This is a genomic window from Arthrobacter sp. A2-55 (assembly GCF_025548615.1).
Classification (GTDB): Bacteria; Actinomycetota; Actinomycetes; order Actinomycetales; family Micrococcaceae; genus Specibacter; species Specibacter silviterrae.
On the sequence record NZ_JAJLOZ010000003.1, the window covers coordinates 55,871 to 113,228 of the forward strand.

At 62.2% G+C, this 57,358-nt stretch carries 54 protein-coding genes (2 of these 54 cut by a window edge); 24 read left to right on the forward strand and 30 right to left on the reverse strand.

Features of this window, described 5'->3' with window-relative positions:
- Positions 1 to 2,395, forward strand: partial view of an FG-GAP-like repeat-containing protein gene (locus LPN03_RS01595; RefSeq protein WP_262452755.1) — the 3' portion only. The gene continues 479 nt to the left of window position 1, outside the view; only the last 2,395 of its 2,874 coding nucleotides appear in the window; its start codon lies off the left edge, out of view; the stop codon is at positions 2,393 to 2,395.
- 74 nt (positions 2,396 to 2,469) lie between these two features.
- Here the strand turns inward: LPN03_RS01595 and LPN03_RS01600 are convergent, their stop codons facing one another.
- The gene (locus tag LPN03_RS01600; RefSeq protein WP_262452756.1) at positions 2,470 to 5,541 is read right to left on the reverse strand and encodes a GH25 family lysozyme; all 3,072 of its coding nucleotides are present in this window, start codon (positions 5,539 to 5,541) and stop codon (positions 2,470 to 2,472) included.
- A 776-nt stretch (positions 5,542 to 6,317) separates the two neighbouring features.
- Between LPN03_RS01600 and LPN03_RS01605 the strand changes: the two genes are divergently transcribed.
- The 3 genes from LPN03_RS01605 (at position 6,318) to LPN03_RS01615 (ending at position 8,495) form a co-directional block, all read left to right on the forward strand.
- On the forward strand, positions 6,318 to 7,064 hold the full coding sequence (locus LPN03_RS01605) for a protein tyrosine phosphatase (protein ID WP_262452758.1): 747 nt from the start codon (positions 6,318 to 6,320) through the stop codon (positions 7,062 to 7,064).
- 139 nt (positions 7,065 to 7,203) lie between these two features.
- Positions 7,204 to 7,731 (forward strand): RNA polymerase sigma factor, encoded by a 528-nt coding sequence (locus LPN03_RS01610; RefSeq protein ID WP_262452759.1) that lies wholly within the window; start codon positions 7,204 to 7,206, stop codon positions 7,729 to 7,731.
- Entirely contained in the window at positions 7,728 to 8,495 is a 768-nt protein-coding gene (locus tag LPN03_RS01615; RefSeq protein WP_262452761.1) for a hypothetical protein, read from the forward strand. The genes LPN03_RS01610 and LPN03_RS01615 overlap by 4 nt, the downstream gene beginning before the upstream one ends.
- A 468-nt stretch (positions 8,496 to 8,963) precedes the next feature.
- Here LPN03_RS01615 and LPN03_RS01620 read toward each other — a convergent pair whose 3' ends face one another.
- The 3 genes from LPN03_RS01620 to LPN03_RS01630 form a co-directional block, all read right to left on the reverse strand.
- On the reverse strand, positions 8,964 to 9,977 hold the full coding sequence (locus LPN03_RS01620; protein ID WP_262452762.1) for a DUF916 domain-containing protein: 1,014 nt from the start codon (positions 9,975 to 9,977) through the stop codon (positions 8,964 to 8,966).
- Positions 9,978 to 10,174: 197 nt separating this feature from the next.
- On the reverse strand, positions 10,175 to 10,753 hold the full coding sequence (locus LPN03_RS01625) for a WxL domain-containing protein (protein WP_262452763.1): 579 nt from the start codon (positions 10,751 to 10,753) through the stop codon (positions 10,175 to 10,177).
- An 841-nt stretch (positions 10,754 to 11,594) separates the two neighbouring features.
- Positions 11,595 to 12,230, reverse strand: coding sequence for a MarR family winged helix-turn-helix transcriptional regulator (locus LPN03_RS01630; RefSeq protein WP_262452764.1), 636 nt, complete (start codon positions 12,228 to 12,230; stop codon positions 11,595 to 11,597).
- 347 nt (positions 12,231 to 12,577) lie between these two features.
- Between LPN03_RS01630 and LPN03_RS01635 the strand changes: the two genes are divergently transcribed.
- The 8 genes from LPN03_RS01635 (at position 12,578) to LPN03_RS01670 (ending at position 19,398) form a co-directional block, all read left to right on the forward strand.
- A complete protein-coding gene (locus LPN03_RS01635; RefSeq protein WP_262452765.1) occupies positions 12,578 to 12,781 on the forward strand; it encodes a Flp family type IVb pilin in 204 nt (67 codons plus the stop codon).
- Positions 12,782 to 12,855: 74 nt separating this feature from the next.
- Positions 12,856 to 13,248 (forward strand): TadE family protein, encoded by a 393-nt coding sequence (locus tag LPN03_RS01640; RefSeq protein WP_262452767.1) that lies wholly within the window; start codon positions 12,856 to 12,858, stop codon positions 13,246 to 13,248.
- On the forward strand, positions 13,236 to 14,207 hold the full coding sequence (locus LPN03_RS01645) for a pilus assembly protein TadG-related protein (protein WP_262452769.1): 972 nt from the start codon (positions 13,236 to 13,238) through the stop codon (positions 14,205 to 14,207). Before LPN03_RS01640 ends, LPN03_RS01645 begins: the two co-directional genes overlap by 13 nt.
- Before the next feature lie 6 nt (positions 14,208 to 14,213).
- On the forward strand, positions 14,214 to 14,936 hold the full coding sequence (locus tag LPN03_RS01650) for a Flp pilus assembly protein CpaB (protein ID WP_262452770.1): 723 nt from the start codon (positions 14,214 to 14,216) through the stop codon (positions 14,934 to 14,936).
- Positions 14,933 to 16,129: a CpaE family protein gene (locus LPN03_RS01655; RefSeq protein ID WP_165183069.1), complete on the forward strand. Its 1,197-nt coding sequence runs from the start codon at positions 14,933 to 14,935 to the stop codon at positions 16,127 to 16,129. The genes LPN03_RS01650 and LPN03_RS01655 overlap by 4 nt, the downstream gene beginning before the upstream one ends.
- Positions 16,126 to 17,520 carry a CpaF family protein gene (locus LPN03_RS01660; protein ID WP_165183068.1) on the forward strand — a complete coding sequence of 465 codons (1,395 nt, stop codon included), beginning with the start codon at positions 16,126 to 16,128 and terminating at the stop codon, positions 17,518 to 17,520. The genes LPN03_RS01655 and LPN03_RS01660 overlap by 4 nt, the downstream gene beginning before the upstream one ends.
- A gap of 137 nt (positions 17,521 to 17,657) precedes the next feature.
- Positions 17,658 to 18,449, forward strand: coding sequence for a type II secretion system F family protein (locus LPN03_RS01665; protein ID WP_262452772.1), 792 nt, complete (start codon positions 17,658 to 17,660; stop codon positions 18,447 to 18,449).
- A gap of 70 nt (positions 18,450 to 18,519) precedes the next feature.
- Positions 18,520 to 19,398 (forward strand): type II secretion system F family protein, encoded by an 879-nt coding sequence (locus LPN03_RS01670; protein WP_262452773.1) that lies wholly within the window; start codon positions 18,520 to 18,522, stop codon positions 19,396 to 19,398.
- 455 nt (positions 19,399 to 19,853) lie between these two features.
- Here the strand turns inward: LPN03_RS01670 and LPN03_RS01675 are convergent, their stop codons facing one another.
- On the reverse strand, positions 19,854 to 20,054 hold the full coding sequence (locus LPN03_RS01675) for a hypothetical protein (protein WP_262452774.1): 201 nt from the start codon (positions 20,052 to 20,054) through the stop codon (positions 19,854 to 19,856).
- Positions 20,055 to 20,188: 134 nt separating this feature from the next.
- Here LPN03_RS01675 and LPN03_RS01680 point away from each other — a divergent pair, with 134 nt between their 5' ends.
- On the forward strand, positions 20,189 to 20,725 hold the full coding sequence (locus LPN03_RS01680; RefSeq protein ID WP_262452776.1) for a prepilin peptidase: 537 nt from the start codon (positions 20,189 to 20,191) through the stop codon (positions 20,723 to 20,725).
- 1,701 nt (positions 20,726 to 22,426) lie between these two features.
- Here the strand turns inward: LPN03_RS01680 and LPN03_RS01685 are convergent.
- From LPN03_RS01685 to LPN03_RS01730, 10 genes are all read right to left on the reverse strand, one after another.
- The gene (locus tag LPN03_RS01685) at positions 22,427 to 22,927 is read right to left on the reverse strand and encodes a hypothetical protein (RefSeq protein WP_262452777.1); all 501 of its coding nucleotides are present in this window, start codon (positions 22,925 to 22,927) and stop codon (positions 22,427 to 22,429) included.
- Between the two features lie 67 nt (positions 22,928 to 22,994).
- The gene (locus tag LPN03_RS01690; protein WP_262452779.1) at positions 22,995 to 23,120 is read right to left on the reverse strand and encodes a hypothetical protein; all 126 of its coding nucleotides are present in this window, start codon (positions 23,118 to 23,120) and stop codon (positions 22,995 to 22,997) included.
- Positions 23,121 to 23,206: 86 nt separating this feature from the next.
- Positions 23,207 to 23,827 carry a hypothetical protein gene (locus LPN03_RS01695; protein WP_262452780.1) on the reverse strand — a complete coding sequence of 207 codons (621 nt, stop codon included), beginning with the start codon at positions 23,825 to 23,827 and terminating at the stop codon, positions 23,207 to 23,209.
- A 29-nt stretch (positions 23,828 to 23,856) separates the two neighbouring features.
- Positions 23,857 to 24,225 carry a hypothetical protein gene (locus LPN03_RS01700; protein WP_262452781.1) on the reverse strand — a complete coding sequence of 123 codons (369 nt, stop codon included), beginning with the start codon at positions 24,223 to 24,225 and terminating at the stop codon, positions 23,857 to 23,859.
- Positions 24,226 to 24,249: 24 nt separating this feature from the next.
- Positions 24,250 to 24,633: a DUF2493 domain-containing protein gene (locus LPN03_RS01705; RefSeq protein WP_262452783.1), complete on the reverse strand. Its 384-nt coding sequence runs from the start codon at positions 24,631 to 24,633 to the stop codon at positions 24,250 to 24,252.
- Positions 24,630 to 25,082, reverse strand: coding sequence for a dUTP diphosphatase (gene dut, locus LPN03_RS01710; RefSeq protein ID WP_262452785.1), 453 nt, complete (start codon positions 25,080 to 25,082; stop codon positions 24,630 to 24,632). The genes LPN03_RS01705 and dut overlap by 4 nt, the downstream gene beginning before the upstream one ends.
- Positions 25,083 to 25,088: 6 nt before the next feature.
- Positions 25,089 to 26,138, reverse strand: coding sequence for an ATP-grasp domain-containing protein (locus LPN03_RS01715; protein WP_262452786.1), 1,050 nt, complete (start codon positions 26,136 to 26,138; stop codon positions 25,089 to 25,091).
- A gap of 28 nt (positions 26,139 to 26,166) precedes the next feature.
- A complete protein-coding gene (locus LPN03_RS01720; protein ID WP_262452788.1) occupies positions 26,167 to 26,457 on the reverse strand; it encodes a hypothetical protein in 291 nt (96 codons plus the stop codon).
- 279 nt (positions 26,458 to 26,736) lie between these two features.
- Positions 26,737 to 27,708 (reverse strand): class 1b ribonucleoside-diphosphate reductase subunit beta, encoded by a 972-nt coding sequence (nrdF, locus tag LPN03_RS01725; RefSeq protein ID WP_262452790.1) that lies wholly within the window; start codon positions 27,706 to 27,708, stop codon positions 26,737 to 26,739.
- Positions 27,709 to 27,885: 177 nt separating this feature from the next.
- Positions 27,886 to 28,275, reverse strand: coding sequence for a heavy metal-responsive transcriptional regulator (locus LPN03_RS01730; protein WP_262452850.1), 390 nt, complete (start codon positions 28,273 to 28,275; stop codon positions 27,886 to 27,888).
- Between the two features lie 125 nt (positions 28,276 to 28,400).
- Between LPN03_RS01730 and merA the strand changes: the two genes are divergently transcribed.
- Positions 28,401 to 29,846, forward strand: a complete 1,446-nt coding sequence (gene merA, locus LPN03_RS01735; RefSeq protein WP_262452791.1) for a mercury(II) reductase — start codon at positions 28,401 to 28,403, stop codon at positions 29,844 to 29,846.
- Between the two features lie 17 nt (positions 29,847 to 29,863).
- Here the strand turns inward: merA and LPN03_RS01740 are convergent, their stop codons facing one another.
- The 4 genes from LPN03_RS01740 to LPN03_RS01755 form a co-directional block, all read right to left on the reverse strand.
- Positions 29,864 to 30,133: a hypothetical protein gene (locus LPN03_RS01740; RefSeq protein WP_262452793.1), complete on the reverse strand. Its 270-nt coding sequence runs from the start codon at positions 30,131 to 30,133 to the stop codon at positions 29,864 to 29,866.
- A gap of 146 nt (positions 30,134 to 30,279) precedes the next feature.
- Complete coding sequence (nrdE, locus tag LPN03_RS01745) at positions 30,280 to 32,361, reverse strand: class 1b ribonucleoside-diphosphate reductase subunit alpha (RefSeq protein ID WP_410468545.1); 2,082 nt, start codon at positions 32,359 to 32,361, stop codon at positions 30,280 to 30,282.
- Between the two features lie 80 nt (positions 32,362 to 32,441).
- The gene (nrdI, locus tag LPN03_RS01750) at positions 32,442 to 32,852 is read right to left on the reverse strand and encodes a class Ib ribonucleoside-diphosphate reductase assembly flavoprotein NrdI (protein ID WP_410468543.1); all 411 of its coding nucleotides are present in this window, start codon (positions 32,850 to 32,852) and stop codon (positions 32,442 to 32,444) included.
- 391 nt (positions 32,853 to 33,243) lie between these two features.
- The gene (locus LPN03_RS01755; RefSeq protein ID WP_262452796.1) at positions 33,244 to 33,795 is read right to left on the reverse strand and encodes a hypothetical protein; all 552 of its coding nucleotides are present in this window, start codon (positions 33,793 to 33,795) and stop codon (positions 33,244 to 33,246) included.
- Between the two features lie 95 nt (positions 33,796 to 33,890).
- Between LPN03_RS01755 and LPN03_RS01760 the strand changes: the two genes are divergently transcribed.
- The 9 genes from LPN03_RS01760 (at position 33,891) to LPN03_RS01800 (ending at position 44,771) form a co-directional block, all read left to right on the forward strand.
- Positions 33,891 to 34,778, forward strand: coding sequence for a hypothetical protein (locus tag LPN03_RS01760; protein ID WP_262452797.1), 888 nt, complete (start codon positions 33,891 to 33,893; stop codon positions 34,776 to 34,778).
- Between the two features lie 9 nt (positions 34,779 to 34,787).
- Positions 34,788 to 35,354 carry a hypothetical protein gene (locus LPN03_RS01765; RefSeq protein WP_262452798.1) on the forward strand — a complete coding sequence of 189 codons (567 nt, stop codon included), beginning with the start codon at positions 34,788 to 34,790 and terminating at the stop codon, positions 35,352 to 35,354.
- Positions 35,355 to 35,556: 202 nt separating this feature from the next.
- The gene (locus tag LPN03_RS01770) at positions 35,557 to 39,765 is read left to right on the forward strand and encodes a DNA polymerase III subunit alpha (protein ID WP_262452800.1); all 4,209 of its coding nucleotides are present in this window, start codon (positions 35,557 to 35,559) and stop codon (positions 39,763 to 39,765) included.
- A 108-nt stretch (positions 39,766 to 39,873) separates the two neighbouring features.
- Positions 39,874 to 40,161 carry a hypothetical protein gene (locus LPN03_RS01775; protein WP_262452802.1) on the forward strand — a complete coding sequence of 96 codons (288 nt, stop codon included), beginning with the start codon at positions 39,874 to 39,876 and terminating at the stop codon, positions 40,159 to 40,161.
- 187 nt (positions 40,162 to 40,348) lie between these two features.
- Positions 40,349 to 40,837: a single-stranded DNA-binding protein gene (locus tag LPN03_RS01780; RefSeq protein WP_262452804.1), complete on the forward strand. Its 489-nt coding sequence runs from the start codon at positions 40,349 to 40,351 to the stop codon at positions 40,835 to 40,837.
- A gap of 108 nt (positions 40,838 to 40,945) precedes the next feature.
- Positions 40,946 to 41,416: an HNH endonuclease gene (locus LPN03_RS01785; protein ID WP_262452806.1), complete on the forward strand. Its 471-nt coding sequence runs from the start codon at positions 40,946 to 40,948 to the stop codon at positions 41,414 to 41,416.
- On the forward strand, positions 41,413 to 41,706 hold the full coding sequence (locus LPN03_RS01790) for a hypothetical protein (RefSeq protein ID WP_262452808.1): 294 nt from the start codon (positions 41,413 to 41,415) through the stop codon (positions 41,704 to 41,706). The genes LPN03_RS01785 and LPN03_RS01790 overlap by 4 nt, the downstream gene beginning before the upstream one ends.
- 33 nt (positions 41,707 to 41,739) lie before the next feature.
- Complete coding sequence (locus LPN03_RS01795) at positions 41,740 to 44,085, forward strand: CHAP domain-containing protein (RefSeq protein WP_262452810.1); 2,346 nt, start codon at positions 41,740 to 41,742, stop codon at positions 44,083 to 44,085.
- A gap of 20 nt (positions 44,086 to 44,105) precedes the next feature.
- The gene (locus LPN03_RS01800) at positions 44,106 to 44,771 is read left to right on the forward strand and encodes a hypothetical protein (RefSeq protein WP_262452812.1); all 666 of its coding nucleotides are present in this window, start codon (positions 44,106 to 44,108) and stop codon (positions 44,769 to 44,771) included.
- Positions 44,772 to 44,827: 56 nt separating this feature from the next.
- Here LPN03_RS01800 and LPN03_RS01805 read toward each other — a convergent pair whose 3' ends face one another.
- The 6 genes from LPN03_RS01805 to LPN03_RS01830 form a co-directional block, all read right to left on the reverse strand.
- The gene (locus tag LPN03_RS01805; RefSeq protein ID WP_262452814.1) at positions 44,828 to 45,547 is read right to left on the reverse strand and encodes a hypothetical protein; all 720 of its coding nucleotides are present in this window, start codon (positions 45,545 to 45,547) and stop codon (positions 44,828 to 44,830) included.
- Positions 45,544 to 48,675 (reverse strand): hypothetical protein, encoded by a 3,132-nt coding sequence (locus LPN03_RS01810; RefSeq protein WP_262452815.1) that lies wholly within the window; start codon positions 48,673 to 48,675, stop codon positions 45,544 to 45,546. Before LPN03_RS01810 ends, LPN03_RS01805 begins: the two co-directional genes overlap by 4 nt.
- Positions 48,672 to 49,124: a hypothetical protein gene (locus LPN03_RS01815; RefSeq protein WP_262452817.1), complete on the reverse strand. Its 453-nt coding sequence runs from the start codon at positions 49,122 to 49,124 to the stop codon at positions 48,672 to 48,674. The genes LPN03_RS01810 and LPN03_RS01815 overlap by 4 nt, the downstream gene beginning before the upstream one ends.
- 60 nt (positions 49,125 to 49,184) lie before the next feature.
- Entirely contained in the window at positions 49,185 to 49,505 is a 321-nt protein-coding gene (locus LPN03_RS01820; RefSeq protein WP_262452818.1) for a hypothetical protein, read from the reverse strand.
- Positions 49,506 to 49,605: 100 nt separating this feature from the next.
- Positions 49,606 to 50,034 carry a hypothetical protein gene (locus LPN03_RS01825; protein WP_262452819.1) on the reverse strand — a complete coding sequence of 143 codons (429 nt, stop codon included), beginning with the start codon at positions 50,032 to 50,034 and terminating at the stop codon, positions 49,606 to 49,608.
- A 12-nt stretch (positions 50,035 to 50,046) separates the two neighbouring features.
- Positions 50,047 to 51,084 (reverse strand): hypothetical protein, encoded by a 1,038-nt coding sequence (locus LPN03_RS01830; RefSeq protein ID WP_262452821.1) that lies wholly within the window; start codon positions 51,082 to 51,084, stop codon positions 50,047 to 50,049.
- Between the two features lie 283 nt (positions 51,085 to 51,367).
- Between LPN03_RS01830 and LPN03_RS01835 the strand changes: the two genes are divergently transcribed.
- Positions 51,368 to 52,090: a DUF2637 domain-containing protein gene (locus LPN03_RS01835; RefSeq protein ID WP_262452823.1), complete on the forward strand. Its 723-nt coding sequence runs from the start codon at positions 51,368 to 51,370 to the stop codon at positions 52,088 to 52,090.
- Here LPN03_RS01835 and LPN03_RS01840 read toward each other — a convergent pair.
- The 5 genes from LPN03_RS01840 to LPN03_RS01855 form a co-directional block, all read right to left on the reverse strand.
- A complete protein-coding gene (locus LPN03_RS01840; protein ID WP_262452825.1) occupies positions 52,087 to 52,551 on the reverse strand; it encodes a hypothetical protein in 465 nt (154 codons plus the stop codon). The two genes, LPN03_RS01835 and LPN03_RS01840, sit on opposite strands and share 4 nt — an antisense overlap.
- A 58-nt stretch (positions 52,552 to 52,609) precedes the next feature.
- A complete protein-coding gene (locus tag LPN03_RS01845; protein ID WP_262452827.1) occupies positions 52,610 to 54,790 on the reverse strand; it encodes a DEAD/DEAH box helicase in 2,181 nt (726 codons plus the stop codon).
- 107 nt (positions 54,791 to 54,897) lie between these two features.
- The gene (locus tag LPN03_RS01850) at positions 54,898 to 55,176 is read right to left on the reverse strand and encodes a hypothetical protein (protein ID WP_262452829.1); all 279 of its coding nucleotides are present in this window, start codon (positions 55,174 to 55,176) and stop codon (positions 54,898 to 54,900) included.
- Between the two features lie 83 nt (positions 55,177 to 55,259).
- On the reverse strand, positions 55,260 to 56,222 hold the full coding sequence (locus LPN03_RS20865) for a zinc-ribbon domain-containing protein (protein WP_410468544.1): 963 nt from the start codon (positions 56,220 to 56,222) through the stop codon (positions 55,260 to 55,262).
- Between the two features lie 21 nt (positions 56,223 to 56,243).
- Positions 56,244 to 57,358, reverse strand: partial view of a site-specific DNA-methyltransferase gene (locus tag LPN03_RS01855; RefSeq protein WP_262452831.1) — the 3' portion only. Its footprint extends 10 nt past the window's final position; only the last 1,115 of its 1,125 coding nucleotides appear in the window; its start codon lies off the right edge, out of view; the stop codon is at positions 56,244 to 56,246.

Below are 57,358 nucleotides of genomic sequence, written 5' to 3' on the forward strand. Positions count from 1 at the left end.
GGGCAAGGGCATGACGGTCGCGGTCATTGACGCCTTTGACGACCCGACAGCGGCGGCTGACCTGGCGGTGTACCGCGCCCAGTATGGTTTACCGGCCTGCGGGACCGGATGTTTCACCAAGGTCGGCCAGGACGGGACGACTTCCCATTTACCTGCCGTGAATACCGCCTGGGCACAGGAAATCTCCTTGGATCTGGACATGGTCTCGGCCGCCTGCCCGAATTGCAGCATCCTGTTGGTGGAAGCTAACTCCACATTGCTCAGTGACCTGGGCACGGCCGTGAACGCGGCGGTGAACCTGGGCGCGAATACCGTGTCCAACAGTTACGCCGCCACCGATGACTCCTCCTCGCCCACCTACGATCGCCTTTACTATGACCACCCCGGAGTGGCGGTGGTGGCGGCTGGGGGGGATGCCGGATATCAAACCAACTATCCGGCCTCCTCCCCGGACGTGGTAGGGGTGGGTGGGACAAGCCTGTACCAGAGCACGAACGCACGCGGGTGGAGCGAAAACGCGTGGAGCGGGACGGGTTCCGGCTGCTCCTTGTATGAGGGGAAACCGGCCTTCCAAACCGACACCGGCTGCGCGGGACGCACCGTCACCGACGTCTCCGCGGTGTCCGACCCCGGCACCGGGGTCGCCGCTTATGACTCCACCCCAAACGGGGCCAGCGTGGGCTGGCAAGTATTCGGCGGGACCAGTGCCGCCTCCCCGATCATCGCCAGCACGTACGCCCTGGCAGGGCGCCCGGCCCCGGGAACCAATCCGGTCTCCTACCCTTATGGCCATCCGGCCCAGCTGAACGACGTTCTCGCAGGCAGCAACGGCACCTGCAGTCCCAGCTACCTTTGCATAGCAGGCCCCGGATACGACGGACCAACCGGGCTGGGTACACCCGATGGGACCAGTGCATTCGCCCCCTCGAGCGCGAACTCTATCAGCAGCGTCAATGACGTGCTCAGCGTCACTTCAGCCGGCCAACTCATGGATTCCCAGAACACGGGAACAGGCACCTTCGCCACGCCCACGGTGATTGGGACCGGCTGGACCGGGGTGAAAGGCCTGTTCGTCACCGACTGGAACAATGACGGTGTACCCGATCTTCTCATCCAGCACTCCAACGGGCAGCTGAGCGTCAGCGAGGGAATCCCCGGAGGCGGATTTAGTTCCCCGCTAATCCTGGGAAAAAGCGGCTGGGACCAACTGGACCTGACCGTCGGGCATTGGTCCACTGCCAGCACATACCCCGGTATCGTGGGCGTGGGCCAGCATGGAACGCTTCAATACTGGCCGGCAACCTCCACCGGGGCCTTGGGCCAGGGAACTATCCTGGCGACCGGCCTGACCCGCAATTCCATCACCATGCTCGACTGGAACAGCGACGGGAAGATGGACATCATTTCCCGGAATTACCGGGGCGAGCTGTATGTCAGTTATGGGGGGAACGGTGGCACGCTTAGCGGGGTGAGGAAGCAGATCGGCCAAGGGTGGAATGGCTTCAACCAGATCGTCCCAGCCCATCGCCTGACCGGATCTGCCAGCAAGGGCCTGATCGGGGTCACCCCCGCCGGCGCCGCTATCTATTATCCGATCAATAGCACCGGCGGGTGGGCCAGTCCCTACAGCCTGGGTACCCAGTGGGCCGCCACCGTGCTTTCCGGTGGACAAGTCCTGGTCCCGCTGCCGCCCATCATGCACAACGGGGATCATATCTTCGCCGACACGGCCGGCGCCCTCTGGGACGCCCCGGCCAGCGGGAGCAGCAGTTTTGACCGGCCCTACCAGATCGGCATCGGCTTCTATGGCGTCGAGAACACGTTCATTACCGACTGGAACGGCGACGGCCGCCTTGACCTGGTCGTCCAGTGGAACAGCGGCCGGCTCAACGTCTACCTGGGTGAGAACGGTGGCCTGACCGGTGGCCCGCTACTGGCCTCCTCCGGCTGGGGTGGCATGGTGATGAGCGTTGGATACTGGAATATACATACCTCCCACCCAGGCATCGTCGGATACGGCCACCTGGGCAACCTTTATTTCTGGTCGAATCCTCAAGGACAGAATCTGGGCAGTCCCACGCGGATCGGCAACGGCTGGGGCGGCCTGGGTTTGACCATGGTGGACTTCGACGGAGATGGTCATAACGACATCCTGGCCAAATTCCCCAACGGACAGCTGCGCCTGTACCGAGGCAACGGCTGGGGTGGCTTCGTCTCCGAAACCCGAAAGATAGTTGGTACCGGCTGGAACGGCATGCGCGGGATTACCCCAGCAAACAATTTCACCGGCCCCGGCATCGGCATCATCGCGCAGAACACGACCAGCGGCACCTATTATTACTACCCCATCCAGACCGGATCCTTCGGGACTAAAAGCACGGTGCCCTTCAACTAACCACCACCGCCGGGCCCGGCAGGGAAGACCGTGAGAAGAATTCTCCCGCCCCTTCCCGGATTTAGAGGAGCTGGTCAACCTCCGATCGCGGCTCCAGTAACGTGTTGGGTCAGCGCACTGGGTGTCCCCCACGTGCGGGGTGCCGTTATCGGGTAAAAACGAACGGTCCCGTCCCAGGAATACGCGAGAACTCCAGTGCTTCCGGTCCCGGCGAAGCCGGTGACGCCGGTAAATTGCCGGAAGGAAGCCCAGCCTGAACCCACCACCGGCCGGGCTTCGGGGATAAAGCTGCCTTTTCCGTTGGACCGGTAAAGGCGCATCGCACCCTGCCCGTCGACGGCCAGCAGGTCCTGGCTGCCATCCTGATCGAAGTCGACCATGATGATGCGCAGAGAACCCCAGCCGTTGCCGATCTGGCTTCCGGCCGAAAGCGCCGCGCCGGAATTGTTGGCCCAGTAAAACAGATTTCCCGTCGCGGTGATCCCCAGCACGCCCGGGTACGGCTGGCCCGTAACCCACGTGCCGGTTGTGATGCGGATGTTCGCCCACCCGCCGGATCCCACCGTGATCGGGGACATGAAGTTCCCGCCCTGCACGCCCCTATAAACTGTCAATGTGCCGGAGGACCATTGAGCCAGAATGTCCGGGATGCCGTCCTGGTTCCAGTCCAGGACGTGCAGGCTCTTCAATCCCGTCCACCCCACCCCCACCGGGTAGGGTGCCTGCAATTGTCCGTGGCCCGTGGCGGCTGAGTTCCAAAGGACGCCGTTGGCGTCGGCAGCAATGACGTCGTTCACGCCCGTCAGTGCCTGCCGAGCCAACAGCGTCTGGCTCCCGGCAACGATTGTTCCCGCCCACCCCGACGCGATGGAGGATGCGGCGCCAAACCGGGACGCGGACGTCGGATAGTAAAGGAGCGCCCCGGTTGCGGTCCTGGCCAACAAGCCTGTGGATCCGGCTGCCGTGTAGCCGTTGGCGGGGCCCAGACTGGTCATGGTATTCCACCCGGACCCGATAATGGGGCGGGTCTCGGAGATCAGGGAGCCCTTGCCGTCGGAGCGGTAAAGTATCAGGCGGCCGATATTGTCGATCGCGGTGATGTCAGCATTGCCGTCGCCGTCGAAGTCGGTCATGACCGGGTGCATGCGCGTCATGCCCTGGGCCAGGGTGGTTCCTGCCGTTAGCGACGTTCCGTTGGTGGTGGTGAAGGACGTGAGGGAACCGCCGGGCGCCTGGGCCACGATGGACGGGTACTTACCATCACGGATCCACTGTCCAACGGTGAGGTCGTAGCCGGCCCAGCCTGAGGCGGCCAACGTCACGGGTGTGCTGAAGCCGCCCGCGGCCGCACCAGGATACAGTGCCAGCTGGCCGTTGGTGCGCTGTACCAAAAGGTCCAATGTGCCGTCGGCGTTCCAGTCGGTGACGTGCACCGACTTGATGCCCGTAAATCCGGAACCAATCTGGGTGCCAGCGCCCAGCGTGGCGTTCACCACGGGGTAGCGCCAGAGTATGCCGGCGCCGTCCACGCTCACGACATCCGAGACTGATTTGATCGAGGGGTTCGGGGTAGGAACGATGGTCGGCGGCGGCGACGCTGGGAGGCTTGTGTTGATGTTTTCCCCGCCCGCAATCAAGTAAGGATTCCAGCCGGAGCCGACCACTGAGGGTGCCTCGAACGTTGACGTACCGGGGACAGGCAGATACCTGAGTGCGCCTGAGGTATCTCGTTGGAGCAGGCCGGTGGAACCCGCGCCTGCGAATCCGCTGTAGACGGTGGTGCTGGTATAGGCATTCCAGCCGGTGGCCACGGTTTTTCGGGTCTCTGCCATGAACCCGCCGGCCCCGTTGGAACGGTAAAGGCGCACCGTGCCCGAAGGGTCCTGGGCCAGCAAGTCCTGGTTTCCGTCACCATCGAAATCAACCATGGTCAAGTTCAAGGCCCCCCAACCGTTGCCGATCTGGGTTCCGGCATCGATCCCGCTGCCCGACGGGTTCTTCCACAGCCTCAGCTCGCCCGCGTCGGAGCGTGTCAGTATTTGCGGGTACTGGGCCGCATTGGCCCAATAGCCAACGGTCAACTGGTACCCCGCCCAGCCCGAGGAAGCCAACGTCTGGGGCGCGGCAAATCCGCCCCCCGACAGGCCCCGGTAAAGTGACAACGAACCGCCGCTCCACTGGGCCAGCAGGTCCAGGACACCGTCGGAATTCCAGTCAATCACCGTGATGGAACGCAGGCCTGTCCAACCCTGGCCAATCTGCTTTCGAGCCCCCAAAGCACCGGAGCCAGTGCCAGGGTAGTCCCAGAGCACACCGGTGCTGTCGGCTGCAACCAGATCGGCTGTGGAGCCAATGGATGGATTGCTGGCTGGCGGCGCAGCCGCCGAGAGGGCGTCGGCCTTGGTGGCGAAAGTGTTCAGGCTGGCCTGCGTACCGTTCCAGGTGTTTGAATCGCCGGCAAAGGGGCCCGTGGAGCTGTATTGCCACACACTGTAATTAGCCCAGCCGCCGGGCATCCACGGACTGCTCGTTCCATAGGCGGCTATGTGAAGAGGTTGGTGGGTGAACGCCGTGGAGTTGCCGGTGCAGTCCTGCCACCAGTAATAGTTCGTGTAAATCATGGGCAGGCGGCCCGTGCGTGCCTGGACCTGTTGGGAAAAGGAACTGATCCAGGCCACCATCTTCGACGCGCTCAGACCGTAGCATTCGGCCCCATAAGGGTTGTTTTCGATGTCCAGCAGCGGAGGCATCGTTTTCCCATCGGCACTCCAACCACCCCCGTTGCTGGCGAAGAAGTTAGCCTGCGTGGCGCCGTCGGACTGATCGGGCCGGGCAAAATGATAACCACCGCGCAACATCCCCACGCTGGAGGCGCCCGTGTACTGGGAGGAAAAAGACGCATCACGGAAGGAAATGCCCTCGGTGGCCTTGATATACACAAACCGGGCCCCCAGCCTCCACTGCGCCACCCAGTCGACATCGCTCACCGAATGGGCGGCATCGGACGTCTGCCACCCGCTGACGTCCATCCCCAACACACCCCCGGGTGCCACCGCCGAGAGCGGTTGGGCAAGCGAGGGCGACAACAGCGACTGGGCCATGGCCCCAACCGGCAGCTTCTGCCGGGTCGGGCCCTGCTTGGCCAAACCTATCCCCATGTAAGCGCCGAAGTTTCCGACCTCCGACGCTGAAGGAGCAGACGTGGGCGTCGGGGACGGGCCCGGAACCGGGGTAGGTGTTGCTTTCGTGGTGGACCCGGCAGGCACGGCCCCCGGGACAAATTGGGATACTGCCGTCGACGCAACGGTGGCCGGCGTTGAAACAGACGCGGAAGACGGCACAGGAACTGGACCCCCGGTAGAGGCACTGGCAGGGACCGCTCCCATCGCAACTACCACGGACACAGCGAGCAGCCCCGCACCCACAACACGAGCGGCACCACCAGAGAATGACCGGGACAAAACATGGGTCAGCCTGAGCCAAGGTGCAATCATGAAATCTTCTCCGGTTCGATGACCCAAAAGGTTTAGCCCAAAATCAGCGAAGCGCAGGAAAGAACCCCCAAACACGCCCCCCGGCTAACGTCGTAGCCATACTACTCCCGTGAAACTGGAGCGAACAATGATTCGCATGTTACGAATGGCGCCGGCCGCAGCCCCCAACCGCAGGGGAAACGTCGACACAGCCACGGGCGGCCCGGCACCTGATGACCGCCAGCCTGGGACCCTTCCGATTTTTCAGACACCCCCTCCATCAAAGAGTTGAACAACACGTCGTAGCCGTCATGTCCGGACAAACTCAGGCCAACTGAAAATTTTTGTCCGGCGGGCGTAACTTTTCCACTCCCCCCGGCGATTACATAACTGGAGGGCTGGGGCTCTCAGCCGGGCACGGCTACCACTTTCTTGGCCTTGGAGGTCTCATGTCATTCTTCACCACGCTGGTCACCAGCAAAATCGCGGCAGCCGCACTGGCCGCCGGGACCCTGGCCGTCGGCGGAACCGCTGCCGCCGCATACACCGGAACCCTGCCCACACCACTGCAGCAAAGCGCCCACAACATCCTCGGCGCCCCCGCACCGGTTCCTTCCACCACCCTGGCAGCATCCACCGCCACAACCACCACCGAAGCTGCGGCCACTACCGAAGCCACAGAGAAGGCAACTGCCGGCGCTACAGAGGAAGCAACTGCCACGGAAAGCCCGTTGGCCCTACCGGCCGGCCCGGACGCGACGGGACCGGCAGCTTACGGCCTCTGCCAGTCCTTCGCTCACGGCGGCCTCGACACTTCCTCCACCGCCTACAAATCCCTGGCCATCGCAGCCAGCGGCACAACGAACATCGCCACCTACTGCGCCGCGGTCCCCTCACCGGGCAAGTCCGCAAGCCACCGCCCGGCTGAAACCGGCACCGGCACCGCCGCTGCCACTGCCCACAAACCCGCCGTGCCGCAGCAGGCCGCCACCGGCACCGCCCACAAACCCGCCGTGCCGCAGCAGGCCGCCACCGGCACCGCCCACAAACCCGCCGTGCCGCAGCAGGCCGCCACCGGCACCGCCCACATCCCCGCCGTGCCGCAGCAGGCTGCCACCGGCACCGCCCACATCCCCGCCGTGCCGCAGCAGGCTGCCACCGGCACCGCCCACAAACCCGTTACCGGGCGGCGTTAGTACCAGCCAGCTGTCCTGTTGCCATCCGGGAAATGATCTGAGGGATTTTTCCGGACGGCAGCAGCACGCGAAGCCACGGTGAGGGCCGCTCAGCAGCTTGGTCTCCATGATCGGATAATGTGGCTATCAGGGGTGATTTTTGAAGGCATCGGCGACAGGGAACGCTTCGGTCTTCAATGACGCCTTCCGGGAGTACTCACCGGGGGTCTGTGCCTATTTACGCACCCGAGGAGTGGAAGATCCCGAGGCGGTGACCCAGGACGTATTCCTCGCTCTCTATCCGCGGCTCAGTGACCTCCGGGGCGGACCGGACGGGCTGCGGACCCTCATTTTCACGATCGCACACGCCCGCGCCGTTGATTCCCACCGCAGGCGGGCCCGGACGCCGGTCTCCATCGAATATGACCCATCCCAGGATTTCCGCCTTACGCCATCGGCTGAAGATCAGGTGCTCGATAACACGACGGACGCCCACGCACTGCTGGAAAACCTGTCCGAAGACTACCGCGACGTTCTCGCGCTGCGCATCATCGCCGAACTCTCACTGGAGAACACCGCCCGGATTATGAACAAATCCCCGGGTGCCATCAAGCAACTCCAACGCCGCGCGCTGTCCCGCTTGAAAGAATCCCTACAACAGGTACCAAAAGGCCAAGGTAAAGTGTGAACACCAATAATTTCCACAGCACCGAAGACCCCCACGACAAGCAGATCATCGAGAACCTGCTGGACACAACCGGAATGAACGACCCCGTGGACGCAGAACTGCTCACACCGGCCCTGATGCACGTCCGCGCTCTCGCACACGGCCCGCAGCCAACACCCCACGGCGAACTCGCCGCACTGCTAACAACCCCGCGCACAGCCCAAACAACGGACATGGATACCGTCTCAAGCCTGGAAGGTTACCGCAGGAAACGACACATCCGGCTGGTCATCGCAGCCACCGCACTCTCCCTCTCACTAGGAGCCAGCGCAGCTGTGGCGGCTGCCAACCCCGATTTCCGCGAAACCATCCATAATACCGTGACCACCCTCGTCAAAACCCTCACATCCGCCCCGAACGAACAGCCACCAAGCAGCCCGCCACGCCTCTACACTTCCGGACCTGCCACCCCGGCGCCCGTACAGCCCACCCGTTCCGGTACCACCGTCTCCAACGGACCGGCCGCGACACCGCCGGCAGCCTTCGAACCGCAACAGCACAAAAGTACGCCAGGCCCTCAACCCAACATTGGCTCCAACAGATCCCTGTCCACCAGACACCCCGCACCACAAGCAGCGGTCACACCCCAGCCGACGGGCCCGGTCCAACCCGCACAACCGGGCACCGGCTCGACCCTCCCCCGCCAACCCGTAGCTGTGCCTCCGCAACCCACCCACGCCCCCGCCGGCGCCCGTCCCACCACGCCTCACCCGCCACGATCTTAAAGCGGACCGGACTTGGGCCACGGTGTCACGCGTCGCAAGGGTTCGTGGAGGGTGGTCACCTTCCACGCCGATAAACCCAGGACCGGATGGTTTCTTCGGGAGGGACGTGACCGCTATTAGTTGGCGGCGGCAGGCTGATGACAGGCATGAAACCAAAAATTGACACTAAATCAAAGGAAAGAACCATGAACGCGAACGATATATCCGCGAGACTCTGGTACGCACGGAAAATATTCGACTATTGATTCTTAAACTCGAAGAAGAACTGCCGCCTTCAACGCTGGAGCGGTGGTGACAGCTCCACGCCGAGTCTCATGTCCTGAATACGGTGGCACAGCCTTCCAGGGAACCCCTGCCCGGTAAGAATTGGGGATCCGTCAAGTCGTCGCCGCCAGCCCTTGAACGAGCAGTCGTAAGGCCGGGTGAATTAGGCGAGCAGACCACGCACCTCGGACTATGAGTCGTGCCCTAGGGCACGCCGGGTTCATTCGGGTGCGCTGTGTGTTTGTGGCTGCCAGTGGCGGTGGCGGAAAAGCCGACTTGGGCGAGGGCTGCCCGGGCGCGTCGTATGAACTTCACACCCCGCCAGATGGCGTAGACGGTGGCTGCGATCAGGAGAATGGCTATGGCAAGGAGGAGCCAGGGGGCGTAGAGAATGTTTGTCGATGCGAGGCCGGTGCCGGCCTCGGAGGTAATGGCCGCTTTTGCGTGTCCCGTCATGGCCACTGGCGCATGCTGAAGGCGGGAATGCAGATTGATGCTGGCGCCGGGGAGCAGGTTTTCCGGGGCGTCAAATCGTAGGCGGGTGCCGGATTCGGGCCAACCCGTGAGGCTGAGGTCGGCGCGGGGGTGGAGTATGGTGTTGCCTGTGTTGGTGACGGGCAGGGTGAAATTCAGGTTTCCGTCATTATGGGTCCAGGTCAACTTACCGTGACTCATGGATTTTATGGCGGTGCCTGCGACTTTCAGGTAGATGCGCACGCCTTGGCGTTGGACGATGTTGAGGCGGACGGCCGTCCCGCCTTCGAGGGTGGTTGTCTTTCCCTGAACCATTGGTGCCTGAATGATCAACCCGCCGGAGTAGTCACCGGGCGGGGTGCCGGGAGGGACTGTGAGCCGGAAAGGAACTTTCACATCGGTGTTGGCCGGAATGGTGACCTGGCCGGTTCTAAGCTGTACCCACGCGCCGATACCCTTGCGCTGGTCTGACCGGGAGGCAAAGGCGAAGCTGCCCTGCGGGGTTGTTTGGCCGTCCACCGGGTACGTGAGCAGCGTGACCGGATGCGCGGTGTGGTTGGAAACGACCGCGGTAGCGTCGGCGGCCGCCCCGGGGAAGAGCGCCAGGTGGAAGAAATCCGATTCAGTCGAGGGACGGATACCCAACGCTCCATTGTCCACAGCCGCTGCCCGTCCGGTGGCAGCGAAAACGGCAAGGATGAGCAGAATTAGGGTCAGCAGGCTCCGCAGGGCCGGGCGCGGCATTGGGAATCGCCTGGGCATGGTGGTCAAAAATTATTCAGTCCTTGAAAAAGGCGCAGCCGTGGATGGCTGTCACCGGGTCGCAGCGGGTTCAGAGACGACGCCGCCAACCGCTCCACGGTAGATGGGCGCCTGCCTAGAATGGCGGATCGTCCGGCAGTCTTTGCAGGTGCCGGGCGATCCGTCTTTCATGGGTGATGTCAGCCGATGGTGTACGTCATGGTGGCCGTGTAGGGGTTCAGCGCCGAGGAGCCGACTACGCCGGAGTAGTTGGAGCGGAAGGCGTTGGCCGGGATCGCGATACTAAACGAGGGGGACACGTTGTAGGTTCCCTTATTGGGTCCGGTTGCAGAGATCAGCGCCTGGTTGGTGGTGGACAGTGCCAACGCCGGAGCGGTGATGCTGGCGGCCGAGTCAGCTCCGCTGCCAGCGGTGATCGTACCGGGTGTGACGGTCAGTGCCGTGGCCGGGATGGTCCGGGCGACCGTCTCAGCCGTGCCTGCTGCACTGGTGAAAACAGTGGTGCTGGCCGATACGGTCCAAGCGGCCCCGGTGCCGCGGGCATCAGTGATGGTCCACGGCGCGGACGTGCCGGCGGAAGTCTGGGTGTTGCTACCGTCCAGCGTCACGGCGGACAGCGTCGGGGCGGCGGTGGTCACAGTGAGTGAACCCCCGGAAACCGTGGAGTTGATCGTGTCTGCTGAGGCGGGGGAAAGCCCGGCGGCAACGGCGATCGCCGCAACGGCCAGGACGGCTGAGACCTTGGTGATACTACGCATATTTTTCTCCTGTGTCTGAAAATGCCGGATGGGTGGTGAAACAACCGCGCCGCGGCAAAACGATGCCGAAGCGTGGGGCTATTGGGCGTGGTCGTTGCCCGTATCGCCTCGCGGGGCGAAGGTCCGATCGGATGAACGGGGGTTGATTCTTGACGCTGTAGGGACGCTCGTGGGCAGCAGTGTTGTCCGTGAGAATAATTTTTCGGCAGTGCTCCGCGGGATTTCCGTTCGAGGGCTGGCACGGTTCATCTGTTCCGGGGTCAAATGCCCGGGAGCAGCGGCGAAGGCGTTGGCGCCGGAGACGGCACTTTGGCTTCGTCCTGCCACCTTGTTGTTGGGAGGACCGACGCGTTGGGCTAAAAGACCCGGACACCGAAGCGGTCCAGCATACGCGCTGGAAAGCACCTGTCATCCGGATTTTTAGGGAACCGGCGTCCCATGTGATTCCGAGGGGGGCTTCGACATTTCTGGGACCGTCGGTAGCGCCGGAAGAAGGAGACAAGCCGGACAGGTGCAGGACCGATACAACAGGTTTCATGAAATGCCTTGAGTACAATTTAATGAGAGTCTGGGTAGTGGAGCCACCCGACGACCCTCCGCGTTGATGAGGCCAGGATTGTTCCGTGGCCATGAACGGTCCTTGATGACCGGAGGGAGCAGTACCGTTCCAGGCTGAGCTTCCCCCATGGCAGCGGCACGGGTGCGTGCCCGTGCCACCTCCGGTGCTGAAACAGTACCCAGGCTGCCGGTCTTGGTCGTCCGCTGGTACTGAGGCCGTTTCCGGCGGCACCCGCTCTTCGGTGGCGATCACATCATCGGTAACCTGTGAGGTAGCGTGCTGTTAGGCATTGTTCCAGGTTTCAGATAATAATCCCGGGTCGTTTCGGCGGGCAAAACTGAACCAGGTGGTCCACGTTTGGTTCGGTGGAGGGCTTTTGCGATAATTCACTGTCCCTCGGTTCAGCTGGTCCGCAGTAGTCCTGGGGTTCTTCTCGGCTTGGCTCTCTGGTGACTGTGCTGCCAGGATTGCGGCTTCGAGCGAATGGTTAAGTTCGGCAAGGAACTTTTCTGATCTTTCGACGCCTTGTTCTGCCAGGCGCGACACTACGTCAAGCACCGCATCCTCGAACTTCTCGTACAGCCATTCCATGGCATGCAGGCCAGCGGGAGTGAGGGAAATCAGCAGGCCCCGGCGGTCATCGGGATTTGGGTCACGCTTGAGAAATCCATTCTTTTCCACGCGGTCCAACAGCCCCGTCATGGTCCCGGACGTTACACCCATCAGGATCCGAAGTTCCTTTGGCGCCATGGATCCCTCACTGTACAAAAGGTCCAATGCGGTCAGGTCGCTGTTACCCAAGCCAAGTTCCCGGCCCCGTTCAGCCCTCAGGCGCTGTCCGTTGGTAGCCAGGGCATGCAGCTCCTTCGCCAGGGCCTTCATCCCATCCCTTGCCCCTGCGCTGGTTACTTCATCCAATACGCGTGTCACTCCTTCGATAATCAACTCGCAATACAAGCTACTTAGCAATCATCATACTTGAGCATTTGCCAGTCAGAACGACGTCGTCCATGATCCTACAGTGTCGGTTCCTCGAAATTTACCGACTCTAGGCCTGTGCAACAAGTAAACCACGCAACATTCCGTTGGGCTAGAGAGTACGGCCGGCTGGGCGACGCCATTCGCAGCGAAACCAGTGTTTAACTCGAAATCCAAGCCTCTTGACCTTCTTGGTAAACCAACCTAGTCTTAGGTTGTCGCCCAAGTTATAGCTGCTACAGCATGGGGCGGCAGGTCTCCCCTTTAGCTCAGTGAATAGGAATGTTATGTTGCCCCTTTTTCTCACCCTTCAGTCCTTCCTAACTGCGACCAAGCGCCGCCTCAACCGCGAGGAGTCAGGCGCCACCGCTGTTGAATACGGCCTGCTCGTTGGTCTTATCGCCGTTGCGATCGTGGCCGCACTGGTGCTCCTGGGCCCCAAGCTCGCGACTCTGTTCACGAACGTCACGACCGCCATCCCGGCCGGCTAAGCCGAAGCAACGTGTGGGGCGGGCGGACCCAGACTGGGGGCTGCCCGCCCCTCATTACGTCCAGGAGGGATCGGATGGCTCGCACTCGGTCTGAAGACGGCGCGGCCGCAGTGGAATTTGCGCTCCTGTTGCCGATTCTCATCATGCTCATACTTGGAATATTGGAATTCGGACTGGCGTACAACGCGCAGATCACCGTCACGAATGCTGCGCGCGAAGGAGCCCGGACCATGGTGATCCAAAACAGCTCCAGCGCGGCAAAAACAGCCGTTGAAACGGTCTCATCGACGCTGGCACCGGCCATTACAGACTCGGAAATCACCATCACTGTCTCCAACGGGACTGCGACGTGCACCGGCGGGTCCACGGCCACCGTCAACATCCAATACCCGTTCCAATTTCTTACCGGGTTCTTCGGCACCGGTTACACAATGACTGGCAAGGCGACCATGCGATGCGGCGGTTAATTGCACCGGGGCTCCGGAACGAGCATGGGGCTGTCGCGGTTATCATCGCGCTGTGCATGGTTGCCTTGCTAGGTGCGGTGGCCTTCAGCATCGATGTCGGGGCAATGTATTCCGAACGCGCCCAGCTTCAAAACGGTGCTGATGCGGCCGCCATAGCCATCGCCCAGAGCTGTGCGGCCGGATCCTGCGGCGACGTCAATGCCACCGCACAGAACCTGGCCAACGTCAATGCCAATGATGGTGCGAGCAATATTGGCGCCATCGATTTTCCCTCATCAAACAGTGTCCACGTCATGACGACGACGAAGGACGCATCCACGGGTGCCGGTTCATTGGCACTTTCCTTCGCCCCAGTCCTTGGAGTCAAGACCAAGACCGTGGCCGCGGATGCCACCGCCGGCTGGGGTTATCCCGCCAGCGGGCCGGACAAGTTGGCCCTGGCATTCGCCCCGTGCGTCTTCAAACTCAATGGGGCCATTCAAGTTATTAGCCTCAGCGGCAGCGGTGGAAGTTCGTGCTCGAGCACCAGCCCATCCGGACAGGTCCTGCCGGGCGGTTTCGGCTGGCTCAACGATCCGACCGGAACGTGCAACGCCAACGTGAGCATCAGCAGCAATGCCCCCGTGAGTGGCAACACCGGCGTGAGCATCTCCGCACCGTGCGCGGCCGCGCTCTCCAATCTGGCAAACAAGACCGTCCTGTTGCCTGTCTACAGTGATATTGGCGGGACGGGGACCGGTGGCTGGTATGTCATCCAGGGATGGGCGGCTTTCAAGGTGCTGGGCTGGAACTTCACCGGGCCCACCACAAACTACAACAACAACACCTACCCCGGAGCCACCTGCCAGAACACGTGCAAAGGACTCATCGGCCAGTTCATTAGCTTCGTGTCGCTCGATACCAGCTTCACCACAGGGGGGCCGAACCTCGGCGCCGCCGTGGTCACCTTGACGAAATAGAGAACAGTGAAAGTCCGACTGCTTAGTATCCTGGCCGCCCTTGTCCTCGCCATAATCGGTGCCGGCCTGATTACCTCCTATGTCCAGGGCGCCGACCAGCGCGCCTATGCCGGGGCCGTCACCCGTAAAGTGCTTGTCGTTGACAAGCCGATTGCGGCCGGAACGTCCGTGAAAGTGCTCGTGGGATCCCTGCGAGTCCAATCCATTCCGGACGCAGCGGTGGCCGATGGAGCGATGAGCGCCCTGGATGCCACCACGGACTTGGTCACAGCCGTCAACCTGGTGCCAGGAGAACAACTGCTGCGCTCCCGCCTTGTCAGCCCGGCTTCCCTGCAGGCTGCCGGCACCGTCGCGGTACCTAGGGGCATGCAGGAAGTCAGCGTGCAACTTAGCCCTGACCGGGTGGCCGGCGGACGGATTGCCGCCGGGGACACCGTCGGGATTTTCGTTTCGTTCCCAGCATCGGCAAGCGGACCGGCCATGACACGCCTTGTCTTCCACAAGGTCCTTGTAACGGCGGTCCAGGGCGCCCCAGCCGACACCGGCAAACCGGGCTCCACCGCCGGCGCCCCCACCGGCAGTGAACTTGTTACATTTGCTCTATCCACAGCAGACGCCACAAAGGTTGTTTACTCGGCCCAGTACGGATCCATCTGGCTCTCCAAGGAACCGCCCAGCGCAGATGAAACCGGCACGGGCAACGTTACCCAAGGCAATGTGTTCCATTGAGCCGGTTTATCCTGATCACAGACAACCACGATTTCGAACAACGCGTTCGGAAGGCAATTTCCGGGGGCCTCGCCGGTGAACTGCAAACATTAGCCGACGTTGCCATTCCCGAAACGCCGCAGGACCTGCTTTCCGGCGAAGGGGAGGAAAGTACCGAGGTCATCCTGTTGGGTCCGGGCGTCGCGCCCGAGGATGCGCTGCACCTTGCTGCGGTCTTCGACGTCCAACGTCCCACGGTCAGCGTTGTCCTTGTCGCCGTCCCCGACCAGGACCTTGCATTGGCTGCCATGCGGTTGGGGATCCGCGACATACTCGATCCGGAAGCTGAGGAGAGAACGATACGTGTCCTGCTCGAGAGGGCTGGCCGCTCGGCCGCGACCCGGCACCGCGCCCTGGACGCGTCTTCTCCAAAGCCCGCCGACGCTGGACGCACCATCGTAGTCGCGTCTTCCAAGGGCGGTGTCGGCAAAACCACGCTGGCTACAAACATCGCGGTTGCCTTGGGCCGCATCGCTCCGATGTCCACTGTACTTGTGGACCTGGACGCACAATTCGGTGACGTATCCATTGCCCTTCAACTAGATCCTGAACATACACTTCTGGACGCGGTGACGGGGGCGGCAAAGCAGGACCCCATGGTCCTGAAAGCTTTTCTGAGCGTGCACGACAGTTCGATCTACGTCTTGTGCGCCCCGAAGCTTCCCGCCCACGCGGACCGGATCACCGGCCAGGACGTCGTGCATCTGATTGAACAACTTGCCGGAGAGTTCCGCTACGTGGTGATCGACACCGCGCCCGGCCTGGGAGAACAGGCCCTTGCTGCCCTGGAACACGCAACCGACGCCGTGATGGTGTGCACCATGGATGTTCCCAGCGTCCGCGGCCTGCGTAAGGAACTTGACGTATTTGACCAACTCGGTCTCGTTGCCCCGCATCGCCGAAAGGTTGTCGTGAATATGGCAGAACGGTCCAGCCCCCTCTCGATCCGGGACATCGAAGCAACCCTCCGAGGACCTGTGGAATCCATCGTTCCCCGGGCGAAGGAGATCGCCTTTTCCACAAACAAAGGCGTCCCGCTGCTGCACTACAGCTCCCGCGGTCCGGCCGTCAAAGCCCTCAACCGGCTCGGCGATAGTTTCCGTCCTGACTCGAAGCCCCGCAAAGGCATGCACAAACGAGCGGAACTGGCATGACCCTTACCGAAAGACTTGCCGCGCTCGGGGTGGGCGAGCCCACCAGTGCTCCCCGGCCCGTCCCAGCTTCGGCGCCCGCAGCACCCCCGCCTGAGGCGTCGTCCCCCCTGGACGCCTTGCTGACATTGAAGGCCCGGGTCGGGGCCGCCCTGTTCGAACGACTGGGCAGCCGTCTAAACGATCCGAACTTGGCCGAGGACGACCTCGTGACCTTTGCCCGAGACGCCCTGGCTGAGATCGTCGAAGCTGAACAGCTCCCCTTGAGCAGCACAGAGCGCCAACGGCTCGTGAGGCAGATCAGCGACGATGTGCTCGGGTACGGTCCACTGCAGCCGTTGTTGGACGATCCCAACCTTACGGAAATCATGGTCAATGGCCCCGACCAAGTCTTTGTCGAACGCAACGGGCTGCTCACCCTTACGGCTTCACGGTTCCGGTCCGAAGAGCAGCTGCGGCGGGTTATCGAGAAGATCGTATCCCGCGTCGGGCGGCGCATCGATGAATCCTCTCCGCTCGTGGATGCCCGCCTGGACGATGGATCCCGAGTCAACGCGGTAATCCCCCCGCTCGCGGTGAACGGGTCATCGTTGACCATTCGAAAGTTCGCAGCCGACCCGCTTAAAGTTCAAGACCTGATCTCTTACGGATCCATGTCCCACGAAATGGCTGAACTGCTCGATGCCTGTGTACGGGCGCACCTGAACATTATCGTCTCCGGAGGAACCGGGACAGGCAAAACAACACTGCTCAATGTTCTCTCCTCCTTCATCCCCACCGGCGAACGAATCATCACCATCGAGGACGCGGTCGAGCTCCAACTTCAGCAGCAACATGTCGTGCGTTTGGAAAGCCGGCCGTCCAATATCGAAGGAAAAGGCGAAATAACCATCCGAGACCTGCTCCGAAATTCCCTTCGCATGCGACCGGACCGGATCGTCGTCGGTGAGTGCCGTGGAGGGGAAGCCCTTGACATGTTGCAGGCCATGAACACCGGTCACGATGGATCCCTCTCCACCGTCCACTCCAACTCTCCGCGTGATGCAATCGCCCGGATGGAAACCTTGGTACTCATGGCCGGAATGGACCTTCCCCTGAGGGCCATCCGCGAGCAAATCGCTTCGGCGGTCAACCTGATTGTTCAGCTGACAAGAATGCGTGATGGCAGCCGCCGAATAACCCACATAACAGAGGTGCAGGGGATGGAAGGAGACATTGTGACGCTGCAGGATGTATTCGTTTTCGACCACTCGGCCGGGGTCGACAGTTCAGGACGAATACTCGGCAAAACGGTGTTCACCGGGGTTCGTCCCCGGTTCACTGACCGGTTCGCCGACTTTGGGATCAATATCTCCCCCCAGGTATTCGCCATGCAGGAAAGCCGGTCACGCTGATGCTTTTTGGTGCTGTCGTTTTGCTGTTTCTTGCCACTGCCGTGGTTATCTTCGGGGTCTTCAAGCCCGGTGAGGGATCTCTCCCCGCGGAGAGGCGACGCCCGGCAGACGCAACCTCCGAGAGCGGACTAAGCAGGATGACCGGCTCGGCTGCCGGTATCATCTCAGCCGCCCTCCAGCGCCTGGGCTGGTCCCGGGCCCTGGCCGCAGGGCTGGAACGGGCAGGACTAAAACTTGTCCCCGCCGAATTCCTTATTCTGGTCTTCTCCGGCATGCTCACCGTCCTGTTATTTGGCTACCTGCTCAGTGGAATCGGATTGGGTCTGTTGCTAGCCCTGCTCGTACCTCTCGGGGCCAAGCTGCTGCTGGGCCTTAAAGAATCCAAAAGACGGACAGCATTCGCAAACCAGCTGGACGACACCCTCCAACTCCTATCAGGCGGACTCAGGGCAGGACACAGCCTACTGCGCGCAATAGACGCGGTCTCCCATGAAGCGGAATCACCCACCAATGAGGAATTCGCCAGAATCGTCAATGAGACACGCCTGGGCCGTGACCTCAACGAAGCGCTCGAGCAATCAGCCGAACGCATGCACAGCGATGACTTCGGCTGGGCGGCGCAGGCGATCGGCATCCACCGCGAAGTAGGCGGAGACCTGGCCAGTGTCCTGGACCAGGTAGGCCACACTATCCGCGAACGCAACCAGATCCGGCGCCAAGTAGCCGGGCTGAGTGCCGAGGGCAAAATGTCTGCCTACATACTCTTCGCCATCCCCTTTGCCGTCATTGGCATCCTCACGCTCACCAGCCCGTCCTACATCGCCAAGTTCATACAGTCACCAATCGGATTCGCCATGATCGGGGCCAGCATCGTCATGTTGACCATCGGCGGACTATGGATGAAAAAAGTAGTCAGCTTCAAATTCTGACCGAAACTTGGGCGGCGCTTCTGACCCTCCGGACCTGTACTGCCAGTTACCGCCCCTGAAAAGGAGAAAAATGCCCGCCACGGTAATCATCGCCATCATTTTGGCAACCGGCTTTTTACCGTTCGCCATCTGGTGCCTGATGCCGGCAGACGCCGCATCACGCAGCGAAATCCGCAAAAACCTCTCCCGCGGAATGGAAGTAGCCAACCCAACACAGGATTCACTCATGCCTTCCCTTATGGCTCTGGGCGACCGTCTGGTTCTGCCCGCCAACCGCCGACTGATCGATAAACTGCTGGGCCTGGCCGGAAGACCACAGGCCTGGCCCCTCGCCCGCCTCGTAGTGGCCAAGCCACTGCTCGCCGTCATCGCAGCAAGTCTGGGACTTCTTCTCCTCAGTGCCGGCCCGTCCGGCCCCTTGCTGGCCTTAGTCATTCTCCTGGTAGCTGTCGCCTACTTCATTCCAGACCTGCTACTTTACAGCCGCGGCATCGAACGCCAAGCTGCCATCGGCCTGGAACTGCCTGACACCCTGGATCAAATGCTCATCGCCGTCGAAGCCGGCCTCGGATTCGAAGCGTCAATGTCCCGTGCCGGACAAAACGGCAAAGGCCCGCTGGCCGAAGAGCTGGTTCGAACCCTGCAGGACATGCGGGTAGGCATGTCTCGCCGGGAAGCCTACCAACTACTGGCCGAACGCACCGCCGTGCCCGACCTTCGGGCATTTATCAGAGCCGTCGTTCAAGCAGATATGTATGGTATTTCCATCAGTGCAGTGCTACGCGCCCAAGCGAAGGAGATGCGCACGAAACGACGCCAAAGAGCGGAAGAAAAAGCCATGAAAATACCGGTAAAAGTGCTCTTCCCCCTGATGCTCTTCATTCTTCCCGTCCTGTTCATCGCAGTCCTCGGACCGACAGTGATCACAATCGTCAGCACCTTCCTCTAGCGCCATCATGGCCCCCGATTCCCCGACACCGGAGAACGCAGCCTCCATCCAAGACGAGAGAACCCCGCCCAAGACCACCATGCGCAAACTGCACATCACCCGCCGTTTCACGTGTCAAAAAGGACCACCCCCGGGCACGCAACCGTTTCCGTGCCGACTCCTGCCGAAATCCTGGCGACCAGATCCGAGATGCCGGGACGCTGCAATCCTCACGTGCCAAACACGTTCCGGCAATGGCCCTATCGCCCGCCGCATTCCAGGCTGACATATTGCCACATGAGACCAGCTATGCAGGCCCCATCTCAAACGTACCTACCTTCCAATACGTCCTGTCATCCGGATTGGACCCGGATACCTGAAAAGAATCGGCTCCCGCCCCATGTCCGGTTCACACAAGCTCTCAATCCATCACGCGGCAAACCCGGAACGAATAGCAAACTCGAAACCGCTGGGAATCAAGGCCTTTTCAGTGGTTCTGCCCCCGTCCACGCAAAACCGCCCAATGGCGGTTCTCCCGCTGCGCTGACAACCAACGGCAGGGATATTCGTGTGTCGTCCGGGAAATTGGTGAAACGATGGCGCTTGGCATGATCCAACGGGTTCAGCAAATCCCCAGCGACGAAAGAAAGAAAAACGCTTGGTAAATCATCTTCCATGGCTCATGGCCGCCTGTTGTGCGATAGGAGCATTCACCGGATGGTTCGGCGAAGAAACAGCACTGAGGTGGACCCCCCATATAAAGTACCGGCCATCGCGGCGGGCAAGGTGGGCGACCAGCCTCCTGAGCATTGTGTTGTTTCTGGCCCTGGCCCTGAGGTTCGGCTTCACGGAAACACTACCGGGCTATCTCTTTCTGGCCGCCAGCGGGACCATCTTGTCCCGCATCGACCTGAAAACGAAGCTCCTGCCCAACCGGATTGTATGGTCGGCCTTCTGGATAGGGGCCGGGTTATTGACCCTTGCCAGCGGAACCGCCCACTCCTGGCCGAACCTTGCCAGAGCTGGACTGGGTGCCCTCATTCTGTTCTCCCTGTATCTTTTTTTGGCCCTGATTTCCCCGGCAGGGCTAGGCATGGGCGATGTGAAACTGGCCGCCGTTCTGGGCATGTACTCCGCTTATATCAGCTGGGGCACGCTCTTTGTCACCGGGTTCCTGGGGTTCCTCCTGGGGGCAATCGTTGCCCTCATCGTTGCTGTATTGGGGCAGGGCCGACGCCACACAACGTTCCCATTCGGACCGTCCATGTTCGGGGGTGCAATGATATCCATCCTCGGATCCGCGAAGATCGTCCCCTTCCTGTTCCCTCTGCTGCCAACCGGATACTAGCTGCAATTATATTCACGGGCTATCGATTCACCTAGAAATTCAACCAAGGACGTGCCGCAGAAAATTGACAAAAGTCTCCTATAGGTTTTCGAGAACAGGCGCGACCTCACGCCGCACTAACCCTCAGATCATGGCGTCTGGAATGCCATTATTACCTGCCCTCTATATATGTGATCAGTTATGTGGTATTGGTTATGAGAAAACTAATTAAAAAGATGTACTAATTGTTAGGACGGCGGCCAGGGTCTGATTGACCGTCCGGTTCCTAGTACTGGGTTGTCTTGCGCGTCTGGCTATCCGCTAATTTTCCTCAATACCTGGCATGTCCATCTCTGTGCATGCCTTCGAGCCACGGATAAGTGGCCCGCCAAGCAACAAGTTAGGAGGACAGACTATGCCAGATGTATCGGAATTTCTTGACAGGTTCCCCTGCCATCCAGGCACCCGGGCGCCGGACCAACACGAATCCGAACCATGTCCCCCGGGCGTCCCCGACCCTCAGGCCCGTCACCGATGGACAGAGGAAAGCGGCACCTACAGCCTGGCAAGCCAGCGGAACAATAATCCGCTGGCTGAAATTCAGGCGGTGATCGCCGATCTGAACTATCGCCTTGCCTACTACGTCCGTGGCCAGGACATGGTTGGTGGTTCTGTCCCAAAAAAGGATCGCCAAGCCCTCTCCTGGATGTGCACAACACTGGAGGATATTTCCGCCACGGTCATTGGCATATCCCACGCCCGAAGGCGTCGACCGTGCACCTTTGCTCGTTCCACTACCCAAAGGGAAGCCGGCACTACTGCAGACCCAACCCTGTCAGAGAGCCTGTTGACCGCAGACCACCAGATCGTCGATGACCCGCCCCGACCCGACGGCCGAACAACGCCGGAGAGCGGTCGGAGCCGGCCTTCTTGGGAATCTGAACTAGACGAGGTGCAGGACACCGGGCACCTCGGTAGGACATCTCTGAATCAACCGGTTGATGCCCTTGCAGGACCAACCGACCTGCTACAGCACGATTTTGCCGCAACAGCCGAAAGTCAATCAGAGCGGGGCGTTCGACGCGAATCACCACAGCGATACCGAATACACGGCGCCGATCAGTCAGGGCCATGTCCCGCGGGACAAGGAACAAGCACCGATCACACCGGGCGCTGTCAAGGATACGGAGGACGAGAGATGTTGATGGCAGAATACAACCAGGGATGGCGGAGTGATTCGAAAAGTCTTCTCGAGGCCATCGATGACCCCCAGATTTTCAGGGATCGGCTTCCGGCAGCACATCCCTTAGAGCGGGTATGGATTCTGGGTATGCTCGGCCGGTTGGAGGAGGCAGCCCACGAAGGGGAAGCAATCCTCGCTGTAGCCTCCAACCGGTTCCGTCCCCTCCTCATCCTGGCACAGATATATCAGCGGCAGTACCGTTGGCACGAAGCCGCAAAATTGCAAGAAGAAGCCCTGCAAGGTGCTCGGATACTGGCCCGAGAAGCACTTGTCCGTGAACAAATCGGAGGACGCCTCCTAGCTGAAGGACACTACCGTGCAGCGGCAGCGGAGCTAGAATGGGCAATGGATCTTTACCGAACCGTCGGCCGATCAGAGTCACAGACCAAAGCATGCGCACTCGCCCTGGGCAGGGCCCACGATGCAACCTTCAAACAGAATCAGTGACGAAACCAAAAATCTACGACAATAGCCCAATTTCATGATTGTCGGATTGCCGACCCTTCGGCAACATTGAGGCCCGTGAACCAGGCAAACAGCGCGTGCGCAGCCTGGGCCGCCGTTTTACCGGTGCTCATGCCAAGGCTGGCGTTGAGGACGATCCGGACGTCCGCCGCGTCCGCCTGACGGTTCTCTGGCCGTCGTGGGAGCTCTGTTCCGGACACCTGCAGGTGTGCCAGAATTTTGGGCATGTGGCCATAGGTGGTGGGTGTGAAGGCGATGGCCTGGGCGGAGCCAAGGTAAACCCGCTGGCCGCCGGTGCCCGCAATCCGCTCAAACGCCTTGCGGTCGGCACGGCGGACGGTCTTCGCGAAACTTTGCCCCAGCCATGGCTCCCAGGTCGGCGAGAGGCCGGAGGCAGGCTGGTGGGCGTAGGCGGCCACCGAAGCCATGGCAACGGCCACGACAGCGTCGAAGTGATTGCCGGGGTCGGCCTTGTCCACGAGCAGCACAATGGGCTGGACCAGTCTGTCTTCCATGGTCCTCATGTGTGCGGACAGGCCAATGTCCCTGCTCAGGTGCACCGGGCAAGGACATTGGGACGGGCTATTCGAAGCTCGGCACCCAGTTGACGGCCTTATCGAGGTCGATGCGATATCCGTCGTGGTCGTCTTCAAGGTCAACGAAGTCGTACCAGTAGGCATTGCCGCCGTGGGCTGTCATCAAAGACATGAACTGCTGCGCGTCTTGGCTTAGGCCGCCGTTCGCATCCCCTGGGTAGTAGTCGCCCAGCTCGTCCCCGTTGGCGCCAAACGCCGTCACGCATTCGATGTACAGGACGTCGTCATCGTCAATTCCGGTGTTACGGCCAGCTGGGTGGCCTCTGGATGGAGCCGGCGGATGTTCCGGGCCAAGAGGGATGCGGCCGCCAGGTCGCGCTGCTTCTCGGCTTTGCGGATCAGCTCGTCGGACAGTGTGATCATGGCGGCCAGGTCGTCGTCCTTCGGAGGATTTCCGGTGGCCTCGGCCAAAATGGCGTGCCGGAACGCGTGCAGTCCTCGATCGCTGGCCGTCTGGCCGGCCTGGTTGATCTGCTTGAAGGTCCGGTGGGCTGCCGTCTCGATTTCGTCCTGGTCAGCGGATGGTCCGTCCCCATCGTAGAGATCTGACTGGATACCTTCTCCGTCCTCCTCCCAGGCTTCAAGGATGGAGCCGTCCTGGCCCTGGTAGGTGACGACGATGCCACGACTCTCGCTGAGCACCATGTCGATCTGTGGTGTACCAAACGCCTCGGGCCACGGGTCTGTCGGCGTTATCGCGGCGGGCCCGGTGAGGGCCACGTTGGGGTTCTCGGTGTGGTGCTGGTGGCCGAACTGGCCTTCAGCGGTGCGGGCATTGTCACGGGCGTTAGCGGCTGCTGCCGAAATAGTGGTGGTCATGCCTGTCAGTGTGCGGCGGAGCGCACGGTTTACTGCCCGGTGCTCACGTGGTCGATCTGGGCGAGCCAGTCGACGGCGTCGTCATGGAAGGCCGCGGCATTCATGTTGGGTGCGATCGCGCCCTGAAGAAGCTTCTCCAGGATGGCGATCCGGGGGTCCGTGGGTGAGATGTCCAGGTAGTCGTCCATGGCGGCGTCGACGCATCCATTTTCGAAGCCAATGATGCCTTCGTTTCGGTTGTCGGCTTGGAGGGCCTTGAGCTGCCATGGATTCATGGTCGAGCTGATGATGTTGGCTCCGCGCACGGTGAGGTAGCTGGGGCATTGGGGGTGGTCGGTGGGCACGCTGTGGACCTGTAGCTCCACCAAGACCGAGCCGACGTATTTCGAGACGTTCATGACAGCCATGTGTGCGGCAGCCGTTCAGTCCGCGGTGATGAGCGTAACGGGCATACCCTGTTTCGCTGCATAGGCGGAGCAGTGGGTGGCACCGTTGGAATTGTTGCGGATGAAGGCGATGCAATGATCCACCCCGCCGTCGACTATGGCCGCGTTGCGGATGAATCCGGCCGCACGATTGAGCTTCCCGTCGACTCGCCAGCGGGCCGGATGCCGTTCGACGGGGAGTCCGTTGCGTTCCCAGAGTTCCTCGGCGATCCTGTCCGCCCCGGTCGGGCATGCCCCGGACACCAGGATGGCATCTGGGGCGCGATCGTTGGAGTTCCACCAGTCACGCAGGGCACGTTTGATGGCTGCCCGGTCCTCCCAGTCGCGGGAGCCGGTGATCAGCAGCCTGAGCGCCGTCACAGCGATGCGTGCCCGCCGGTGGATCCGAAGCCGTCGGTGCCGCGCTCGGATTCCGGCAACTCTTCAACAGGGGTGAAGACGGCGCGAACGTAGCGCTGGACGACGGCCTGGGCAATTCGATTACCGACGTTCACCTGAAAGTCGGTGTCCGTTGTGTTGTGCAGGATAACTCCGATTTCGCCCCTGAACCCCGAATCGATGGTGCCGGGAGAGTTCAGGACGGTGATGCCATTCTTGAGGGCCAGTCCAGAGCGGGGGTGGATGAACAGCGCATAACCATCGGGGAGGGCGACGGAAACGCCGGTTTTGACCAGGGCGTGCTTGCCGGCCGGGAGGACGACGTCGTGGGCAGCGCAGAGGTCGGCACCGGCATCACCAGGGCTCGCGTAGTGAGGTTCGGCGTCCCAGGTTTTGAGAATGGCCGGGACGTGGATGGTTTCGAGGGTCATGTTTTCCTATTCGGTGGTTGCAGCCAACCGGGCGAGGGCCCGGGTGACCTCGATGGGGCGCGAGGCGTAGAGCCCTGCGTTGAGCATGCCGTTGAGTTCGACAATGAGCGGGCGGCTGTCGGAGCCGAGGGCGAGGTCCATCACGTAGTTGTGGAGGTCTGGCACGTCGGCGGATAGGGCTGACACGGCGTCTCTGGCGAACTCGAGGTAGCTTTCCAGGATCTTTGGCTCGTCCCGGACCGGGCCGTCGGAGTTGCGGTGGGGTCGCATTTTTGGGTCGAAGGGCTGGCCATTGTTGTCCAGGGGTGTGAATTCCTCGACGCACCCGGCACCGGTCACCAGCTGGCCGCCGATGATGAACATGCGGTACTCATGGGTCATGGTCACGGATTCCTGAACCTGAAAGAAATCACGGTCACCTTCGTGCCGGACAATCGTCCAGCCGTCGTCTTCGTCCAGGAACTGCCGCTGCAGTTCCGACGGTGTCAGCCCCTCCCCTGCTGTGAACTTCCACAGCCCGAGCTTGGCGACGTTGGCCTTGATGAAGAATTTCCGCACCCCGGCGGCATAGAGATCCCCGAGGACAACCTCGAGGTCCTGATCGTCTTCAGTGCCGAACCCTGCCAGGACGGATCGGCGGCCGGCCCTCTGCTGGAACGACGGATAGAGAGCGTATTTGCCGGCAAGACGCTCCTGCTTGAGTTCGACTTTGTGCCCCGGACGGCCCTCCTGGAGGCCATAGCGCGGCAAATGGGCCAGTTCGCTCAGCTGCCGCGTCTCACCGGTCCCCAGGTTGCGCACCGCCAATTCGTCCCTGCCACCGATGTGGAGCCAAACATTGTCGTCGCCGAAACCGTTCAAGGCGGCTTGAAGGCGTGCAGCCTGTTCGAAGTGTTCCTCGTAGTCACTTTCCACGTCGCGCGGGGTGCCCATATGCCGGTACCAAAGGTTTTGGAGTTCGTTAGCTCCCGCTTCGTGTCCGGGTCGAATTGCCGACGGAGCCGGCCGGGGGACGATGGTGACCAGGTGCTGGCCTGTCTTCGGGGCGGTAATCATGGCGTCCATGTGTACGGCGGCCCGGGGGTTAGTGGTCGCCAGGGAGGTAGTGTGCGACCAGGGTCGTCTCCCTCTTCTTGCGGTAGAGCTGGTCGATCAGGCGAATCCGTTCCCTGGCCTGGTCTGATGCGCTGTCGTATCCGGCTCCCAGGACATCCTGCAGGATGCGCAGCTCAGGCGCCGGCATGGCTTCCAGTTCCGCCTCGGTGGCAGAAAGTCCGCGGGCTTTTATTTGCGCAAACTTCCGGTTTTGAAACAGGTACAAGGCAACCAGTGTGGCCGTGGCGAGGATGGCGAAGATGATGGCGGGGATGTTCAACGGATGGCCTTTCGAAGGTCGCTGGTGGCGAGAATTTGGTTTATGAGTCCACGTCGGGCACGAAGGTTGGCGTCCTGCCCGTTTTGAAGGAGCCGGTCGATTGCTTTTCGCATTCGGTTCAGGGTTCTCCGTGGGCGGGTCCTCAGGGCGGCAGGCTCATCCGAAATGGCCACGGCCACCAGGTCCAGGGCTCGGGATGCGTGCAGGCTTCTGAGCGCGACCAGAGCCCCCACTCCAGCGATCAGGGTGGGGGCAGCCAGTCGGCGCAATCGCTGGTGCCTAGAAGTTCCAGTCATCGTCTTCGGTGTTGACGGCCTTGCCCATCACGTACGAGGACCCTGAGCCGGAGAAAAAGTCGTGGTTCTCGTTGGCGTCCGGGGACAGTGCGGACAGGATCGCAGGGTTCACGGCGATAGCATCCTTCGGGAACATGGCCTCGTAGCCGAGGTTCATCAGGGCCTTGTTGGCGTTGTAGTGCAGGAACTTCTTGACGTCTTCGGCGAGGCCAACTGAGTCGTAGAGGGAGTGGGTGTAGTTGACCTCGTTCTCGTAAAGCTCATGGAGGAGGTCGAAGGTCCACTCCTTCAACTCGGCCTGTCGCTCCGGGGTTTCCTTGGCCAGGCCGACCTGGAATTTGTAGCCGATGTAGTAGCCGTGGACGGCCTCGTCTCGGATGATAAGACGGATCAGGTCTGCCGTGTTGGTCAGCTTGGCGCGCGAGGACCAATACATCGGCAGGTAGAAGCCGGAGTAGAACAAGAAGGACTCCAACAGCGTGGAGGCAATCTTGCGCTTGAGCGGGTCATCACCCTTGTAGTAGTCGAGGATGATGGCGGCCTTTTTCTGGAGGTACTCGTTTTCCACGGACCAGCGGAAGGCTTCGTCGATTTCCTTGGTGGAGCACACGGTCGAGAAGATCGAGGAGTAGCTCTTGGCGTGCACGGACTCCATGAACGCGATGTTCGTGTAGACGGCTTCCTCGTGCGGGGTCACAGCATCCGGGATGAGAGAGACAGCGCCCACCGTTCCCTGAATGGTGTCCAGCAGGGTCAACCCGGTGAACACGCGCATGGTCAGCAGCTGCTCCTCAGGGGTCAGCGTGGCCCAGGACTGGATGTCGTTGGAGAGTGGGACCTTTTCCGGCAGCCAGAAGTTGTTAGTCAGGCGATTCCAGACCTCGACGTCCTTTTCGTCCTCGATACGGTTCCAGTTGATGGCGCTGACGCGCTCGATGAGCTTGAGTGCTCCCATGAGGTGGTGCTTCTTTCACAAGGGGTCGCTGGACCGAGGTCCGTTTGCTTCCTCCTATGCAGAAAGTGCTTCGACGGCCGTTCCTAAGGAATTAGGTGCCGTTTTCGCTCTGGGCATTCTCCTTGCTTTTGAGCGTGGACGAACGGTGCTTCATTCCGCCCTTGTAGGATGACCCGTTTACAGGTAGCTGCAGATGAGCGTGGGGTCGCAGGCTTTAGGATCTCCCGCGGCTGCAGCATCATGGACGTCGGCGACGGTTGCGCGCAGTGCGGTGAGTTCGGCTATCCGGGCGTCCAGGTCCTCGAGTTGTGCGGCAAGCAGGTCCCGGACGTGGATGCACGGGGCGTGGCCGGTTTCCCGGATTCTGAGGATGTCCCCGATCTGAGCCAGCGTCAGCCCGGCGGTGCGACCGCGGCGGATGAATTCGAGCCGGTCGACGGTCTCCCGGGTGTAGTCGCGGTAGCCGTTCGGTGCCCGGTCGGCCACCGGCAGCAGGCCGCGGTCCTCGTAGAATCGGAGTGTTTTGGCTGTGAGGCCGGCAGCGGCGGCCGTTTCGCCTATGCGCATCATGCACCCCTTCATCCGGCGGGAGGTTCCCGCTTGACCTTCCAGTTTAGGGGAAGGTGCACACTGGTGGCAGACGCAACGGCCGCTGCCGTGATGTGTGATGATGAACGATCCTTGGAGGAACCATGACTGAGCCCGCTGCCTGCGATTTCGACTTGGCGGTCATTGGCTCCGGTGGCGGGGCGTTCGCGGCCGCGATCCGGGCCACCAGCCTGGGCAAGCGGGTCCTCATGGTCGAGCGGTCCACCATCGGCGGGACGTGCGTGAACACCGGCTGTGTTCCGTCCAAGGCCCTGCTGGCGGCCGCCGAGGCCCGCCATGTCGCCGTGGAGGTGTCCGGCAGGTTCCCCGGCATCGGCGCCCAGGCGTCCCCGGTTGACATGCCCGCGCTCATCGCGGGCAAGCGTGCCCTCGTGGAGGGGATGCGCTCGGAGAAGTACGTGGACCTCATCGGGGACTATGGCTGGGAACTGCGCCAGGGCGACGCCGCGTTTGCCGGCACACCGGAGGAACCGGTCCTGGAAGTCACCGGCCCGGACGGGGCCCGGGAAACCGTTACGGCCTCCCACTACCTGGTCGCCACGGGATCCGCCCCCTGGGCGCCCCCGATCCAGGGATTGGCGGACGTGGACTGGCTGACCTCGACCACGGCCATGGAACTTCAGGAGGTGCCCGAATCCCTGCTGGTCCTCGGCGGCGGGTACGTTGCCCTCGAACAGGCCCAGCTCTTCGCCCGTCTCGGGTCGAAAGTGACCATGCTGGTCCGCTCCCGGCTCGCCTCGGCCGAGGAACCCGAAGCCTCCCGGGCCCTGATGGGCGTCTTCGCCGACGAAGGAATCCGTGTCGTCCGCCGGGCGGTCGTATCAGCCGTCGGCACCGACCCGACAACCGGTCGAATCACAGCCACGGCCACCGTGTCCGGCGGCGAGGAAAGCTTTAGTGCCGCCAAGCTGCTGGTCGCCACCGGGCGCCGGCCCGTCACCGCGGAGCTGAACCTGGACGCCGTCGGGGTCAAGACCGGGGACCGGGGCGAAATCCTGGTCACCAGCCAGCTCAGCAGCTCCAATCCGCGGATCTGGGCCGCGGGGGACGTCACCGGCGGCCGCGATTTCGTCTACGTCGCCGCCGCCCACGGAACCATGGTGGTCGACAACGCATTCACGAACGCCGGCCGCGGGGTCAACTACCGCACCCTTCCCCGCGTCACGTTCACCAGCCCTGCCCTGGCCGCCGTCGGACTGACCGACCGGGAAGCCAACGCCGCCGGCTACCGGTGTGAATGCCGGGTCGTGCCCCTGGAATACATCCCCCGGGCGCTGGTCAACAGGGACACCCGCGGCGTCATCAAAATGGTCGCCGACGCGGATACCGGAAAAATACTGGGCATCACGGCCGTCGCCAAGGACGCCGGAGACCTCGCAGCTGCCGGCGTCTACATGCTCGAAGCCGGAATGACAGTGGAACAGGTTGCCCACATGTGGAGCCCCTACCTGACCATGACCGAGGGCCTCAAGATCACCGCACAGTCCTACTCAACAGACATCACCAAACTTTCCTGCTGCGCCGTTTGACAATTGACGGGGGTTTGCTACGTCCGGGCTGGCATCCAGTTCCGGACGTTTTCTCGGAGGTAGGCAACGGGTTCGCCAAAGTGCAGCCTTCCCTCGGTGTGGGTGTTCGCCATGGTGGCCAGGATTTCCGTTCCGGTGTCTTCCTCGACTTCGGTCCACATTCCTTCGTTGTAGGCGACAACTTTGACGAAGTCGCCGGGGCGGAAGTGATCGGGCCAGTCGGCCGGCTCGTCACCGGTCGTGGTGATGAAGATTTCGTTGCCGGGGGTGTTGCGCAGGCGGGTCATGAGGGTGTCCTTTTCGAGCGGTAGCGCTTATGGCACCCATGTGTGCGGCAGGCTCGGCCCCTCCGCCTCCCCTGCGGACGCAACAATGCCCGCCAGCGTCTATCCAGGTGCCGGCGGGCATTGTCGTTAGTGGTTGTACCTTGACCCTACAGGGTGCAGCTGACGCAGAGGTCCACTTCCGTGCCCTCCAGGGCCATCTGGCGGAGGCGGATGTAGTAGATGGTCTTGATGCCCTTGCGCCAGGCGTAGATCTGGGCCTGGTTGATGTCGCGCGTGGTGGCGGTGTCCTTGAAGAACAGCGTCAGGGAGAGGCCCTGGTCGACGTGCTCGGTCGCCGCAGCGTAGATGTCAACGATGGCTTTGTAGCCAATCTCGTAGGCGTCCTTGAAGTACTCCCGGTTCTCCATGGTCAGGTGCGGCGCCGGGAAATAAACACGCCCCAGCTTCCCTTCCTTGCGGATCTCGATCATGGAGGCGATCGGGTGGATGGACGCTGTCGCATTGTTGATGTAGCTGATGGAACCGGTGGGCGGGACCGCCTGCAGGTTCTGGTTGTAGATGCCGTGGGCCATCACGGACACCTTCAGCTGTTCCCAGTCCTGGGTGCTTGGCAAGGTGATGCCAAACTCCTCGAACAGGCGGCAGACCTCGGTCAGGGTCGGCCACCAGGACTTGTTCGTGTACTTGTCGAAGAACGTGCCAGAGGCATAGGTGGACTTTTCGAAGCCGTCGAAGGTCTCACCGCGTTCGATGGCGATCTTGTTGGAGGCCAGCAGTGCGTAGTAGGCGACGGCGGCGAAGTAGACGCTGGTAAACTCCACCGCTTCCGGAGAGTCGTAGTGGATGTGCTCGCGAGCCAGGAAGCCGTGCAAGTTCATTTGGCCCAGGCCGATGGCGTGGGAGCGGGAGTTGCCGGCGGCGATCGAGGGGACGGCCTGAATGTCGGACTGGTCTGATACCGCGGTCAGTGCACGGATGGCAGCCTCGACGGTGGCGCCGAGGTCACCTCCGTCAATGACCTTGGCAATGTTCAGCGAGCCCAGGTTGCAGGAGATGTCCTTGCCGATGGTGGCGAAACTGGAATCGTCATTGAAGGTGGACGCTTCGGAAACCTGCAGGATTTCCGAGCAGAGGTTGCTCATGATGATCTTGCCGTCGATGGGGTTGGCGCGGTTCACCGTGTCTTCAAACATGATGTACGGGTAGCCGGACTCGAACTGGATCTCGGCGAGGGTCTGGAAGAACTCGCGCGCCTTGATCTTGGTCTTCTTGATCCGGGCGTCATCCACCATCTCGTGGTACTTCTCGGTGACGGAGATGTCGGAGAACGGCACGCCATAGACCTTTTCGACGTCGTACGGGGAGAACAGGTACATGTCCGAATCAGTCTTCGCGAGCTCGAAGGTGATGTCCGGGACAACCACCCCGAGAGACAGGGTCTTGATGCGCACCTTCTCGTCTGCGTTCTCTCGCTTGGTGTCGAGGAACCGGTTGATGTCCGGGTGGTGGGCGTGCAGGTAGACAGCCCCGGCCCCCTGGCGCTGGCCGAGCTGGTTGGCGTAGGAGAAGGTGTCCTCGAGGAGCTTCATCACGGGAATGACGCCCGAGGACTGGTTCTCAATCTTCTTGATGGGTGCCCCGACCTCCCGCAGATTCGTCAGGCACACGGCCACGCCGCCGCCACGCTTGGAGAGCTGCCCGGAGGAGGTGATGGACTTGAAGATCGATTCCAGGTTGTCCTCAGTGCGCAGCAGGAAGCACGAGACGAGTTCGCCGCGCTGCTTCTTGCCGAAGTTCAGGAACGTCGGGGTAGCCGGCTGGAAGCGGCCGGTGATGATTTCATCGACGTAGATGCGGGCCTGGGCTTCATTGCCGTCAGCCAGTCCCAGGGCAACCATGGTCACGCGGTCCTCGAAACGTTCCAGGAACCGCTTGCCGTCGAAGGTTTTCATGGCGTAGGAGGTGTAGAACTTGAAGGCGCCCAGGAAGCTCTCGAAGCGGAACTTGTGGGCGTAGGCCTGCTTGAAGAGATCCTTGATAAATGCCGGGCTGTACTTGGCCAGAAGTTCGGCTTCGTAGTAGTCCTGCTCCACCAGAAATTCGAGCTTCTCCTCGAGCGAATGGAAAAACCAGGTGTTTCCATTCACCTCAAATTTGCAGTACTGCTTGGCTGCTTCATGGTCGGCGTCCAGTTGAAGGCCGCCGTCGGGGCCGTACAGGTTCAGCATGGCGTTGAGCTCGTGGTAGCCCAAGCCTTGGAGCCGGTCGGGGGTGGCAGTGGCGGCCTTGAGGTCGGTGACGGCCTGGTTTACGAGTGCTGTTTCCAAAATTCATCCAATCCAGTTCGGACCCGGTCGACGTCGTCGGCCGTGCCCATAATTTCGAAGCGGTATAACAACCGTGTGCGGCACTTGGCCGCGATGACATCTGCCGCCAAGCAGTAGGAGTCGTGGAAGTTGGTGTTCCCGGCGCCAATAACACCGCGGAGAAAATCGCGGTTGCCCTCGACGTTCAGAAATTTGATCACCTGCTTGGGCACGGCCCCCTTGGCCCCTCCGCCGCCATAGGTGGGCAGCATCAGGACGAAAGGTTCGGTGGCAATGACCGTGTCCTCAGCGGTGTGCAGGGGAAGCCGGATGGCGTTAGTGCCGAGCTTCTGCACGAATCGATGAGTGTTCTCAGAGACCGACGAGAAGTAGATGAGCCGGGCCAAGACCACTCACTTTCATTGATTGTCGCCAGCGTTTTGTGGCCTCTATGCAGGCCACCCTCCGGCGGGCAGCTTCCAAGATTTGGAAGCTGGGCTCGATCGCGTGGCCATCAGCGCAGGAGACAGCCGGAATGTGGGCTGACATGTACCTGGTGGGTCCGGCAACAATGTCCGATGTGGTCGCAGTCCAGGTACTTAAACCAGGCGGCTAGCTCGGTGAGTGGGGTATAGTCCCGAATCTCCTGTTGCTCGCCCGCCCCGGAGACAAGGCACACCCTTTGGCGGGACCGGAATCCGGCTATCTGCCACACCCTGCCAGTGAGAATGTCCGTGTACCGCTGGCCCACATCGGGTTGCATGGCCTCTCGCTCGTTCATAGTTCCCATGTGTGCGGACGGCCTCAGGCTGCCAAAGCTCCACTGGACTGCTTCGCATGCCGGTAGGCCTCGACCCAGGCTTCAAGCGGTGCGACAAGAGCCGGCGAGCCCTGTCCGGACAGCAAGCCGATCCGTGCGGCACGGTCCCACACCTGGTAGCCGTAGGGACCTTTGTCGTCTCGCACCCAGGCCAGGGCTTTCGAGACGATGGAGAATTCTGCAACCGGCTCAACGGGTGTGGGCCAGGAATCAACGTCGACACATGCCAGCCACCGCACCTGGTCTTTCCGGGCGCCCTGGACGGGGACGACCCCCAGCGAGTAGGGCATGTCCCCATTGGCCGCCTGCGAGACTGCGTCCGCGGAGGAGGTTCTGACTGCCTTGCCCATGTTGACCAGGGCCCGCACCTGAATCGCAACGTCCGGCAAGACGGCAAGGTCTCCTACGTCGTCCTGCCGCCCGGCGCCGAGCATCCGTCTCGGTTTCTTAACCACGAATTCCGGCAGGAGGTGGGCGAAGACCGGAACGGCTTCGCGCTCGTAGCGGTCGCCCTTCTCTTTTGAACTGTTAGCCATGGTCTGTACTATGCAGTCGCCGCCCTGGCGGCCATTTGAAGAGAATCTACGCATGTTTTCGGGCAGATGCACCACAACCACAGAGGACACTATTCATGGACAACAAGCGCCGGCAACTGCTGACGAAACCCGGGGACACCCTGCTGTTGGCACGGTCTGCCTTTGAAAATTCAATGCGGATCGCCCAGTGGCAAGAAGCCACCGGACAGAGCCCGTCCAGTTTTACCTTCAACGCCAACTGCTCCGTCCCCGTGCCCATCTACACGGAGGTGCCGGCCGGCGGGCGCCGGTTCTCCGAGGTGAACCCGGAGGCCATGTGGCATCCGCTGTTCTGGCTGCCGGCGCGCGTGGGCAATGCTTACAACCTGCCCACTGGTCCGAACAAGGAGCTTGTTCAGGAGTCGGACGCAGTACGCTCCATCCGGGTAGCCCTGGAAATGTCGGCGTCCGGGCTTTACCACCCGGAGTCCGGCTGGGTTGACATCCTGGAAACGGTCGGCATCGATGTCGACAACCCCGCGGACGTTGACCGCATCAGCGAATGGCAGGCAGGAGGCGTTGATGACCTGCTGGACTCGATCGACCTGGGCCCGTACCTCTACGTCGACGACGACCCGCTCTGGGCCATCAAGTCCGCCCTCGCACTGGAAGCCCCCGTGACCGAGGCAGGATGGGCCATGACGGCTGACTACCTCATGGAAGCCATCTGGGACGCAGCGGAGGAGGACACCTTCGACGAGGTGCGCCGAGAAATCGCCATTGTTGCCAGCCTCGCAGGACAGTTCCTTGGTGAAGTGCCCACGGAAGGGCAAAGCTCCATTGAATTCTGGGCAGAGATTGAACAGGAAGCCCGCATCGGCAACTACGCGTCACTGCAAGATTTCGCCAACGGCCCCATGGACGCTGCAAACGAGTGGCTTGCCTCGACGCGGGACGCCTTCTGGGGGACCATTGACGAGCTCCACACCGGATTGGCAGCCTAGGAGGCATCCGTGGAGAGCCAACACCCGGTCATCGATGTCCGCATCGACTACTCAGGATCCGTCGACATCTTCGCCGGCGGCCAGATCATCCCCGGCTGTGAGGGGTTGAACCGCGAGACAGCGCTCGTGCTGATGGCCCGATATGCCCGGCGGCACGGAACGCTGTTCATGGCCTCAACCCATCCCAACGGCACCGTGACCTATGACCTCGTCGACGAGGAAGGCAATGTCACCCCCGTTATCGAGGAAGCCCCGAGCAAGGACGAACCTGAGGAGCTGGCGCCCAGTCTGCAGCTTGAGCAGGCTTTTGAGGCCGCCCTGACCGGTGGACCCGTCTCCTCGGACCTGATGGGTGCCGGCGATGGCTTCCCAGCGGGTCCGCCGGGCGGGTCCGGCGATAATCCACCACCATTCGCAACGGCGGCCATCCCGGACTTTGACATTGAAGGAGATGCGAGGCGGGCAACAGCCAAGGGCCCGCAAAAGCGCCCCCGCTGGGTTCTCCTCATTCTGCTCGGCCTGGCAATGGCTGCCGCCGCATGCATCGGGGTTCTGGCCCCCTATCTGGCCCGCTAGGTCCTATCCAAAAAGCACCCGCACTGATCCCCGGTGCGGGTGCTTTTTGGTGGGGCAGGCGCGCAACCCACAAAGCAGGGAGCTGCCGCACACATAGTTAGTACCTCCGACGCCGTCGCACGACCGAATGCATAGGAGCCATCGGGATAACTACCCGTTCATGGCCTACAGCCACCTTTCGCCCAGCAAGACCAGGAGCACCATGTCAGGTTCACCTTCCGCCGACGGCAGCGGATTCGTCCACCTTCACGTCCACACAGAGCACAGTTCCCTGGACGGCCTTTCTCGCATCAAGACCCTGCCCCGCACTGCTGCGGCACTGGGCCAGAAGGCCATCGCCATTACCGACCACAAATCCCTGGCGGGAGCGTGGAAATTCCAAAAGAACTGCCTGGAAGCCGGGATCAAGCCCATCATCGGCATCGAAATGTACTTGGCCATCGGTTCGCGGTTCGAGCAGAACTCCGAAATCGTCCCCAACGACGACGACAACGTTTCCGACGCGGACGAAGGCAAGGAAAAGACCAAACGGTACATGCACCTCACCGTCCTGGCCTGCAACGAGGCGGGTTGGAAATCATTGCTGGCCCTGCACAACAAGGCCGAAGACACACACTGGTACCAGCCACGCATCGACCTGGACCTGCTGGATGAGCACGGTGAAGGTCTCATCATCCTCACCGGTTGCCTCGGCGGACCTGTTGCGGGGCCGCTGGCTCGCGCCGGGGTACTGGAGAAGTCAGGCGACCCCGAGGGCGCCGAAGAGAAACGACGCGAGGCCCGCGCCAACCTGGATCGCCTCATAACTGCCGTCGGGCGCGAGCACGTCTTCTTGGAGGTGATGTACCACGGGATCAAGGCCGAGACCCATGCCTTCCGCGAAATTCGGGCCCTGTCCGCGGAGACCGGGATCCCGATGGTTGCCACCAACGACTGCCACTACGAGCATGAACACGAGGCGGCGGCCCACGATGGTTTCTTGGCGGTCGGCGTCAAGCGACCCTTGGACGACCCGGCCCGGTTCAGCTTCAACGGTGACGACAGCTACTTTGTCCGGTCAGAGCAGCAAATGCTTGACGTCCTCGGCAACATCAAGAACAAGCCGGCCGCTGACGCCTGGCGCCAGGCCGTGGCCAACTCCGTCAAGGTGGCCGAGTTGTGTGCTGACAAGGTCATCCCCGACCCCAAAATGCGGCTGCCCAAATTCCCTGTCCCACCGGGTTTTGACAGTGAGGCCGCCTACTTCCACCACCTGGTCAAGGAAGGAGCTGTCGAGCGTTACGGCACCGACCCGGAGACCGGCCAGCGCCGCCCCCTGCCCGCGGAGGTGAAGGAGCGCCTGCGCATGGAGGAAGACATCATCATCTCCATGGGGTTCCCCGCCTACTTCCTGATCGTCCACGACGTGATCGCCTGGGCCCGCTCCGATTACATGGCGCAAGACTGGGTCGACCTGCACACCGGCAAGGCGGTCGACGAGGAAACCCGTGAACGCAAGCGTCCCATCCTTGTCGGCCCGGGGCGTGGATCCGCTGCTGGCTCAGCATCGTCATACTGCCTGAAAATCGTGGGCATCGACCCGCTCGAGTACCACCTGCTCTTTGAGCGGTTCCTGGAACCGGGCCGCGCTGGCATGCCTGACATTGATGTCGACTTCGAGGCCGCCCGCCGGCCGGAGGTATTCGCGTACCTGGGCGTGCGATGGGGTGAGGACCGGGTTGCCCACATCGGCACCTTCGGCATGGCCCTGTCCAAGGCCGCCATCAAGGACGCCGCACGCATCCTCAAGCCCAGCGTCCTCGACACGGATACGGCCGAACAGGTCGCCGAACTGCGCGCGGAGGGCCGTCAGGCCGACGCTACCCGCATTGTTCAGGCCGCGATGAAGGGAATCCTGGCCCGCGGCAATGACCTGCAGCGGCTCGGCAACCAGCTCTCTGCTCTCGTCCCTTCTGCCGGCGGCAAGGCCTACACGTTCAGCCAGCTGGCAGACACCACCGACGAGTCCGGCCAGGCCTTCCGGGACCTGGTGCAGAATTCGGGTGAGGACGCCGAGGAAATCCTTGCCCTGGCCAAGTCTTTCGAAGGCATCACCAAGACAGAATCCATCCATGCGTGCGGTTTCATCATCTCCCCTGAACCGTTGGACGAGCTGGTTCCGCTGCGTTGGCAGTCGCATGCCAAGGGCGCCGACCCGCACGCTCCCCGTGTCATCTGCTGGGACGGCGGAGACTGCGAGGAGATCGGCCTGCTCAAGATGGACGTCCTCGGACTGACCAACTTGGATATCGCCCACCAGGCCATGGACTTCATCGAAGAATCCACCGGGACGGCCCTCAGCCTCGACACCATCCCCCACCCGTCGACAAAGGACAACCCGGTGGTGGACGGCGCCTACGGGCTCATGGCTGCCGGTAAGACCTCCGGCCTGTTCCAGATGGAAAGTGCCGGGATGATCAAGGTCGCCCAGGACGTGGTTCCGGAAAACCTGGACGATGTGTCCGCTATTGTCGCCCTCTTCCGGCCCGGCCCCCTCAAGGCCGGCATGGATGTCACCTATGCCCGGCGCAAGTCCGGGGACGAGCCCGTCAGCTACACAGCGTTCACCCGCGACCCCGTGGAGACGCAGTGGATTGACTCCGTCATGGGCGCCACCTATGGCATGGCCATCTACCAGGAAACCATCATGCGCCTTTCCACGGTGGTGGCGGGATTTGACGCCTCGCAGCGGTCCCGGCTTCGCAAGGCCATGGGCAAAAAGAAGCAGTCCGAGATGGACGCCTGCCTGTCGATGTGGAATGAGGGGGCACCCCGGGAATTCCTGGACGAAGACGGCACCACCATCAGCCCGGTGTTTTCCGTGGAGACGGCCGGCAAGCTGTGGGGCTTCATTTCCGGTGCCGCCAGCTACCTGTTCAATGCCTCCCACTCGGCCGCCTACGGTTGGCTGGCCTATGCCACGGCATACCTGAAATCGGGTTGGCCCGTCGAATATGCGGCCGGGATCCTTGCCGTCGCCGACAAGGACGAGAAGCGGCTGACAGCGCTTAGCGCACTGCGCGATGACCGGATCGAAGTCCGGGCACCGGATGTCAACCTGTCCAAGGCACGCACCTCCCCCGTCAACGGGGCAGTCCTTGTGGGTTTGGCTGAGGTGAAGGGCGTCGGCGATGCCGGAACCCACATTGTCGCCGAGCGCGAAGCGAACGGCCCGTTCACCTCCCTGGGTGACCTGCTGTCCAGGGTGACCGTTCCGACCGATGACCCCGCCAAGCGAAGCCGCATTTCCGTCACCGCCCTCCAGGGCCTGATCGAAGCCGGGGCCCTGGATTCTTTCGGGCCGCGGCTGGGCCACATCATGGTCCTGCGGGCAGCCCAGTCTTCCAACGTCCAGCCGCTCCAGGCTGAGTGGTCCGACGTGGAGAAATCCACCCGCCAGCGGGCCCGCCTCGGAACCAGTCTGGGCATCCACCCGCTGGTGTCGTTGAAATCGGTCCTGCGTGAATGGGAATCCCCCAACGGCAGCTCCGTTACGGCCCTGCACCGCATCGCCGACGGCAACGGCGAGCCGGTGCTCACCGTCGGGGTCATCGCCGCCTGGGACGAAAAAGGCTATTCGGGAGGCCGCCGCGCCAACTTCACGCTCGAATCGTCCAAGGTGTCCATCAACGGTGTCGTCTGGGACTGGACCCTGAGTCGTCTGCGGCGCAACGGCGAAGTTCCGAAAGTCGGGGATGTGGTGGCTGTTTCCGGCAAGGTAAACGTCCGCACCACCATGGTCGGTGATGAGGAAGCCGGAACGCAGGAAGCCATCACCACCAAGGAACTGTCCATCAGCGAGGTCTGGCCCATCGACGCCGGCAGCGAGCCCGATATCGATGTGCCCTGCACCGTGGTTGACTTCGCCGCCAAGTACCGCCAGCTGCGGGCATCCTCAACCCCGACACCTCCGCCCACCAAGAAGCTTGCGTCCGGCCCGGAACAACCGGCCAGTTCAGAGACAGACGCTGCCGCCGAGCCCTCTAATGTCATCGACATGAGCGCGTGGTCCGCCAACAGGGAAGACTCCACGGTCACCGTCCTGTGCAACCGCTTCGAATTCGGCATTGCGGGAGAGATCATCACCGGCAACGCCGAATTCCGCAACCGACACGCCTCGATCGGTGTCCCGGACGGCACCCACCCAGGTGAAATTTACCGGTGCCTGCTCGCCACAGGGGGCACCGTCTACCTGATCACTAAGGGGGTTGACGTGCCCATTGCCGACGCATCCGAACTCGCGCACGGCGCCGGGGACGTGTGCTGGGTGGACATCCCTCATAAGGGGGCTGCAGGGAGAAACAACCCGTACCAGTGGCAGCGCCTGGACAGGGATGTTGCCGCTGCTACGCCCACGGAGCTGGCCGGATGACGGCGGTGCGGAGGTTTTGGGGCCTCCGCACACATGGTTGTCAGCGGCCGCACCGGTCCGTGTCGACCATCTACACCGGCCCGTGAGGGTTCGAGGAGGAAACACCCCATGGGCACCGATAACACCCCCGTCCAGCCTCAAGCAGACACCACCCTGGCGGCACTGGCAGTGCTGGGAAGCTTTGACACAGCCGACTTTGCCTCGGTAGACGTCCTTATGGCCTCAACCAACCCGCGTGAGCTCATCGTCGGCCTTGTCGATGCCTCCCGCATCCTGATCGACATCCTGGCCAACGCCACCGACACCAGCACGGATGAAGTCATTGCCCATGTCCGCAAGCAAGTTCTGGGGTTGCTCAACAGTGGCGAACTCGGAGCCGAGGTCAGCCCCTACTAGCAGTTGCAACACCACTTTTCGGGGTTGCCGCACACATGATTCCTGAACCCGGAATGCCCCGGCACCCGGCCAGAAATGCACCAAAACATGCTCCCCGTCAATCGCCGGAGTGCATAGAAGTAATCAAGACGGACCCGGGAGACCCTGGTCCTCAGCAGCCCGTCAGGGCCCACGAAAGGCAGTCAGCATGGAACTCCACACCTTCACTGGCAATCTCACCAGCGACCTGGAACTGATCACCAACCCGAAGACCGGCAAGGTGCGCACCAACTTCCGACTTGCACAGAACGAGCGCCCTCTCCCGGACGGCACGGACGGCAAGTCGCACTTCATCCCCTTCACCGCCTACGGTGAAACCGCCGAGAACGCCGTCAAGTCCCTCAAGAAGGGTGCTCGCGTGATGCTCACGGCCCGCATTGACACCTTCGACACCGAAGTCGTCATCAAGGGCGAGGAAAAGACGCTGAACCGCATCAGCTACAAGGTCGACGAAATCGGCGCCTCCCTCCGCTTCGCCACCGCCGCGGTGACGAAGACCCCGAAGAACAAGGCCAAGGGTGAGGACTCCTACCCGGACGACGAGGAGGACACCCCCGCGAAGCCGGTGAAGAAGGCCCCCGCCAAGCCCGCGGCCAAGAAGCCGGTCGTCGATGACGACGAGGACGACGAGTTCTAGAGTCCCCCCTGACAAGCCCCGGATGGTTTTCAAACCGTCCGGGGCTTGTTTTTGCCCTGCGTCTACGCATGTTTCAAGTCGAAGCCACCGTCCCACCACGAAAGCACCATGCCTTTTCCCATGCTTGCCAGCCCTTCCCCAGCACTTGAAGGTTTCGCCCACCTCCTGCAGGGCGCCGTGACCCAGCCCGCCCCAATGCTGATCGCCGCCGTCCTGCTCATCGGGATGCTCATCGCCAAATCCAAGGCCGGCCGACCCGCTCGCACGGATCCCTCCCGGCTGTTCTCGGCGACCCAGCGCAGAGAGGGGTTCGCCAGGGCCTCTGACCGCTGCGAGCTGGAACGCTGGCCGTTCAGCCGCTGCAAGAGGCCGGCCCACCACGGCGACCACTACATTCCCTGGTCGAAGGGCGGCTCCACCAGCATGGCCAACTTTGTGGCTGCCTGTGCGCGTTGCAATACCTCGAAGGGCGCGAAGATGCCGGGTGCATGGAGCCGCATGCGCTTGGAAGCACGACGGCGAAAATACTTCGCCCCGGGGTCGGTTGTCAGGGCCGGGGAAAGGTTCGCACAGCGTTGACCAGCAACCCTCAGCCACAGCCTGGCGAGCTCTGGAGGGTGTCGGGAGGCTTCACCCATGCCATTCTTCACAGCCCGGACATCTGGACCGTTCTCTGGTTCGAAAACGATGAGTACACGCTCCAGCAGCGCTTCAACCTCACACCCGTCGCCCGTTGCATCGAGCAGCCGGCCGGCGGGTTCTGGGCCGACCAGTTTGATGCTCTCGCACAGGCAAATCACCTTGAAATTTGCTGGGCGGATGAGATCGACCTCTACCGCAGCGAAGGGCTGGCCAAAGTCCTGTCATAGCCCAACGGGCGAAAACTACGCATGTTTTAGGGTATGAGCACCCCCTCCCCCGAAGAATCGAACGACAAAACCCAGGCCTCCGGTTCAACTCCTGGCAGCTCGTCCGCAAGCGTTGTCGACCAGGCGAAAGATGACCTGAAAGCGTCTGCTGCCGGGATCATCACCAGCACTGTGGCGGGCGCAGCAGCCGGCGGCGGTCTTCCTGGCGCGGCGGTTGGAGCCCTCAAAGGCATCGGTACGGCCGCGATCAAGACGAAAACGGGACGCAGGGGCATAGCGGTCCTCTTGCTTGCCCCGCTTCTTGCCGCCGTTTTGACGCTTTCCGTCGTGCTTGGCGGTGTCGGAACCGGCAGTGGTGGGATGCTCATGTCAGCTCACGCATCCGCGGCTGAAAACGTGGCCCGGACGGACTTCGACAACAACGCCCAGTTCAATGTCATCTCAGGTGCGGCCGATCAGACCGGCGTCCGCTGGGAAGTCCTGGCAGCCATTGTTCACCTGGAGTCCCAAAGGACCATCGACCGCGGTGTGGGCCCCTTCGGGATTGATCTGGCCGGCGCCGATGGCATCGACAGCGCTGGCGCTAGCGATCTGGGCCGCGCAGCTGTCTACATCGGACAGCAGCTGTCCAAGGCCTCGGAGCAGACCGTCAATGAACTGCCGAATTCCGCCCTGGACGCCGGCGCCGTCGACACCACAAACGAGGATGGCACTGTCACCCGCAAGGTCTCCACGGCCGAGGACATGCAGCGTGCGGCGGCCGACGTCAAAGACCAATACGTCAAGGCGCTCCGGCAGCTGCCCATCAAGGGCAACCCGGATCTGGCCGTCAACATTTTCTCCCTCGCCCAGCAATGGTCGCTGGGCGCCAATCAGCAATGCGCCACGACGAACATCTCGTTGGGCGGACAGACGTCGCTCAACCTGACCGACTCCCAGAAGAAATATGCCCAGGCCATCATCAACCAGGTTGCCGCCAAAAACATGCCCCAGCAGGCAGCCGTCATCGCGCTGGCAACGGCCCTGCAGGAGTCCACCCTGCGCATGTGGTGGAACGTCAAGGTTCCGGGCTCTGAGGCCCTCACCGACGACAAGGAAGCCAAGGGGTCTGACGGGTATTCAGTCGGTCTGTTCCAGCAACAGGTCAACGGCAACGAATACTCCTGGGGCACTGTCTCGGACGCCATGAACCCGGCCAAGTCCACGGACATTTTTCTGGAGCGGCTCAAGACCATTCCCGGCTGGGAGACCAAAGCTGTCTCCGAGGCAGCACAGGCAGTCCAGGTGTCGGCCTTTCCGGACGCCTACGCGCAGTGGGAATCCCAGGCACGGCAACTGGTCAACGACTTCAAGCCAACCGGCGGCGGCGGATACCAGGATCCCCACGCCGAAGAGCCAGCCACCCCCGGGGCCCCCGGAACGGCCCTGAAGGTCAACACGGCCACCAATACCAACCTTCAGGCCGTCGAGAAGTCCATCATCGACAAGTTCTCGGCGCTTGTGACGGCCATGCTCGACACCGGCCAGGGTGGCGACCACGCCGAGGGGCGCGCCGTCGACGCCATGATCAAGGACTACAAGAGCCCGTCCGGCATCAAGTCCGGTGATGCCATCGCCAGTTTCATGATCGCCAACCAGGCCGCCTTCAACATCGACTACATTATTTGGCGCGACCGCATCTGGCTCGGCCCCGTTGAGGGCTGGAAGCCATACTCAACCGGTGGCTACGGCAGCATGTACGCCGGCAACTGGAACGACACCACCTTGCACATGGACCATGTCCACATCTCGGTGAAAAGCGCGCCTGGCACCGGTGGCGACTACGTCTACAAGCCATCCGACGGTTCGGGTGCCTCCTGCCCCGCTGGCGGCGTCTCCGGGATCGCGATCGGTGATTCTGGCACCGGTGACGACTACCCCTACCGTCAGCCCGCCGGTGACTGTGCATGGTGCGCTTTTAGCGCCGACCCGGGAACTGACCCCTGGAGCCTGTACAAGCGTGAGTGCGTGTCCTTCGTGGCCTGGCGCATGAACCAACAAATGGGGTGGAAGCCGGGCGAGCCGTACCCTTTCACGCCCGGAAAATTGGGCATCGGGTTCTTCGGCAACGCCGAGCAATGGAGCAGCCAGCTCGCCCTGGCGGGATACGTCACCGACAAGGTCCCCAAAAAGGGTGCCATCGCCTGGTGGGGCGCATTCGGGGGTCTCGGAATCGGCTCTGCCGGCCATGTCGCCGTCGTCAAGGATGTCAACGAGGCGGCCGGGACCGTCACCATCGAGCAGTACAACGCCTGGCCCAAGGAGCACGCCTACTCCGTCCAGGTGATGCCGGCCTCCCAGGTTAACGGGTTCATTCACGTGGCCGATACAGAGAAATAACAGACCAACAAGGAAGTTCCATGAACCCTGAGCCCCGACCCATACTGCAGTTCATCAAAGACAAGGCCGCCGTCCTTGGCATCCTCGTGTTCGCTGTCGCCGCGGTGATCGTGGCGCTCGTGCTGCAGGGAAGCCGACCAGCCAGTGAGTCTGCCCCGGAGCCAACGCTGTCGTCTGCGCCAACCGCTGCGCTCGAAACCCAAAGCCCTGTGCGGCCCACAGAGGCTCCAACGCAGGCGGCAACCACTCGGCCCTCCCCGACGGGCGATTCGTCAACTGCGAAGCCTACGGAGGGCCCGGCCGTCGGCATTGCGCCGCCGCCCGGCCAACCAACGCCGACCTACTATGCCGGCAACGGTCCGCAGGCTCCAACGCCGAAGGACTGGACACCGGCAGCCACCGACTTCGCCGCAGCGTGGGCGAACCCGGCCGGAGGAAAATCTGCCTGGCTCAAACGCCTGAAGCCCCTGGTCACGCCCAAGCTCTACGCAAGCTTCTCCTACACCGACATCCGCAATATTCCAACGGACACCGTTGACAGTGTTTCCCTGGATCGTGAAGATCCTGGCGTGCACACCTTCAAGGCCTATTTCAAGGACGGCGGGTACCGGTTCGACGCCGCCGCCATCTTGCAGCCGAACGGATCCTGGCTGGTTGATGCCATCGCCCCGCCCCGCAAGAACTAGCCGCACCCCAGGCAGCAGAAAGGCCCCCGCCGAAACGGGGGCCTTTCTGCTGCCGCTCAATATTCGAGGGGGCGCTGGTCGATGAGCTGGCCGTTGATGTTGTGGAGCTGATCGCTCACTGTACTTAGCGCGTGCAGTACTCGATCCTCACCATCCCTGTGGATGGTGCTCATGGCGTTGCGCAGTTCAAAGAGCCGGTACTTCTGTTCGATCTGCTCGACGGTGAGAACCTCATCAAAGAGTTCGATCGGTTCATCGAACACCCGAATTGACTCGTCGGGGAATTTGTCATTGTTCGGTCGGTGGTACAGCATTTTTGCCGCCCTCACGAGCTGCGGCGCGTCGTAGTACCTGAGATATTGTGGCCGTTCAGCCTTGATTTCAGCAGCGACCGCCTCTTTGTGGGCGTCGTATTCCGTTTCCAGCTGGTCCCCCCAGGCTTCGAGGTGCTTGCCGCCCTTTCGCGGCTTGGGGTTAGCTTCCAGCCACGCATCTCTCCACTCATCCATGCGACGTTGCAGCTCAAGGGAGAACTCCTCATTGGCCCTCTGTGAGTAGGCGGCCTTGAGCTGTTCAACGATTTCGTCCGGAACGTCCACCGTGGACCAGAACTGGATGCAGTACTCGGCGGTGGCCGCCGGTGAGGGATTGAAGAACGTTCCACCCTCACGGTCGAAAAGCCTCACCGGCGACTCCGCGTGAACGGTGGAGCGGAATTGCCCTCCGGTTGATGCGGGGGCTCCCATTGGTTGGCGAGCGATGCCTTCGGTTGTCATTTGTTGCTAGCTCCCTGAGGGTTGGGTGATGACGGTGTGGTCCGTCCTGGCGTTCCGTCGTTGATTCTACTGGCCGGGCGCCCGGTAATATTGCTGGCTGGAGCAGTGTGGCGGGGAGTTGCGTGTTTCCGGCTGACAACAGGTGATTGTGGTGCCTGAGGAAGGCCAGGCTTGATAGTGCTGGGTTCCTGTTCCGCCGCTGCGACATGTGCCGGAGCCTCCTGCACGGGGCTTGCCTTGGCTGGCGACTCCTGGGCGGCTGCCCGGTCGGCTGCCGCCTGCGCCTCCTTCCGTGCCCTGTCCTCGGCTGCACGCCTATGCATGGTGGCGGTGCGGTAGTTGTTGACACGCTCGTCGCTGCGTCGCCGCGCCTCGGAGGGTGTCGCTCCGTTGACGCCGTTGATGGCCTTCTTGGCCGCCCAGGCCCCAGCCACAATGCCGCCGGCCACCAAGGGAGCAGGAGCGAGGGAGGCCAGCAGGAGACCGCCAGCAGCGACTTTGGCCGTGGTGCGCAGCGGACGCTGCCTGAACTGCTGGGCTGCGTTGGAGTATCGCATGGCGGTCGCTGCCTTCCAGCCGCCACGAGCCAGTGCGCCGCCGGCGGTTCCCGCGGCAGCAAGGGTCCCCGCGACGGGACGGGACTTGATGTCAGATGCGGTCGCCTTGACCGTGTCGAGGGCCTTCCTGGTGCCGTTGGCCACCTGCCCTGGGGCGGCCTTGAGACGCTCCAGGGGGGACACGACGGGCGACAGCCCCAGTTCCGCGCGCCGGCTCTTATCCCATTCCTTGGCGAGCTCGCGTTCCTCCTTTGCCGCAGCCATCTGGAGCTGACGGTCGTGGGCGGACATTTTCCCTCGTCCAACCTGGGAGTTGGCTGTTCCGGACTGGAGCAGGTGCTCGGTGCCGAAAGTTGCCGCCTCACCGGTGCCGTCTGACGGGCCGGCGCCGAATCCTCCGGCGGGTGCGGCCTTGCCTCGGCGGCCGCCCTGCATGGCCTGTGCTGCGACGTCCTTGCCGGTGGTTGTCTTGGTCTCCGATCCGACCGGGGCAGCAGCTCCGCGGCGCGTCGATTGTCCGCTGACGTTGCCGAACCGTCCGCCTGTTGCAGCCGACATTGCAGCGCCAAATCCACGGCGGCCGGCGCCCTTGGCGGCGTTCATGGCGCGACTTCCAGCCCGTCGAGAACCGCGGTCCAAGAGGGCCCCGGCACCCATGACAGCGGCGCCTCCTGCTGCCCCGGCAGCGGCACCCCAGGCGAGGCCTCCGGAGAGCTTGAACGGGGAGGGCAACTTCAGGACCTTGGTGAACATCATGTGGATCAGGAAGACGGCGATCAGCGGCGCCAACCCGGCCCAAACGATGCTGATCAGGGATCCGGGCCCGCCCAGGAATGAAGCACCCATCTGTTGGAGCATCTTGGTCAGGACTGAGATCAGGGCGAAGATGAGCTGGATGCCAAAGACGAAGATGTTGATGCCCAGCAGCATCTTGAGGAATCCGCCCATCTTTTCAAAACCGGCGTTCGGCAGCAAGCACAGAATCACCATAAAGAATGCGCCGATGATCATAACGACCAGGGCTACCTTGGCGACGATCACGGCCAGTGCGATGAGACCGAAGACGATCAGCATCGCGAGAGCGCACATGACGTAGGCGTAGACACCGGTCATTCCCATCACGTTGTTGTTCCCGTGGAGGGTCATGATGAAGTTCCGAACGTCCATGCTCGACTTGATGTCGTTGGTGGTTGCCCTGGCCTGGACCTTGTCTCCGTTGGAGTCCCAGTCGAAGTTGCCCAGGGTGTCGCCCGGCTGGGTGAACCATTGGACGCAGTTGGACGTTTTGATCTTTTGGTCTTTGTCACCACGGTCGAATGTCGCGTTGACCTGCCAGGAGATTTCCTGGGATGGGTCGGACGAGGGAGACCTGAGCTGGCATGCGGCCCATGCGACCAGGGAGCGGTCTCGGGTGGTGTTGTCGGTCGGGCTGAACGCCTTGGTGTTGTAGTCGAGCTCCATGGCCTTGGCGCCCATCGCGCGGTACATGATGCCGCGGACTGTTGACGCGTAGTCGGCTTTGTCGGTCTCGGGGGTAACCCCCACGGTGCGCGATGCTGCGTTCCATTCGAGCAGTCGGCACCAGGCCCCGTTGTCGAGGTTGGTGGTGCCAAACTGGGCAGTCCTCCACGTCTGGAGTCCGGTACCTTCCCACATGGAGGACATGACCATGGGGATGCTGGCCGACATGGAAGTGGTCCCCGATTGGTACATGCTCAGGTATCCCTGCTTGAGGGCGATGAGGTAGTTGTCGCAGGAGAGGGGGTTTGAGGCCGAGATGGCGCCGCCGTTGTCACCTGCCATGGCCAAGGCGGTCGCGGGGGCTGAGGCCAGGGACGAGACGGTGTTGTTGAGGGTCTTGACGATCCAGCCGGGAGACATCACCCCGGGCTGGTAGGCGGCCGTGTTCGACGTGCTCATCATGTCGTTGGGGTTGTTGCTCTTTCCCCCTCCCTGGGAGGCCGTGGCGCCGGCGACCATGACGGCGAGCAGGGCCACAACCAGGCCCTTGGCTGCCATCTGCTTCCAGGGCATGCGGCCGTTCTTGCGGCCCTTGAACAGGAGGACGATGATGCTGATCAGCACGAGGGCCGCGAGCAGCGGGCTGCCGATCACAGCCTTGCCGATTGTCGCCCCGACGCCGTCGGCGGCGCCTCCCATTTGGTCCAGGATGCAGAAGTTGATGGCGAATGAGGACATCTGGGTGCCGAGCGACCACATGAAGTTGCCCGCGGAGAGTCCGCCGGCAATTCCCAGGTCTCGCTGCAGTTTGGGGAACGAGACCCCAAACATGGTGTTGTCGAGGCGCGATTGGATGCTGGTCGTAGCGTCCGCCCATCGGCTTACTGGCAGAAGGTTGGAACGCTCAGCCCCCGGCGAGGCACTCGTTTCGCAAACCGAGGGTGCACCGGCTCCCCCTTCGCCGATGAGCTGCTTGGCGGGCAGCTGGGCGGACGTTGAGGCTGGTGCATGGCTTGTCGTGGCGGCGCTGGCTGCCGGGCTAAACCCGAAGGCGAGAGTCCCCAGCAGGAGGAGCACGCTAAGGATGCGCACGATCGGGGTTTTGGTCATAGCAGGGATTCCTCGAAGTCTTCAAAGGTTTTGGATTGGGCTGCTTTGCCCGGAACAGCCTTACGTTCCACTGGCGCGGTGATCTGGCGGATCATTCCGAATTCGACTCGGGATACATCGATTTGTTGGCCGCACAGGTGGTACTCGTTGAGAGTTGTCCGCTTCTTGTCGACCATCGCCTGGTAGGTCCGCAGCTGAAGGCCGTCCTTGGTGCGCCGCTCAATGAGGTAGAAGGCGGCGAATTCCACGATCGGGATCCAGAGGAAGGACCAGCTGGCCAGCATGGGGAAGAAGATGGCGGTGAGAATGCCAGCAGGAATCATGGCGAAGGCGGCGATCCAGAATGTTCGCCATTTCATTTCTACCGTGCCGATGACCGTTGTTCGGTCGGAGCCGGAGGTCCGGCCCGTCATTGGCGTCAGGGAGTAGAGGGAATTGATGTTCGACAAGGGCTTATGTCCTTCCAAGCCGGACCGGGCTTGTCACCCGGTCCGGCCCAGTTGGTGGGGCTATTTGATGGCCGTGTTGACCAGGGAGATGCCGATGTTCGCCACCCAGTCCAGAATGCCGAGCATGATGGGGAACAGGAGTGCCGGGGCGGCGAGGATGGCGCCGGGGATGAGGGCTCCCCACAGGTTCTGGTGCCCTTGGCTCATGTTGCCTCCACGGCGTCGGTCCCAGGCCCACTTGAGAATGGCGCCGACCACGAGGATGACGCCGATGACGGTCATCATGGTGGTGATGCCGGGAAAGCCGCTGGTGATCGCTGACCAGAAGGAGGACCAGCCACCTTTGAGATTGACGGTATCGGCCGCCACGATTGCGTGCATTTCTTGCCTTTCTAGACGGTGCCCGGACTCGACGGAATGCCGGCCGTGGCGGTTAGGTGCCTCTGACTATTTACATGCGTAGGTTCCGGGCCCATGGGCGTTAGACCGCCACCTGGACCATGAATTGCTGAACTTTTGCGTCGTTCTTTAGGCGTTGTCGGTTGCTGTCTGAGAGGTCCCATCCGGTCGCAGCCAGGGCCCGGATGATGGGGTTTCGGTCCGCAGCCGCACGGTTGGCCGTGTTGGCGTATCCGGTGCGGGCTGCGGCGATTCGCACGCTTGCCGGCTGCTCCGGCTGTGAGAGGGCTTCGAGCACGTCGTCGGGAATCAGCGGGCTCCCTGCCGCCCCTGCGCGCACCAGTGGATCAGGGCTTGTGGCGGCCTGGCGGACGTCTGCAACAGTGTCCAGGCGCGGCGCTGATGCCCCGGGGGCCGGCAGGGCCACGGAACTCTCGGATTGACGTTTGGCGGCGAACTGCCCCCCGGTGGTTACACCGCGGGGCTGGCGGGCCGCTGGCTTTTGCTTCATGTCCAAACCTCCTTAGCTGGCTTCGGCGTACTTGACATTCGAGTAGGCCAGGGCCGACGTCCACATCTGATCTGCCCTGGCGTCGCCCAGCCGTTCGAGCACGTCCACGACCTTTTCCTGGTCGTCTTCGTCGAGGTCGCCAAACGGGGCGAACAGAGCCTCTGTCGCGGTGCTGTCCAGTCCGTTGGACCAGTCCTTGCAGGCACCGAGAACTCCCCCGTCGTGGTCGGCAATGGCCTCCCGGTGGGTGGACACCTGGCGCATCGTCAGGATTCCCGGCTGGGCGAGCGGGGTGCCGGCGCTTTCAGCCAATGCGTTCCAGGCCAGACGACGTGCCCGTGACTTGTTCTTGGCTCCCTTTTCCTGGATGGCCGCCAGAGCCTGGGCCGTGTAGGAATCCGGATCGACGTGATCCTCGCTTTCAACCTCACTCACGAGGCGGCCTCCCAAGGTGGCTTCCACCCCTTCGCCTTCCCCGAAGGGAGTGTCGAGGGAGCGGTCCACGGTCCGGGCGATCATGAATTCCTTGCTCGGCTTGTGGCGAGGGTCGTGCCACTCATCCAGGACTTCCTGCTCCAGTGCCTTGATTTCAGAAGGCGTGAGCGACCGGTTTTCACGGTGCTCCATGGCAGTGCGCTTCTCCTCAAAAATGCGCCAGGCTACGCGGTCTTCCGCGCGGAAGACGTTCTCGGTTGCCCGGACTGTCACGTTCGCGGCGATCGAGGAAACGAGCTGCTTGAAGTTGCGCACGTCCTTGCCCTTGCCCAGTTCTGTGATGACGCGCAGGAGGGTTTCCTGTGCGATGTCATCCAGGTCGACCGTGTTGGACTTGTCCTTCTGGTTGTACCGGCGCTGCCAGTACTGGGCCGAGTCGTAGGCCATGCTCTTGAATTTGTGGGGGTCGGTGAACTCCTCCAGACGCGCACTGCCCAGCTTGACGTCGCTCTCAGAGTGGCTGGTGGCCTTGAACTGTCCGCCCGTGGGGATGCCCTTTTCGACCCGCCCCTGGGCGATGGGCTTGTGTGCTGCGGTGGATGTACTTGTGCTCATGTCTAGTTCGTGTGCGGCACATGTCGTCTTTGCACAGATTGAACGGGGTGCCTGCGAGTTTCCTCTGGCGTGCCCGGGAGGGGTGGGCAAGGTGGGGCCTCAGTTGCCACCTTGAAACGCCCGATAAATGCATGCCCCCGACGGCATGTAATGGGTGGTCCAGGGTGGTCCACCTGGCTGGTCCACCCTGTGGTCCATGGCGAGAGTGGATGTGTGGGGTGGACCGGTCCTAGACTGGTCCCCTGGGGTGGTCCATCTGGGCCAATGAAGATCAGGTGGACCAATGCGCAGCTTCCGAATCGAGCCCGACAGCAGGCCAATCATCTTGCTTTCCCTGGCCCTTGTTGCTGTGCTCGCCGCAGCCAGTTTCACCCTGTCGTTCCTTGGCCTGATCCAGGCAGCCAAATGGGCTGGGGTGCCTGAAGCCCTGCGCTGGCTGGTACCCATTGTCGTCGATTCGACAATCCTGGTGTACGCCGTGGCGGCCTCCGTACAACGCGCCCGCGGCGAATCTACGCGGATTTCATGGATTGCAGTCGGATTTTTCACCCTCGTCTCCGTCGCCGCCAATGCGGCCCATGTACTTGCTCCGGGCGGAGTCCTGGCAACGGCCGATGTGACCGTGGTGTTCGGGGCATTGCTGGCAGCCATCATGCCGATCAGCTTGTTTTTCGCTACAGAGACGACCGTCCAGCTCGCGGTCGCTCCGCCCTACGGTTCGGTCGCTCAGCGCCGGAAGAGGGCCCGCCTTATGGTCCACATGGACCAGGCAGGCGGACCGGATGGACCACTTCACGGACCACTGGTGGACCACCCGGGTGGACCACGAAAAGGACCAGTGGGGACCGCCAAGAAATCGACCCCGAACATTGACAGGCTGAGGGTGCGGGAGCTGGCTTCAGCCGGTGTAAGCCAGCGGGCAATTGCCGAGCAACTGGGGATCTCTAAGACATCGGTGGCACGGGTGCTGGCCACGCCGGACCTCGAACCTGTCGCCGCCGGTTAGGCGAACGCATCGTCGTCAAACTCCGAAGCGGTGAGGGGTGTTTCGGCAGGCGCCGGACCCGGCATATCTTCAAGTGGCGCTTCGGGCGTGGGATTCTCTTTCGCTCCCACGGCGGCCAAGACCTTGTACGGCTTTCCCGGGCAGTCAGGGGTAACCATGCATCGGGTCGGGGCAACGTCACTCACCAAAACGAAATGCGTGCATTGGGGGCAAATTGCCGGGACAACAGCTGGAGAGATCTGCAGCAGCCCCAGTATTGGCTGCTGGGCGTTCAACAGTTCCAGTTGCCTGTCGGTCAGCTCCACTGTCTTGAACACCTTGGCCACGGCCAGGTCAGCTTCGTCCGTCGCCCGGACTAGGTCTGTCCAGGTGTTTTGCTTGGTCCGCTTCAGCAGGGCAATGGCGACACTGGCAGCTACGGCGGTGTCGGAATAGGTGTCCTTAGTTTTCAGCCAGACCATTTCCCGGCACTCCTTACGTCCATGATGCCTATGTGTGCGGCAGTCGGCACTTCGGCTCTCACGCGGCAATTCTCATTTTCTGGCCGGCCATGACTTCGAGGACGATTCGTTCGACGATGTCGGCCAGGGACTTGAACTGCTTTTCCAGCTCGGCGTCTTCGCCGTAGAACTCCTCGTACACGCCGTCATCCGTGTTGAGGACCACAGTGGTTTCCGTGACGTTGTTGTCGGCGCCCGGCATGATGACGTTCAGGTCCTTGCCCTTGTTCTTGAGGATGGCCCGCATGTGCGGGTCCAGGGTGTCGGCCGCGACCAGGGTGGTGACGATGCAGGTCTCCGTGGACCCAATGCGGTTGCACCGGTCTTCGGCCTGGCTGATGTTGGCCGGGGTCCAGTCGGTCTCGACGAAGATGACATCCGATGATTTAGTGAGCGTGATTCCGAATCCGGCGGCACCGATGGAGCAGAAGATGACGCCAATTTCCCCGTTTTGCAGTTGGTCGGCAACCAGCTGCCGCTTGGGTCCCGGGGTGGAGCCGTCGATGAAGCCCACGCCGGCGAGATCCTTCGGGATAGCCTCCACGAGGGCTTCCATGACGTCTGTGTGATGCACCCAGACCGTCAGGGGCCGGGTGTAGGTCTTCCTGCCTCCCGGTCCGGTCTCCGTTGTCTGTTCCATCCAATCCGTGACGATTTGGATCGCTGCTGGAATCTTGGCGATGCCGGCCGCGGCCCGCAGAGGCGTAATGAGGTCGATGCGCGTCCGGGCAAAGGTCTTGATGTCCTCCTCTGCCGGGGCGTACCCGTTCTCGCTGGTGAACTCATCCAGCCATTCGGACACCTTCTCGTACAGGGTGTCGTGGGCGGCCTTGAAGCCCCGGGGGTCGATGTCGACTACCTGAATGGTGCGCAGCTTCTTGGGGAGCTGTTTGAGGACGTCGGCCTTGTTGCGGCGGACCCAGCAGTATTTGGTGAGCCGGTCTTCGAGATCACCGAGCATTTTGCGATTGGGCAGCCAGGCGCCGAAGTGGTTCTGTGTCGCGTACCGGTCGATGAACTTTGACGGTCCGCCGAATCGTGAATCCAACACACCCCCGATGGCCAGCATGTTGGTGCCCTCCACCGGGTTGGCCAGGAACGGCGTGCCGGTCATGGGGATGCGCAGCCCGTCAGTGGAGCAGGCCAGGTTGCGGTCGGCGGTCGCGCGGACGCCACCCCACGTGCGGGCGCGGTGCACCTCATCGAACAATGCCTCGGTGGGCGCCCAGGCGATGAGGTCCGCCAGCAGCTGGGGCCGTGAGGCCAAGAGGGAGTCAGCCACAACAATGACACCGCGGGTCGGGAACGGCGGGACTTTCCGGCCAGCCCGGACGGGAACAATGTAATGGGGGAACTCGGCCGGCCTTGCCTTCCCGCGTGTCTTAGGCATGGGCGGTATCGGGTCGCCGGCGTAGTGCCCGCCGAGCGCCGCTGCGGCTTCTCGACACCAGTTGGTGACAACCAGGGGCGGAACGACGATGACAACCCTTTCGGCGCCGTGGATGGCGGCGGCGGCCAGGGCCTGCCTGGTTTTTCCGAGCCCAGGGGCGTCGCATAGCGCCCGGTGTCCTCCGGCGATGGCGTAGGCTCCGGCCAACTGGAATGGGTAGAGTTCCAGCCCGAACCAGTCTGGCAAATATCCGGTGTGGTCGGCAACGATGTCGATGAGCTCCTGGGTTCGCGCAGAGACGACTTTCTGCTCCACTTGGTCGGCTTCGACACCTGTGGACTGGCCCAATTCGCGGGCTGCCAGCCGGACCTGGCCCGGAATGGGCGCACGCTGCAGGCTGTCGAGGGCGGCTGCCTCGGTGTCGTCGTCCATGATGAGCCCTCGCTTGCGTGCCCCATCGGCAACCAGGTCGGAAAGCTGGACCACGAAACCATTGAGCTTCTTGTCCCAGACGGCCCCGGGGCCGAGAAGCCCGCCAACGCGCTCGTATCCGGCCAGGCGGTGCTTGACGAGGGCCCTGTGTGGCATCTTGCGTGAACGCTTGACGGTGGGTCGCCAGAGGGACGCCAGGGAGTCGAGGCCGGCGAGGGCGCCGCTGGCTTCCGAGTAGTCGACGTCGATGCCGTGCTTGGCGAAGAACTTGTCGGGGTGGATTCCGGTTCCGGTGATGTACCAGACCTTTTCGGAGCGGTCGAAACGGCGCGAGGGCAGCTTCTTGACCCAGTCCTGGACACTGCCGCCGTGGGGCATGCGAGCTCCCCAGGGAAATTCGAGGCGAAGCTCAGGGTTGGCGGTTGTACCTGTAAGGACAGCGGTAAGGGTCATGTGGCTTTCTATGCACACGGGCCAGCGACGGCCTAGACGGCCAAGCGTGAAGTGTCGATGGTGCCGGTCTCGTGGTTGAAGGTGTAAGTGGATGGTTGGTCCGCGGGCTGGGTCACGGCAATTGCTAGGCGGTTGCGGACGACCGTGGCTGATTCTTTGTCGGCAAGGCCTGTGGCGAAAACGGCGGGTATTCCAGCTGCCGTGACCAGCACGTCCCAGAGGTTCGTGGAGTTGTTCAGCTTGAGCGATAGGTGGGTTGCGGCAGCTGCCTGGATCAGTGATCCGTTGGGGGTTTCGATCCAGGCATTCATCGCTTTGTTCCCTTTGTTTGAGCGGTTTTCCGACACATTTCATGTGTGCGGACGGCCCAGTTTTTTGGCGTGCACGCCGGGCATCAAGCCGCTACCGGGGGGTGGGCCTCCGTTGTTGTCCCCGGGAATTCACACCGGCATTCCGGGCATCGTTTGAGCGCGATGGCCTGGATGACCGGCCTTTTGAAACTGTGACCATTGGCGCACAGCCAGAAGGCATCTTTTCTGCTTCCGCGCGAAACATCCAAGGGTGTCAATACGTTGCGTTCCGGGTCCCAAGCGGCGGCTACCCCCGGCAGCAAATCGCCAAGAGACTGCCCCTCCTCTGGTCCCGTGTACCGCTTGAGTGTCTTGGTCCGCTTCTCATTCGCACATTTCGGGCAGCGGCTCCCGGGTTTGGCGGTCCTTAGTGAAATTCTCATGGAAAAGGCCTTGTGGCCGTTTGGACACAGCCACCAAACCTTGAGCCCGCTGCTGATGGTGACCTCGTCCGGACCGATCCTGTTCCGGTCGAAATCCCAGACGGCCGCCAGGTCTGGTCGCACAAGGGCCAGCGGGCGTTTTGCAATCGCGCGCTCGGTGAACACCGTCTCTGAGCATTTCTTGCACCCGTTCCCTGCCGTCCGGTTGCTGACGTAAGCCAGCTCAGACGGGTGGCCCTTGGGGCATCGGAAATACATGCGCCGGTTCGACCGTCCCGACACGTGGTCGGGAGTGATTGGATAATTGGCTTCGAAGTCCCAGAGGGCGGCCACCTCCGGGAACATCTCCGCCAATGACCGCCCAGGCTTGGGTGCTTGCCGGCTAAGGTCGGTGCATTTCCGGCATCTGGACCCCGTGGCCGAACGTATGCCTACCTTTGCCTGAAAGGCGCCGTGTTGGGGGCAGTCCCACCAGGCTCGAAATTTACTTCCTGCGGCAACGGTTTCCGGTGTGACAGCCCCGTTTAGGGTGGGATGCCATTCGGCGGCAAGCGTCGGGTTCAGGTCTGCCAACGAGCGGCCGGGACGTGGTTTGCTGGGGATCTGCGTGGTCATGGATGTCATGTGTGCGGCCTCCACTGATTTCTATGCAGCCTGTCGTGCGGACGGGTGGATGACCGAGTACCCGGTGTCACGTCCGCCAGTTGAGGCCAACGGGAGCGGGTCTTTCCCTGCGCGGATGGCGTCGATGCGCGGGAGGATGAAGGCGTTGACGGTGGCTTCGCTCCTTTCCACTCCTATCCAGCGGCGGTCAAGCTTCTGGGCGACGGCGAGGGTTGTCCCGGAGCCTGCAAACGGGTCGAGGACCGTGTCGCCTGGCCGGGTCGCGGCTGCAATAATGCGTTGCAGGAGTGCCTCGGGCTTGGGGGTGTCAAAGGAGGTTCCGGCACCAAAGAGGGTTTCGGATTCCGCCCGTGCATCCTCATTGGTCGGTGCTCCGTTGATCCTGAAGGACTGCAGGTTGGTCAGCACCTTGCCCTTGGCCTGCTGTGAAAGGAAAGAGGGCCGGAAGACTGGCTGGGGGCAGATGAAAGCTGGTTGGCCACCGTTGTCGGCCATCTTGTTCACAGCGGCTTGGCCCCAGCGGAATGGTCCGGTCATGCGGAATGGGTGGGCATTGACGCCGCCGGCGACCGTTACGTCATCGAGCAGCTCCGAATCGATGGTTGCCGTATTCATGGGGCCCGCGGACACCGTGCGGTCGGTGAAATTGAAGGCCACGGAGCCGGTGGGGAATTCCAGGATGGACGGCTTGTTCCCCTTGTTGTGGAAGGGGATTCGCTTGCCGACCTCGGTGGATGAGTGAAGGAAGGGGGCCAAGAGGGTCTTGTCCTTGGCGTAGATGAGGATGTGGTCGGTGACGTCGGCCAGGTGGGCTGAGGTGAAGGAGGCGCGGTTTTTCTTTTCCCACAGCACCGTTCCGACGTAGTTTTTGGCCCCGAAGATGTCGTCGAGCAGGCACCGGACACGGTGGACAAACTGGTCATCGAGGTGGACCCAGACACTGCCGTCCGGCCGCAGGGCTGCATGGACGCCCTGGAGCGTCCCTTCGAGCATGGCCAGCCACTCCCCCACGGGGGCGCTGTCGGAGTATTGGCTGAACCGGCGGCCGGTGTTGTAAGGCGGGTCGAGGTAGGCGAGTTTCGCGGTGGCAGCGATGCGATGGTCGGACAGGGCGTGGGCGGCGGTGGCGCAATAGA

Coding starts and splice junctions, on each gene's coding strand:
- LPN03_RS01605 (WP_262452758.1), top strand. CDS start 6,318: ATGTCATTCTTCACCACGCTGGTCACCAGCAAAATCGCGGCAGCCGCA.
- nrdF (WP_262452790.1), bottom strand. CDS start 27,708: ATGGGAGCACTCAAGCTCATCGAGCGCGTCAGCGCCATCAACTGGAAC.
- LPN03_RS01685 (WP_262452777.1), bottom strand. CDS start 22,927: ATGGAAGACAGACTGGTCCAGCCCATTGTGCTGCTCGTGGACAAGGCC.
- merA (WP_262452791.1), top strand. CDS start 28,401: ATGACTGAGCCCGCTGCCTGCGATTTCGACTTGGCGGTCATTGGCTCC.
- LPN03_RS01635 (WP_262452765.1), top strand. CDS start 12,578: ATGTTGCCCCTTTTTCTCACCCTTCAGTCCTTCCTAACTGCGACCAAG.
- LPN03_RS01675 (WP_262452774.1), bottom strand. CDS start 20,054: ATGGAAGATGATTTACCAAGCGTTTTTCTTTCTTTCGTCGCTGGGGAT.
- LPN03_RS01695 (WP_262452780.1), bottom strand. CDS start 23,827: ATGACCACCACTATTTCGGCAGCAGCCGCTAACGCCCGTGACAATGCC.
- LPN03_RS01825 (WP_262452819.1), bottom strand. CDS start 50,034: ATGAAGCAAAAGCCAGCGGCCCGCCAGCCCCGCGGTGTAACCACCGGG.
- LPN03_RS01625 (WP_262452763.1), bottom strand. CDS start 10,753: ATGCGTAGTATCACCAAGGTCTCAGCCGTCCTGGCCGTTGCGGCGATC.
- LPN03_RS01645 (WP_262452769.1), top strand. CDS start 13,236: ATGCGGCGGTTAATTGCACCGGGGCTCCGGAACGAGCATGGGGCTGTC.
- dut (WP_262452785.1), bottom strand. CDS start 25,082: ATGACCCTCGAAACCATCCACGTCCCGGCCATTCTCAAAACCTGGGAC.
- LPN03_RS01770 (WP_262452800.1), top strand. CDS start 35,557: ATGTCAGGTTCACCTTCCGCCGACGGCAGCGGATTCGTCCACCTTCAC.
- LPN03_RS01760 (WP_262452797.1), top strand. CDS start 33,891: ATGGACAACAAGCGCCGGCAACTGCTGACGAAACCCGGGGACACCCTG.
- LPN03_RS01820 (WP_262452818.1), bottom strand. CDS start 49,505: ATGCACGCAATCGTGGCGGCCGATACCGTCAATCTCAAAGGTGGCTGG.
- LPN03_RS01805 (WP_262452814.1), bottom strand. CDS start 45,547: ATGACAACCGAAGGCATCGCTCGCCAACCAATGGGAGCCCCCGCATCA.
- LPN03_RS01845 (WP_262452827.1), bottom strand. CDS start 54,790: ATGCCCCACGGCGGCAGTGTCCAGGACTGGGTCAAGAAGCTGCCCTCG.
- LPN03_RS01830 (WP_262452821.1), bottom strand. CDS start 51,084: ATGAGCACAAGTACATCCACCGCAGCACACAAGCCCATCGCCCAGGGG.
- LPN03_RS01780 (WP_262452804.1), top strand. CDS start 40,349: ATGGAACTCCACACCTTCACTGGCAATCTCACCAGCGACCTGGAACTG.
- LPN03_RS01785 (WP_262452806.1), top strand. CDS start 40,946: ATGCCTTTTCCCATGCTTGCCAGCCCTTCCCCAGCACTTGAAGGTTTC.
- LPN03_RS01665 (WP_262452772.1), top strand. CDS start 17,658: ATGACCGGCTCGGCTGCCGGTATCATCTCAGCCGCCCTCCAGCGCCTG.
- LPN03_RS01775 (WP_262452802.1), top strand. CDS start 39,874: ATGGGCACCGATAACACCCCCGTCCAGCCTCAAGCAGACACCACCCTG.
- LPN03_RS01730 (WP_262452850.1), bottom strand. CDS start 28,275: ATGCGCATAGGCGAAACGGCCGCCGCTGCCGGCCTCACAGCCAAAACA.
- LPN03_RS01700 (WP_262452781.1), bottom strand. CDS start 24,225: ATGAACGTCTCGAAATACGTCGGCTCGGTCTTGGTGGAGCTACAGGTC.
- LPN03_RS01740 (WP_262452793.1), bottom strand. CDS start 30,133: ATGACCCGCCTGCGCAACACCCCCGGCAACGAAATCTTCATCACCACG.
- LPN03_RS01755 (WP_262452796.1), bottom strand. CDS start 33,795: ATGGCTAACAGTTCAAAAGAGAAGGGCGACCGCTACGAGCGCGAAGCC.
- LPN03_RS01800 (WP_262452812.1), top strand. CDS start 44,106: ATGAACCCTGAGCCCCGACCCATACTGCAGTTCATCAAAGACAAGGCC.
- LPN03_RS01690 (WP_262452779.1), bottom strand. CDS start 23,120: ATGTCTTTGATGACAGCCCACGGCGGCAATGCCTACTGGTACGACTTC.
- LPN03_RS01795 (WP_262452810.1), top strand. CDS start 41,740: ATGAGCACCCCCTCCCCCGAAGAATCGAACGACAAAACCCAGGCCTCC.
- LPN03_RS01640 (WP_262452767.1), top strand. CDS start 12,856: ATGGCTCGCACTCGGTCTGAAGACGGCGCGGCCGCAGTGGAATTTGCG.
- LPN03_RS01850 (WP_262452829.1), bottom strand. CDS start 55,176: ATGAATGCCTGGATCGAAACCCCCAACGGATCACTGATCCAGGCAGCT.
- LPN03_RS01840 (WP_262452825.1), bottom strand. CDS start 52,551: ATGGTCTGGCTGAAAACTAAGGACACCTATTCCGACACCGCCGTAGCT.
- LPN03_RS01670 (WP_262452773.1), top strand. CDS start 18,520: ATGCCCGCCACGGTAATCATCGCCATCATTTTGGCAACCGGCTTTTTA.
- LPN03_RS01660 (WP_165183068.1), top strand. CDS start 16,126: ATGACCCTTACCGAAAGACTTGCCGCGCTCGGGGTGGGCGAGCCCACC.
- LPN03_RS20865 (WP_410468544.1), bottom strand. CDS start 56,222: ATGACATCCATGACCACGCAGATCCCCAGCAAACCACGTCCCGGCCGC.
- nrdE (WP_410468545.1), bottom strand. CDS start 32,361: ATGCTGAACCTGTACGGCCCCGACGGCGGCCTTCAACTGGACGCCGAC.
- LPN03_RS01715 (WP_262452786.1), bottom strand. CDS start 26,138: ATGATTACCGCCCCGAAGACAGGCCAGCACCTGGTCACCATCGTCCCC.
- LPN03_RS01810 (WP_262452815.1), bottom strand. CDS start 48,675: ATGACCAAAACCCCGATCGTGCGCATCCTTAGCGTGCTCCTCCTGCTG.
- LPN03_RS01835 (WP_262452823.1), top strand. CDS start 51,368: ATGCGCAGCTTCCGAATCGAGCCCGACAGCAGGCCAATCATCTTGCTT.
- LPN03_RS01620 (WP_262452762.1), bottom strand. CDS start 9,977: ATGCCGCGCCCGGCCCTGCGGAGCCTGCTGACCCTAATTCTGCTCATC.